Annotated in this window: 48 protein-coding genes and 2 tRNA genes (2 of these 50 cut by a window edge); 28 read left to right on the top strand and 22 right to left on the bottom strand. The window is 67.0% G+C overall.

The annotated features are described in order from the left end of the window. Both ACQHGV_RS14925 and ACQHGV_RS14920 read right to left on the bottom strand, forming a co-directional pair. A protein-coding gene (locus ACQHGV_RS14925; protein ID WP_440978773.1) for a hypothetical protein crosses the window boundary here: on the bottom strand, nucleotides 1-326 show its 5' portion. It extends 232 nt beyond the left edge of the window; 326 of the gene's 558 nt are visible here — the first part of the coding sequence; its start codon is at nucleotides 324-326; the stop codon falls past the left edge of the window. A 12-nt stretch (nucleotides 327-338) separates the two neighbouring features. Beyond that, the gene (locus ACQHGV_RS14920) at nucleotides 339-677 is read right to left on the bottom strand and encodes a hypothetical protein (RefSeq protein WP_440978772.1); all 339 of its coding nucleotides are present in this window, start codon (nucleotides 675-677) and stop codon (nucleotides 339-341) included. Nucleotides 678-884: 207 nt separating this feature from the next. Between ACQHGV_RS14920 and rpmG the strand changes: the two genes are divergently transcribed. Beyond that, on the top strand, nucleotides 885-1052 hold the full coding sequence (gene rpmG, locus ACQHGV_RS14915; protein ID WP_007407030.1) for a 50S ribosomal protein L33: 168 nt from the start codon (nucleotides 885-887) through the stop codon (nucleotides 1050-1052). Nucleotides 1053-1325: 273 nt separating this feature from the next. Here the strand turns inward: rpmG and ACQHGV_RS14910 are convergent, their stop codons facing one another. Next, nucleotides 1326-2216: a LysR substrate-binding domain-containing protein gene (locus tag ACQHGV_RS14910; RefSeq protein WP_409790514.1), complete on the bottom strand. Its 891-nt coding sequence runs from the start codon at nucleotides 2214-2216 to the stop codon at nucleotides 1326-1328. A gap of 263 nt (nucleotides 2217-2479) precedes the next feature. On the opposite strand from ACQHGV_RS14910, the gene ACQHGV_RS14905 reads away from it, so the two are divergent. After that, nucleotides 2480-4771, top strand: coding sequence for a CDC48 family AAA ATPase (locus tag ACQHGV_RS14905; protein ID WP_440978771.1), 2292 nt, complete (start codon nucleotides 2480-2482; stop codon nucleotides 4769-4771). A 151-nt stretch (nucleotides 4772-4922) separates the two neighbouring features. On the opposite strand, the gene ACQHGV_RS14900 is transcribed toward ACQHGV_RS14905, so the two are convergent. Next, entirely contained in the window at nucleotides 4923-5243 is a 321-nt protein-coding gene (locus ACQHGV_RS14900; protein WP_440978770.1) for an antibiotic biosynthesis monooxygenase family protein, read from the bottom strand. Between the two features lie 146 nt (nucleotides 5244-5389). Here ACQHGV_RS14900 and ACQHGV_RS14895 point away from each other — a divergent pair, with 146 nt between their 5' ends. Further along, the gene (locus ACQHGV_RS14895) at nucleotides 5390-6004 is read left to right on the top strand and encodes a class I SAM-dependent methyltransferase (RefSeq protein WP_409790522.1); all 615 of its coding nucleotides are present in this window, start codon (nucleotides 5390-5392) and stop codon (nucleotides 6002-6004) included. 95 nt (nucleotides 6005-6099) lie between these two features. Here ACQHGV_RS14895 and ACQHGV_RS14890 read toward each other — a convergent pair whose 3' ends face one another. Continuing rightward, nucleotides 6100-7296 (bottom strand): phospholipase D-like domain-containing protein, encoded by a 1197-nt coding sequence (locus ACQHGV_RS14890; protein ID WP_440980219.1) that lies wholly within the window; start codon nucleotides 7294-7296, stop codon nucleotides 6100-6102. Between the two features lie 147 nt (nucleotides 7297-7443). On the opposite strand from ACQHGV_RS14890, the gene rpoZ reads away from it, so the two are divergent. After that, on the top strand, nucleotides 7444-7788 hold the full coding sequence (gene rpoZ / locus ACQHGV_RS14885) for a DNA-directed RNA polymerase subunit omega (protein ID WP_007407028.1): 345 nt from the start codon (nucleotides 7444-7446) through the stop codon (nucleotides 7786-7788). 68 nt (nucleotides 7789-7856) lie between these two features. Here the strand turns inward: rpoZ and ACQHGV_RS14880 are convergent, their stop codons facing one another. Continuing rightward, nucleotides 7857-8180 (bottom strand): hypothetical protein, encoded by a 324-nt coding sequence (locus tag ACQHGV_RS14880; protein ID WP_409790525.1) that lies wholly within the window; start codon nucleotides 8178-8180, stop codon nucleotides 7857-7859. A 220-nt stretch (nucleotides 8181-8400) separates the two neighbouring features. Between ACQHGV_RS14880 and ACQHGV_RS14875 the strand changes: the two genes are divergently transcribed. Beyond that, complete coding sequence (locus ACQHGV_RS14875; RefSeq protein ID WP_440978769.1) at nucleotides 8401-9159, top strand: EAL domain-containing protein; 759 nt, start codon at nucleotides 8401-8403, stop codon at nucleotides 9157-9159. 300 nt (nucleotides 9160-9459) lie between these two features. Here the strand turns inward: ACQHGV_RS14875 and ACQHGV_RS14870 are convergent, their stop codons facing one another. Beyond that, a complete protein-coding gene (locus ACQHGV_RS14870; RefSeq protein ID WP_440978768.1) occupies nucleotides 9460-10869 on the bottom strand; it encodes a M20/M25/M40 family metallo-hydrolase in 1410 nt (469 codons plus the stop codon). A 283-nt stretch (nucleotides 10870-11152) separates the two neighbouring features. On the opposite strand from ACQHGV_RS14870, the gene ACQHGV_RS14865 reads away from it, so the two are divergent. Both ACQHGV_RS14865 and argB read left to right on the top strand, forming a co-directional pair. Beyond that, entirely contained in the window at nucleotides 11153-11806 is a 654-nt protein-coding gene (locus ACQHGV_RS14865) for a queuosine precursor transporter (RefSeq protein ID WP_183952967.1), read from the top strand. A 59-nt stretch (nucleotides 11807-11865) separates the two neighbouring features. Continuing rightward, the gene (argB, locus tag ACQHGV_RS14860) at nucleotides 11866-12765 is read left to right on the top strand and encodes an acetylglutamate kinase (protein ID WP_183952968.1); all 900 of its coding nucleotides are present in this window, start codon (nucleotides 11866-11868) and stop codon (nucleotides 12763-12765) included. Nucleotides 12766-12974: 209 nt separating this feature from the next. On the opposite strand, the gene ACQHGV_RS14855 is transcribed toward argB, so the two are convergent. Further along, a complete protein-coding gene (locus tag ACQHGV_RS14855; protein WP_440978767.1) occupies nucleotides 12975-13136 on the bottom strand; it encodes a DUF1674 domain-containing protein in 162 nt (53 codons plus the stop codon). A 68-nt stretch (nucleotides 13137-13204) separates the two neighbouring features. Here ACQHGV_RS14855 and ACQHGV_RS14850 point away from each other — a divergent pair, with 68 nt between their 5' ends. The 4 genes from ACQHGV_RS14850 to purH all read left to right on the top strand — a co-directional run bounded on the left by ACQHGV_RS14850 (nucleotide 13205) and on the right by purH (nucleotide 18965). Beyond that, entirely contained in the window at nucleotides 13205-14548 is a 1344-nt protein-coding gene (locus ACQHGV_RS14850; protein ID WP_440978766.1) for an RsmB/NOP family class I SAM-dependent RNA methyltransferase, read from the top strand. Between the two features lie 33 nt (nucleotides 14549-14581). Beyond that, nucleotides 14582-15238, top strand: coding sequence for a ribulose-phosphate 3-epimerase (gene rpe / locus ACQHGV_RS14845; RefSeq protein ID WP_440978765.1), 657 nt, complete (start codon nucleotides 14582-14584; stop codon nucleotides 15236-15238). A gap of 5 nt (nucleotides 15239-15243) precedes the next feature. After that, nucleotides 15244-16986 (top strand): heparinase II/III family protein, encoded by a 1743-nt coding sequence (locus tag ACQHGV_RS14840; protein WP_440978764.1) that lies wholly within the window; start codon nucleotides 15244-15246, stop codon nucleotides 16984-16986. A gap of 359 nt (nucleotides 16987-17345) precedes the next feature. Further along, nucleotides 17346-18965, top strand: a complete 1620-nt coding sequence (purH, locus tag ACQHGV_RS14835; protein WP_440978763.1) for a bifunctional phosphoribosylaminoimidazolecarboxamide formyltransferase/IMP cyclohydrolase — start codon at nucleotides 17346-17348, stop codon at nucleotides 18963-18965. 128 nt (nucleotides 18966-19093) lie between these two features. Here purH and ACQHGV_RS14830 read toward each other — a convergent pair whose 3' ends face one another. The 5 genes from ACQHGV_RS14830 to nadB all read right to left on the bottom strand — a co-directional run bounded on the left by ACQHGV_RS14830 (nucleotide 19094) and on the right by nadB (nucleotide 27170). After that, nucleotides 19094-20608: a lipopolysaccharide biosynthesis protein gene (locus tag ACQHGV_RS14830; RefSeq protein WP_440978762.1), complete on the bottom strand. Its 1515-nt coding sequence runs from the start codon at nucleotides 20606-20608 to the stop codon at nucleotides 19094-19096. Nucleotides 20609-20798: 190 nt separating this feature from the next. Beyond that, nucleotides 20799-23573 (bottom strand): DNA polymerase I, encoded by a 2775-nt coding sequence (gene polA / locus ACQHGV_RS14825; RefSeq protein WP_440978761.1) that lies wholly within the window; start codon nucleotides 23571-23573, stop codon nucleotides 20799-20801. Nucleotides 23574-23737: 164 nt separating this feature from the next. Further along, nucleotides 23738-24154, bottom strand: coding sequence for a hypothetical protein (locus ACQHGV_RS14820; RefSeq protein WP_294273997.1), 417 nt, complete (start codon nucleotides 24152-24154; stop codon nucleotides 23738-23740). Nucleotides 24155-24216: 62 nt separating this feature from the next. After that, on the bottom strand, nucleotides 24217-25353 hold the full coding sequence (locus tag ACQHGV_RS14815; RefSeq protein ID WP_440978760.1) for a serine hydrolase: 1137 nt from the start codon (nucleotides 25351-25353) through the stop codon (nucleotides 24217-24219). 239 nt (nucleotides 25354-25592) lie between these two features. Beyond that, on the bottom strand, nucleotides 25593-27170 hold the full coding sequence (gene nadB / locus ACQHGV_RS14810) for an L-aspartate oxidase (RefSeq protein WP_183952977.1): 1578 nt from the start codon (nucleotides 27168-27170) through the stop codon (nucleotides 25593-25595). Between the two features lie 120 nt (nucleotides 27171-27290). Here nadB and ACQHGV_RS14805 point away from each other — a divergent pair, with 120 nt between their 5' ends. Next, complete coding sequence (locus ACQHGV_RS14805; protein WP_440978759.1) at nucleotides 27291-28040, top strand: energy transducer TonB; 750 nt, start codon at nucleotides 27291-27293, stop codon at nucleotides 28038-28040. Between the two features lie 314 nt (nucleotides 28041-28354). On the opposite strand, the gene ACQHGV_RS14800 is transcribed toward ACQHGV_RS14805, so the two are convergent. After that, entirely contained in the window at nucleotides 28355-29287 is a 933-nt protein-coding gene (locus tag ACQHGV_RS14800) for an ABC transporter ATP-binding protein (protein ID WP_183952979.1), read from the bottom strand. 89 nt (nucleotides 29288-29376) lie between these two features. Here ACQHGV_RS14800 and ACQHGV_RS14795 point away from each other — a divergent pair, with 89 nt between their 5' ends. Beyond that, nucleotides 29377-29610 carry a zinc-finger domain-containing protein gene (locus tag ACQHGV_RS14795; RefSeq protein WP_183952980.1) on the top strand — a complete coding sequence of 78 codons (234 nt, stop codon included), beginning with the start codon at nucleotides 29377-29379 and terminating at the stop codon, nucleotides 29608-29610. Between the two features lie 447 nt (nucleotides 29611-30057). Beyond that, a complete protein-coding gene (tldD, locus tag ACQHGV_RS14790; RefSeq protein ID WP_440978758.1) occupies nucleotides 30058-31491 on the top strand; it encodes a metalloprotease TldD in 1434 nt (477 codons plus the stop codon). Nucleotides 31492-31634: 143 nt separating this feature from the next. Here tldD and ACQHGV_RS14785 read toward each other — a convergent pair whose 3' ends face one another. Further along, a complete protein-coding gene (locus ACQHGV_RS14785) occupies nucleotides 31635-32450 on the bottom strand; it encodes a formate/nitrite transporter family protein (protein WP_440978757.1) in 816 nt (271 codons plus the stop codon). 225 nt (nucleotides 32451-32675) lie between these two features. On the opposite strand from ACQHGV_RS14785, the gene ACQHGV_RS14780 reads away from it, so the two are divergent. After that, nucleotides 32676-33014, top strand: coding sequence for a P-II family nitrogen regulator (locus ACQHGV_RS14780; RefSeq protein WP_183952983.1), 339 nt, complete (start codon nucleotides 32676-32678; stop codon nucleotides 33012-33014). 14 nt (nucleotides 33015-33028) lie between these two features. Continuing rightward, the gene (locus ACQHGV_RS14775; protein ID WP_440978756.1) at nucleotides 33029-34396 is read left to right on the top strand and encodes an ammonium transporter; all 1368 of its coding nucleotides are present in this window, start codon (nucleotides 33029-33031) and stop codon (nucleotides 34394-34396) included. Nucleotides 34397-34705: 309 nt separating this feature from the next. Here ACQHGV_RS14775 and ACQHGV_RS14770 read toward each other — a convergent pair whose 3' ends face one another. Next, nucleotides 34706-35080: an EF-hand domain-containing protein gene (locus ACQHGV_RS14770; RefSeq protein ID WP_440978755.1), complete on the bottom strand. Its 375-nt coding sequence runs from the start codon at nucleotides 35078-35080 to the stop codon at nucleotides 34706-34708. A gap of 160 nt (nucleotides 35081-35240) precedes the next feature. On the opposite strand from ACQHGV_RS14770, the gene ACQHGV_RS14765 reads away from it, so the two are divergent. Continuing rightward, nucleotides 35241-36461, top strand: a complete 1221-nt coding sequence (locus tag ACQHGV_RS14765; protein ID WP_007406430.1) for an argininosuccinate synthase — start codon at nucleotides 35241-35243, stop codon at nucleotides 36459-36461. Nucleotides 36462-36746: 285 nt separating this feature from the next. Here ACQHGV_RS14765 and ACQHGV_RS14760 read toward each other — a convergent pair whose 3' ends face one another. Continuing rightward, nucleotides 36747-37109, bottom strand: coding sequence for a response regulator (locus ACQHGV_RS14760; protein WP_409791331.1), 363 nt, complete (start codon nucleotides 37107-37109; stop codon nucleotides 36747-36749). 66 nt (nucleotides 37110-37175) lie between these two features. Here ACQHGV_RS14760 and ACQHGV_RS14755 point away from each other — a divergent pair, with 66 nt between their 5' ends. From ACQHGV_RS14755 to ACQHGV_RS14740, 4 genes are all read left to right on the top strand, one after another. Continuing rightward, nucleotides 37176-37418 (top strand): DUF3572 family protein, encoded by a 243-nt coding sequence (locus tag ACQHGV_RS14755; protein ID WP_440978754.1) that lies wholly within the window; start codon nucleotides 37176-37178, stop codon nucleotides 37416-37418. After that, a complete protein-coding gene (locus tag ACQHGV_RS14750; RefSeq protein ID WP_440978753.1) occupies nucleotides 37415-38041 on the top strand; it encodes an HAD family hydrolase in 627 nt (208 codons plus the stop codon). Before ACQHGV_RS14755 ends, ACQHGV_RS14750 begins: the two co-directional genes overlap by 4 nt. Before the next feature lie 33 nt (nucleotides 38042-38074). Then, a complete protein-coding gene (locus tag ACQHGV_RS14745; protein WP_183952989.1) occupies nucleotides 38075-38539 on the top strand; it encodes a RidA family protein in 465 nt (154 codons plus the stop codon). 220 nt (nucleotides 38540-38759) lie between these two features. Further along, complete coding sequence (locus ACQHGV_RS14740; RefSeq protein ID WP_440978752.1) at nucleotides 38760-39890, top strand: GNAT family N-acetyltransferase; 1131 nt, start codon at nucleotides 38760-38762, stop codon at nucleotides 39888-39890. A 6-nt stretch (nucleotides 39891-39896) separates the two neighbouring features. Here the strand turns inward: ACQHGV_RS14740 and ACQHGV_RS14735 are convergent, their stop codons facing one another. From ACQHGV_RS14735 to ACQHGV_RS14725, 3 genes are all read right to left on the bottom strand, one after another. Further along, on the bottom strand, nucleotides 39897-41564 hold the full coding sequence (locus ACQHGV_RS14735; protein WP_440978751.1) for a hypothetical protein: 1668 nt from the start codon (nucleotides 41562-41564) through the stop codon (nucleotides 39897-39899). A 766-nt stretch (nucleotides 41565-42330) separates the two neighbouring features. After that, on the bottom strand, nucleotides 42331-43023 hold the full coding sequence (locus ACQHGV_RS14730) for an RlmE family RNA methyltransferase (protein WP_440978750.1): 693 nt from the start codon (nucleotides 43021-43023) through the stop codon (nucleotides 42331-42333). Beyond that, a complete protein-coding gene (locus ACQHGV_RS14725) occupies nucleotides 43020-44063 on the bottom strand; it encodes a Ppx/GppA phosphatase family protein (RefSeq protein ID WP_440978749.1) in 1044 nt (347 codons plus the stop codon). Before ACQHGV_RS14725 ends, ACQHGV_RS14730 begins: the two co-directional genes overlap by 4 nt. A gap of 171 nt (nucleotides 44064-44234) precedes the next feature. Here ACQHGV_RS14725 and ACQHGV_RS14720 point away from each other — a divergent pair. Further along, nucleotides 44235-44308: transfer RNA gene (locus ACQHGV_RS14720), tRNA-Gln, on the top strand. Nucleotides 44309-44608: 300 nt separating this feature from the next. Continuing rightward, entirely contained in the window at nucleotides 44609-46714 is a 2106-nt protein-coding gene (locus ACQHGV_RS14715) for a TonB-dependent siderophore receptor (RefSeq protein ID WP_440978748.1), read from the top strand. 39 nt (nucleotides 46715-46753) lie between these two features. Here the strand turns inward: ACQHGV_RS14715 and ACQHGV_RS14710 are convergent, their stop codons facing one another. After that, the gene (locus ACQHGV_RS14710; RefSeq protein ID WP_440978747.1) at nucleotides 46754-49030 is read right to left on the bottom strand and encodes a glycosyltransferase; all 2277 of its coding nucleotides are present in this window, start codon (nucleotides 49028-49030) and stop codon (nucleotides 46754-46756) included. A gap of 299 nt (nucleotides 49031-49329) precedes the next feature. Next, a tRNA-Leu gene (locus tag ACQHGV_RS14705) sits at nucleotides 49330-49416 on the bottom strand. A gap of 104 nt (nucleotides 49417-49520) precedes the next feature. Between ACQHGV_RS14705 and ACQHGV_RS14700 the strand changes: the two genes are divergently transcribed. From ACQHGV_RS14700 to gltB, 5 genes are all read left to right on the top strand, one after another. Further along, a complete protein-coding gene (locus ACQHGV_RS14700) occupies nucleotides 49521-50453 on the top strand; it encodes a complex I NDUFA9 subunit family protein (protein WP_440978746.1) in 933 nt (310 codons plus the stop codon). 83 nt (nucleotides 50454-50536) lie between these two features. Further along, nucleotides 50537-51346 carry an undecaprenyl-diphosphate phosphatase gene (locus ACQHGV_RS14695; protein ID WP_440978745.1) on the top strand — a complete coding sequence of 270 codons (810 nt, stop codon included), beginning with the start codon at nucleotides 50537-50539 and terminating at the stop codon, nucleotides 51344-51346. 153 nt (nucleotides 51347-51499) lie between these two features. Continuing rightward, nucleotides 51500-52951: an NAD(P)-dependent oxidoreductase gene (locus tag ACQHGV_RS14690; protein WP_440978744.1), complete on the top strand. Its 1452-nt coding sequence runs from the start codon at nucleotides 51500-51502 to the stop codon at nucleotides 52949-52951. Next, entirely contained in the window at nucleotides 52948-53538 is a 591-nt protein-coding gene (locus tag ACQHGV_RS14685) for a DUF2059 domain-containing protein (RefSeq protein WP_440978743.1), read from the top strand. The genes ACQHGV_RS14690 and ACQHGV_RS14685 overlap by 4 nt, the downstream gene beginning before the upstream one ends. Beyond that, nucleotides 53538-57133, top strand: partial view of a glutamate synthase large subunit gene (gene gltB, locus ACQHGV_RS14680; protein ID WP_440978742.1) — the 5' portion only. It continues 919 nt past the right edge of the window; 3596 of the gene's 4515 nt are visible here — the first part of the coding sequence; it begins with the start codon at nucleotides 53538-53540; its stop codon lies off the right edge, out of view. The genes ACQHGV_RS14685 and gltB overlap by 1 nt, the downstream gene beginning before the upstream one ends.

The raw sequence follows: 57133 nt of genomic DNA, 5'->3' as shown, positions 1-57133 counted from the left end.
ATGATCGCCCCGCCGCCGAGCATCGCGATGCCGAACGCGCCCAGACGCGGAGAGCCAAAGGGCGACACGCGCGGTGGCAGTCGTCCCAGCAGACCCGCGCCTGCCAGACCGATCGCGAGCCCGAGCAACAGGGTCCGCGTCTCCGGCGTCAGGCTGGGGGCGATCGTGACGCCCAGCTGGACCGCGACGCCGACGACGATCAGTTGCGCGGCCAGGACGCCAAGCATCACCGCGCCCGGCCGGCCTGTCCGATCGGTCGTCTGCGCCGCCAGCGCGGCCACCCGTCCGGCGCCCTGCGCGAGCAGTGCGGAGACCAGCGCGATCATCAGCACATCCATTCAGCCCGCCAGCCGCGCCGAACAGGCCAGCGCGAATCGGTCGGCGGCTTCATAATCCTGCCGCTCGCTCGCCACCGCCTCGGTCAGCATCGCCAGCCAGCCATGGACGGGCGGCGGTGTTTCGCTGCGTGCCAGGACGCGTTCGATGAAATGGGTGACGGTGACGGCGGGGGTCAGGCCATGCGCATGGGCGATCCGGCGAATCGCCTCCACCTTGGCCGCCAGATCGGCGGCGGCGGCATAGGGGACGCTGACGTCCAGCGCCGCGATTCGCGCCCAGAGCTGCGCGCGGACATCCGCTGCCGATTCGCCCGTACCGCCCGATTCGCTTTCACCCATTGGCTTTCGTCCCATGGCGTTTCCGTCCGGCCTTGGCGGCCGACACCCCGCCCGCGCGGGGATGTGACGCTATGCCCATCCGCGTAAAGAGCGGCTTAAATGGGGCGAAAAGCTTGACTCATGCGGGTCCATGGGCCATGGGCGGCGCTTATATAGCGGCGGCTCCGGCTGCCGCTTTCGCTTTTTCACGCATACAGGAACCAGGTCATGGCCAAGCCGACCACCGTCAAGATCAAGCTCGTCAGCTCGGCTGATACCGGCTTCTTTTACGTCACGAAGAAGAACCCGCGCACCAAGACCGAGAAGCTGAGCTTCAACAAGTACGACCCGGTCGTGCGCAAGCATGTCGAGTTCAAGGAAGCCAAGATCAAGTAATTCGCGAGGGGGGCGACCGTTCGCGTCGCCCCGTGAATGCTTGAAGGCGTGAAGCCGCCGTCCGTCAGGGCGCGCGGCTTTTTGTCGTTGGTTTTTGTATTGCCGCGAGCCAAGCGCGCACCCCCTCCCGCAGGCGGGAGGGGGCCGGGGGGAGGGCAGAGAGTCTCACCGAGACCGCCGCCTGTGGCTTTCCCTCCCCCATCCCCTCCAGCCTGCGGGAGGGGCGTGCCCTTGGCTGGCGGCGGGTGTGAACAACACGGCTTTGAAAGGGGACTACGCCGCCGCCGGGTACAGCGTGGCGATCAGCCAGTCGTGGAACAGCTTCACCGATTTCTGCTGAAGCGCACGCGGGCGGCAGACGAACCAGTGGCTGTACGGGCTGTCGACCTCGATATCGAACAGGCGGACGAGCCGTGGGTCCTGGGCATGTTCGAAATGGCTGGCGTGCATGAAGGCGACGCCCAGTCCCTGCGCCGCCGCCTCCAGCATCAGCCCGCCCGAGTCGAAAAAGTCGATCGCCTTGGGCTTGATGTTGGTCAGCCCCGCCGCCTGGCACCAGGCGGTGAAGGCGTCGGGCATTTCGCGGTGGAGCAGCGCGGTCATGCCGTTCATCTGTTCGGGGCGGAGCAGGGGATTGGGGCCCTCGATCAGCCGCTTCGAGCCTATGACATAGACTTTGTTGAAATCCAGCCGCTTGGCATAGAGCGACGGGTCGATGTCGCGGCCCAGCGCGATCACTGCGTCCAGCCCGTCGCCCAGCCGGGTGATGCCATGCCCGGCGGTATCGATGTCGAGATGCAGTTCGGGATGCGCGGCGCGCAGCAGCCCCATATGCGGGAACAGCCGCTGCGCCGCATAGAGCGGCAGCACGCCGAGCCGCAGCCGCAGCACCTCCTGTCCGCTGGTCATCGCCTCCACCGCGTCGGACAATTGGTCGAGCAGCGGCGCGATCTGCTCCATCAATAGTTGGCCGTCGTCATTGGGCACCATCGCCTGGTGCCGCCTGGCGAATAGCGGCTTGCCGACGAAGCGCTCCAGCGTCTGCACACGCCGGCTGAGTGCGGGCGCGGACAAAGCCAGTTCCTCGGCGGCCGCCTTGATGGAGCCCAGGCGCACCACCTGGACGAAGGCTTCGATCGCACCCAGCGGGGGGAGCCTGCGCATCTCGCACCTGTTGTTTGATACCCTCTCGACCAGAGAATTGCATAAACTGCAATCATAGCCAAGCTTTTCGCACTTGCAACATAGCGTGCTGCGCCGCAAAAGGAACGGGCCTTTCAGGCATCCTCTCCTAAAAACTTTTACGGGCTGGTCGTTTCGATCGGCCCTTTTTTTTGCCTCCGCTTGGCGGGCCGGCCTTTCGCTGGCCGGAACCCGCCCCCACGTCCCGCGCTTTCGTGTTTCAGACACTTTGCCAAGGGACGATCATGGCCGACAGCGACGCGCCGACCCGCAAGATACAGGTGGCCAATAGCCGCCCCGAGGATTCCGGGCGCGGCCTGGCCCATCTGCCGCGCACGCTGATGGCGGCGCTGGGCATTACCGAGGGCGATGTCGTCGAGATCGTCGGCAAGCAGGCGACACCGGCGCGCGCGGTCGCGCCCTATCCCGAGGACGAGGGCCTCGATCTGCTGCGCATCGATGGGTTGCAGCGGGCGAATGCCGGCGTCGGCTCGGGCGATTTCGTCGAGGTGCGCCGCGTCGAATCGAAGCCCGCGACGCGCGTCGTCTTCGCCCCCGCACAGCAGAATCTGCGGCTTCAGGGCTCGGCGCAGGCATTGAAGCGCACCTTCTTCAACCGCCCGCTCTGCCAGGGCGATGTGGTGGCCACCGCAGGGCAGCAGCGCGTCACCAACATGCCGCCGGGCGTCGCGCAGTTCATGAATGCGCCCGCCTATGCGCTCCAGGAAATCCGCCTCGCGGTCGTCGCGGCCAGCCCCAAGGGCGTGGTCCATATCGACGAGAATACCGAGGTCGAGCTGCGCCCCGAATATGAGGAACCGCGTGAGGCCCGCCGTGCCGACGTCACGTACGATGACATTGGCGGCATGGCCTCGACCATCGACCAGTTGCGCGAGATGGTCGAACTGCCGCTGCGCTATCCCGAATTGTTCGAGCGGCTGGGGGTCGAGCCGCCCAAGGGCGTGCTGCTGCATGGCCCGCCCGGCACCGGCAAGACGCGCCTCGCGCGTGCGGTGGCCAATGAATCGGATGCGCAGTTCTTTCTGATCAACGGCCCCGAAATCATGGGCTCGGCGTACGGCGAATCCGAGCAGCGGCTGCGCGAGATTTTCGAGGAGGCGACTAAGTCCGCGCCCTCGATCGTGTTCATCGACGAGATCGATTCGATCGCACCCAAGCGCGACCGGGTGCAGGGCGAGGCGGAGAAGCGGCTCGTCGCGCAGCTCCTGACCCTGATGGACGGACTGGAGGCGCGCGCGAATCTCGTCATCATCGCCGCGACCAACCGGCCCGAGGCGATCGACGAGGCGCTCAGGCGGCCGGGCCGGTTCGACCGCGAGATCGTGGTCGGCGTTCCCGACGAGCGCGGGCGGCGCGAGATTCTCGGCATCCATACGCGCGGCATGCCGCTGGGCGACAAGGTCGATCTGGCCGAGCTGGCGCGCACCACCTTCGGCTTCGTCGGTGCCGATCTGGCCGCACTGACCCGCGAGGCGGCGATCGAGGCGGTACGGCGGATCATGCCGCGCCTGAACCTGGAGGAGCGGACGATCCCCGCCGAGGTGCTCGACACGCTGTCGGTGACGCGCGAGGACTTCATGGAGGCGCTGAAGCGCGTCCAGCCCTCGGCGATGCGCGAGGTGATGGTGCAGGCGCCGACCGTGCGCTGGGAGGATGTCGGCGGGCTCGACACCGCGCAGATGAAGCTGAAGGAAGGCGTCGAGCTGCCGCTGAAGGACCCGGATGCGTTCCGGCGGCTGGGCATCCGGCCGGCCAAGGGGTTCCTGCTCTATGGCCCGCCCGGCACCGGTAAGACTTTGCTCGCCAAGGCGGTGGCGCGCGAGGCGCAGGCCAATTTCATCGCCACCAAGTCGAGCGACCTGCTGTCCAAATGGTATGGTGAGAGCGAGCAGCAGATCACCCGCCTGTTCCAGCGCGCGCGGCAGGTGGCGCCGACAGTGATCTTCATCGACGAACTCGATTCGCTGGTGCCCGCGCGCGGCGGTGGCCTGGGCGAGCCGCAGGTGACCGAGCGGGTGGTCAACACCATCCTGGCCGAGATGGACGGGCTGGAGGAGCTCCAGTCGGTCGTCGTGATCGGTGCGACCAACCGGCCCAATCTGGTCGACCCCGCGCTGCTCCGGCCGGGGCGGTTCGACGAGCTGATCTATGTCGGTGTGCCAGACGAGGCGGGGCGGCGGCGGATTCTGGGTATCCAGACCGCCAAGATGCCGCTGGCGGCGGACGTGGACCTGAATGATGTGGCGGCGCGGACCGACCGCTTCACCGGCGCGGACTTGGGCGATGTCGTGCGCCGGGCGGGCCTGATCGCGTTGCGCAAGTCGCTGGGCGCGACCCAGGTCGACATGGCCGCGTTCGACGAGGCGCTGACCGAGGCGCGCGCGAGCGTCACCCCGGAGATGGAGCGCGATTACGAACAGATCGCCGCCAAGCTGAAACAGGACGCGGCGGCGATCCAGCCGATCGGCTTCATCGCGCCGGGGATGCTGACGCCGAGGGGCGACAAGCAGCCCTAGCTTGCTAAGCCCTCATCTTAATTAAGCCCCTCCTCCCGGCAGGGGGGAGGGGTTTGGGGTGGGGGCTTCGCCACAAGCGATGGTCTCGGTGAGACTCCTTGCCCTCCCCCATCCCCTCCCGCCTGCGGGAGGGGAGCGGCAAGATCGAAGGTCAGGATTTATCGCCCCACATATAACTCCGCCCGACCTCGGCCACCGCAATCTCATAAGCCGAATACCATTCCGCCCGCCCACGCTCGCGGATCGCCGCATGCTCGGGATGCTCACGCCACGCCAAGGCGCTGGCCTCATCCGCCCACCAGTTGACGGTAATGCCCAGCCCATCCGCCCCGCGCGCGCTGTCGACGCCGCGATAGCCCGGTTGTTGCGCGGCGAGCGTTTCCATCGCATCGGCGGCCGCCGCATAGCCTTGGGCGTCGCTATCCCTCCGTTGCGACACGAAAATCACCGCGATCTGCCCCGTCCGATCCATTCTCCGCCCCCTTTTGCCAGTCCGCTTTGCGACGGAATGCACCCCCCGACCGCAACCCAATAGCTTGAAAGTCGTTCGGCACCTGTGCGACGAGGGGGTTTCCCTCGCGCGTCCTCCTCGCGGGGATCACGAACGACAGGAACTCGATGCCCAGCTCGACCACCGCCGCGCGCAAGTCCCGCACCGACGCCACGGGTTATCCGTCGCCCGGCCAGATGTTCTTTCAGCAGTTCCTGAAGCATCCGGTGATGGTGGGCTCGATCATCCCGTCCTCGGGCAAGCTGATCCGCAAGATGCTGGGTCCGGTCGACTGGGCCAATACCAAGCTGTTCGTCGAATATGGCCCCGGCGTCGGCACCTTCTGCCGCCCGATCCTGGAGCGGATGGCACCCGACGCCAAGCTGATCGCGATCGATACCAATGCCGATTTCTGCGATTATCTCAGCCACACCATCGTCGATTCCCGCTTCGCGGCGGTGAACGGATCGGCGGCTGACGTGCAGAAGATCGTGCGCGACCATGGGTTCGATCATGCCGACTATGTCCTGTCGGGCCTGCCCTTCTCGACCCTGCCGCCCGGCGTCGGCCCCGCGATCGCGCAGGCGACGCATGACGTGCTGCGCCCCGGCGGTGCCTTCCTGGTCTATCAGTTCAGCCCCAAGGTGAAGGACTTCCTGGTTCCGCACTGGTCGAACATCGACCATGACATGGAATGGTGGAACGTACCCCCCGCCCAGCTCTACTGGGCTTGGAAGGACTGACCTTTTTCGTCATTGCGAGGGTAGCGAAGCAATCCAGGGCCGGATCAGGACGCCCTGGATTGCTTCGCTACCCTCGCAATGACGTTGGCTTCGGATCAATCGCCATCGGGCGATTCGATCCCGAAATTCAGCCCGCGCGACACTGACGGGTCGATCACCGCGATCAGCAGATAGGCCGCGAACTGGCGCAACCGCTGGAACCAGTTGGTGTGGCGCTTGTACCAGTCGGGCGTGATCGCCTCCGACCGCGCGACCTCCCCGTCGATATAGGCGCGGACATGGCGGGCGAAGGCGGCGTCCTCGATCCGCAGCATCAGCTCCAGATTCACGAACAGGCTGCGCATGTCGAAATTGGCCGAGCCGACATGCACCGCGTCGTCGATGACGTATAATTTCGTATGCAGCTTGGTGAGCTGATATTCGAAGATCCGCACGCCCTTGCGCAACAGGCCCGCATAGGTGAAGCGCGCCGCCGCGATCGTCGCCTGATTGTCCGACTTGCCTGCCGTGACGATGCGCACCTGCGCGTCGCGGCGCCCGGCGCGGTCGAGCCGGCGGAGCATGGTGGGGCTGGGGGTGAAATAGGCCGCGATCACGTCGATCCGCCGCCCGCGCCGCATGTCGTCGCGCACCGTCCGCGCCCAGGGCGACAGCCGCCGGGTGGGGCCGCCGATCAGCCAGCGTAGGGGCCCCGCCGGCTCGCTCCAATGCGCCAGTGCCTTGTTCAGGTTGCGCAACCGTCCCTTGGGGTTCTGCGTCCAGGCGAACAGCGCATCGAAATAGCCCGCCATCCGCGCCGCCGCCGGCCCCTCGACCAACAGGCCCAGGTCGCGCCAGCTCTGGTCGGCGGGGGTGCCGAAATAATCATCCTCGATATTGAAGCCGCCGATGATGATCCGGGAATCGTGCCCGGCATCGGCCAGCGCCAGCTTCTGGTGATTGCGCAGCAGATAGCGGCGGCCGAAGCGCGGCTCGAACCGCGACAGCCGCGCGCCCGCCTCCAGCAGGGGGCGGAAGAAATCCTCGTCCGCGCCGGCGCCGAATCCGTCGACGATCACGCTGACCGCCACCCCGCGCCGGGCGGCGTCGATCATCGCATCGCGCACCCGCCGCCCGGTCGCATCGTCGGCATAGATATAATAGAGGATACGCAGACAGTGCCGCGCCCCCGCGATCAGCGCCAGCAACGCCTCCAGCCGCCGGGGTCCCGTATCCAGCAGGGTCAGGCGGTGGCCATCGACCCGGAAGACCGGTTGCTCGGGGGGCTGGTCGGGCGGCGGGGCGACGGAAATGGGGCGGGTCCTCCGGCAGATGATCCTGTCGAAAGCGTAACGGTCGAGGTGACGCGCATGTTGCACCGGCCATGGCTTTTGACTTGGGCGCCCGTTGCTGCTAGGTGGCCCGCTTTCATCCCAGCATTATTTGCGAAGGACACACGCATGGCGCGCGTCACCGTCGAGGATTGCGTCGACAAGGTTCCCAACCGTTTCGATCTGGTGCTGTTCGCGGCGCAGCGGGCCCGTCAGATTTCGGGTGGTGCGGATCTGACCGTCGATCGCGATCGCGACAAAAACCCGGTCGTCGCGCTGCGCGAGATCGCCGAGGAAACCGTTCGTCCGACTCATTTGGAAGAAGCAGTCGTCAACAGCCTGCAGCGCGTCCAGATCGACGACGAGGACGAGGCGGATGACGTCGGCAGCCTGCAGGCCTCGGCCGAGGCGCTGCGCCTGACCGCCGCCGCCCCGCCGCGCAACCAAAATCTGGGTGCCGATTACGACGGCTGATCCGCCGTCCGGACTCCCGATATGAAAAGGGCCGGTGCGAACCCTCGCGCCGGCCCTTTTGCATGGGCTCAGTAACCCCAGCCGCCGCCATGCCAGTAATCCCAGCGCGCGGCGTGGCGCTCATGCCGGGCGAAACGCACGTCGCGCCGAGCCTCGGCTCGCCGGACGGCGGCGGCATGGGCATAGGCATCGGCCGCACGATAATCGCCATAATAGGCGGCGGTATCGGCGGCGCGCTGGTCCCGTCCGGCCTGATAGGCGTGGATCGCGGCCCCGCGACCGGCCCGGTGCGCCATGTAATCGTCGTAACGCCAGTCCTGCGCCCCGGCGGCCGTCGCCACCAGCGTACCGCCGGCCAGGGCCAGCAACAGGCCCGTCTTGAGCATCTTCATGACCTTCATCCCAATGCAAAGCAGCTCCCGGTGACGGGCAGACTGCGCCGGCCAAGCTGAACCGCCGGTGGCGGGAGCGTTCAGCGTCGTGGCAGGATGACGACGGGAATCGGTTCGGTTTTCGGATGGGGCCAAGATACTGGCACATGGGCGAAATGCCGGCCTATGGTCCGATCTTGACGGGCGCTTAACCAATCCCGGTCAGACCGGGGGCATGGAAATGCGCAAGATCTGCAGCGGGTGCCGGGACGGTATCGATTTCGACATACCGTTCGCGATGGCGTTCCAGCCGATCGTCGACACGCATACCGGCCAACCCTTCGCCTATGAAGCGCTGGTGCGCGGACTGGACGGATCGGGCGCTTACGGCGTGCTGTCGCGCGTGACCGAGGAGAATCGCTACTCGTTCGACCAGGCGTGCCGGGTGAAGGCGATCGAAAGCGCGATGGTGGCGGGCCTGATGGATACCGACGCGCGACTGTCGATCAACTTCCTGCCTAACGCGGTCTATTCGCCGCTGGCCTGTATCCAGCTGACCATGCGCACCGCGCAGTCGGTCAACATGCCGATCGACCGGCTGATCTTCGAATTCACCGAGAACGAGGAAATGGGCTCGCCCGAACATGTCGCGAGCATCATCGACACCTATAAGCAGATCGGCTTTTCGGTCGCGATCGACGATTTCGGCGCGGGCCATTCGGGCCTCGACATGTTCGCGCGCTTCGTGCCCGACGAGATCAAGCTCGACATGGAGCTGATCCGCGACATCGACACCAATCCCCGTCGCCGCGCGATCGTGCGATCGATGGTGTCGCTGTGCGCCGAACTCGACACGCTGCTGATCGCCGAGGGGATCGAGACGGCGGCGGAAGCGGCGACGCTCAACGACCTCGGCGTCCGCTATCACCAGGGTTACTGGTATGCCCGCCCCGAACTCGAACGCCTGCCGCGGATACACGCGGACGCGCTGGTCGGCTGAAAATGCGCGGCACGACTATGTCGCGACTTGGCGGTGATGCCCTCACCGGATGACGTGCGGACTGCGGCATCCAGGAGGGCCCTGAGAGGCGGGCGCGATAACCTTCATTCCTTCCCCGCAAGGGGAGGGGGACCATGCGCAGCATGGTGGAGGGGTGTAACCGGTTGCGGTTCCGTCCCATTCTCAGATGGTGACACCCCTCCGTCAGGCCTGCGGCCTGCCACCTCCCCTTGCAGGGGAGGAATGCCGTGCATGTCGATCGGCATGCTCCCCCACTGAACGGCGCCGTCCTTCGATCCCTCAATAGGCGTAGGCGCGGACCAAGTCGTAGAGATAGTCGCGCCCGTCATAGAGCGACTTGATCGGAATCCGCTCGTTCAGGCCGTGGATGCCCGACATGTCCTTCTCGATGAAGATGCCCGGCGCGCCGTAGACGGGGATGCCGATCGCCTGGAAGAAGATGCCGTCGGTCGCGCCGGTCGACATCATCGGCACCATCGCGACGCCGGGGAAGTGCTTGGCCGCGACCGTCTTCATCGGGCCGATGATCTTCGGGTCCAGCTTGGGCGGGATCGCGGTCGGGCGCACCGGCTGGTTGGCGGTGACGGTGATCTTGGGCCCCGCCAGTTCCTTCAGCTTCGCCAGCGTCCCCTCGACCGTTTCGCCGGGAAAGATGCGGCAGTTGATATTGGCGGTCGCGCGCTGGGGCAGGGCGTTTTCGGCATGGCCGGCCTGCAGCAGCGTCGCGACGCAGGTGGTGCGCAGCGTCGAATGCAGCGCCTTGTCCCGGCTGACGATCGCATCGGCCGCCTTGTCGGTCGGATCGGCGAGCAACCGGGTGATCGCATCGCCCAGCTGGCCGCCGACGCGCTGCGCGGTCGCGGTCAGGAAGGCGCGGGTCGTATCGGTCAGGATGACGGGGAATTCATAACCCTGCACCGCCTTCACCGCATCGGCGAGTTCGTAGATCGCGTTTTCCGGTGTCGGCTGCGAGCTGTGGCCGCCGGGGTTGGTGGCCAGGAAGGTGTAGTTCTGCGCCGCCTTCTCGCCGACCTGCACCGCCAGCAACTGCCGCTGGCCCTGGTCGTCCAGCCGGCCACCGCCGCCCTCGTTCAGGACGAACTCGGCGGCGATCAGGTCGGGCTTGTTCTTGGCCAGCCATTCCGCACCGTTGAAGGCGAAGGTCGTCTCCTCGCCACAGGTCAGCGCCATCTTGATGGTGCGCTTGGGCGGGGTCTTTTTCAGGCGGATCAGCGTGTCGGCCCAGACCGCGCTCATCGCCTTGTCGTCGACGGTGCCGCGCCCGTAATAATAGCCGCCCTCCGCGATCAGTTTGAACGGATCGCGGGTCCAGTCCTCGCGCTTGGCCTCGACCACGTCGAGATGGCCGAGCAGCAGCATCGGCTTCAGCCTCTTGTCGGTGCCGGGCAGGACTGCGACGATGCCGCCGTCCTTGGGATGGTCGGGCACCGAGAACAGGGTGATGTCGGCATCGCTATAGCCCGCCGCCTTCAGCCGGTCGGCGATCTGCGACGCGGCCTGGGTGCAGCTGCCCACCGACAGCGCGGTGTTGGTCTCGACCAGCTGTTTGTAGAGGTCGAAGAACGCCTTCTGGTCGGGCCGATCCTGTGCCGCCGCGATACCCGGCAGCATCGCCCCGGGAATCGCCAGTGCCGCGGCCACCCCGCCGAGCCATTTTGCCAACCGCATATGATCCCCCTGCTTTTTCCGTGTCGGCGGGGAATAGAGCGTGTCGGGGCGGTGCGCGCAAGTCGTTGGCGGTGATGCCCCTCCACCACGCCCTTGCGGGCGCGGTCCCCCTCCCCAAGCACAGCTTGGGGAGGATTTGGAGCGTCATTCCTCCCCAAGCTGTGCTTGGGGAGGGGGACCATCCGAAGGATGGTGGAGGGGCATGGCCGCAGGCCATACCCGCGAGCGGCAGGAAACGCGCCTAATCCTTTGCCCCGGACCGTTTTCGCGCTAGCAGTCGCCGATGGACCAGCCCGACATTGCCGCTCGCCCCCGCCTGATCTCGCCCTCGCTGTTCGCGCTGTCGATCTTTTACGGCGGCATGGTGTGTATCGCGGGCGTGCTGGGCAACAAGCAGGTGGCGCTGGGGCCGCTGGCGGTGGAGGCGGGGATCTTCGCCTTCCTGCTGCTGGTCGTGACGTCGAGCGCGGTCGCCGAACTGCATGGGCCGCAGGTCGCCGGGCGGCTGGTGCGGGTGGGCTTCGTGCCGTTGCTGGTGTCGCTGGCGCTGTCCTTCATCGTCTATTCGCTGCCCGCCTCGCCCGAGATGATCCCGGCCAATCGCGACGCGATCCAGCTGGTGCTGGGGTCCACCTGGCGGATCTGGCTGGGCGGCATCGTCGCCTACGGCGTGTCGCAGACGCTGAACGTCACCATCTTCGCCGCGCTGAAGGGCAGGGAGGGCGGCAAGCTCCTCTGGCTGCGTGCGGCGATCGCCAGCATGCTCAGCCAGATCGTCGACACGCTGCTGTTCGTGACCATCGCCTTTTACGGCGAGTTTCCGATCGGCCCGCTGATCGTGGGCCAGATGATCGCCAAAGTCGCGCTGTCCGCCATACTGATCCCGCCGCTAATCTATGTGTTCGTGGGGTTGGGACGCAAGCTGGACCGGGCCTGACCTCGAGACCGGGCATATTGCCGGTTTTCCCCGCCGCCGCCCCGCGATAAAGGGCGGGGATGACCAACCACGATCCCGACGCCGCCCTGCTCGCCAAGGCCGAGACGCTGACCGAGGCGTTGCCCTATCTCCAGCGTTACGCGGGCAAGACCTTCGTGGTGAAATATGGCGGCCACGCCATGGGCGATCCCGAGCGGCAGCGCGACTTCGCCGAGGACATGGTGCTGCTCAAGGCGGTCGGCATCAACCCGGTGGTCGTGCATGGCGGCGGGCCGCAGATCGGCGCGATGCTCAAGCGGCTGGGCGTCGAGTCGCAGTTCGTCAACGGCCTGCGCGTCACCGACAAGGAAACCGCGCAGATCGCCGAGATGGTCCTGGCGGGATCGATCAACAAGGAAATCGTCAGCTGGATTTCCGCCGCCGGGGGCCGCGCGGTCGGCATCTCGGGCAAGGACGCCGGCCTCGTCATCGCCGAGAAGGTACAGGGGCGCGAGGCCGATCCGCTGAAAGGAATCGAGCGCCATGTCGATCTGGGCTTCGTCGGCGAGCCGGTGTCGGTCGATCCGCGCCTGATCGAAAGCCTGTGCGCGGACGGCATCATCCCCGTGATCGCGCCGGTCGCGATCGGGATGGACGGGCATACCTATAATATCAACGCCGACACCATGGCGGGCGCGATCGCCGCGCGGTTGGGCGCATCGCGCTTCTTCCTGCTGACCGATGTCGCGGGGGTTCTCGACAAGCAGGGGGAGTTGATGACCGACCTGAACCCGGCGCGGATCGCGGAGCTGCGGACGGACGGCACGATTTCGGGGGGGATGATCCCGAAACTGGAAACCTGCGTCTCGGCGGTCGAGGCCGGGGTGGACGCGGCGGTGATTTTGGACGGGCGTGTTCCGCATGGGATGCTGCTGGAGATTTTCACCAAACAGGGGGCGGGGACTCTGGTCCGGCGGTGATGTGCGTGGTGGGGTCGGGGCGTGGCCTTCGACTTCGCTCAGGCTGAACGGGGGGTGGGGGTAGCCTACCCTGGCCCCTAGCTGCTCCCCTCCCGCAAGCGGGAGGGGATGGGGGAGGGCAAGCCACAAGCGATCAACTCTGCGAGGCTCCTTGCCCTCCCCAAACCCCTCCCGCCTGCGGGAGGGGCTTAAGAAGGAAGCGGAGTCGGTCAAAAATCGACCGCGATCCCCTTCAATTCCCAATCCCCGTACCGCACCGGGTTCTTCCCCAACGGGTCCTCCTGCGGCTCCGGCTTGGCCTCGGGTTCCGGCACCGGCGGGTTCTGCGACAGATAGGCGGGCGGCTTCACATGGTCGGGGCGCTGGCCCATGGGCGGTCCTTTCGACTAAGGGGCGGATATATCGCAGCCCATGTCGGGGCTGACAGGAGTTTTGCCAAGTGACACGTCCTCCCCAATCGCCGACCCGTGGCCGCCCCGATCGCCGTGGTGGACCCAAGGGCGGTGACCGGCGCGGGGGACCGCAGCGCCCCAGCGAGCCGCTGGGCACCGCCACCCGCCGCGCGGCCATCCGCCTGCTCGACGCGGTGCTGCGTCGGGGTGAGCCGCTGGAGGCCGCGCTCGCCTCGGCGACGCGCGCGCTGGCGGGAGGACCGGACCGGGGCCTGGCGCACGCCATCGCCGCCGAGACGCTGCGCCGCCTGCCCGATCTCGACGCGCTGATCGATTCGGCGACCAAGCAGCGGCTGCCCGACGATGCCAAGGCGCGTTTCGCGCTGCGCATCGCGCTGGTGCAGGTGCTGGCGCTGGGCACGCCGCCGCACGCCGCGATCGCGACCGTGCTGCCGCTGGTCGATGGCGGCCCGCGCAAGCTGGTCCACGGCGTGTTCAGCACCATCACCAAGAGCGGCGTCCTGCTCCCCGAAATCCCCGCGCTGCCCGACGCCACCGAAGCGCGTTGGGAGGAGAATTGGGGCGAGGAGATGGTCGAGGCCGCCGCCCATGCCATCGCCGCCCCGCCGCCGCTCGACCTGACGCTGGCCGATCCCGCCGCGACCGCCGAATGGGCGGAGAAGCTGGGCGGGGTCAGCCTGCTGCCCGGTCATGTCCGCCTGCCCTCGGGCCATTCGGTGATGGAGTTGCAGGGCTTCGACGAGGGCGCCTGGTGGGTGCAGGATCTCGCCGCCTCGATCCCCGCGCGCCTGTTGGGCGAGGGGAAGGGGCATGTGCTCGACCTGTGCGCCGCGCCGGGGGGCAAGACGCTGCAGCTCGCCGCCGCCGGCTGGACCGTCACCGCGATCGACCAGTCCGAAGCCCGCCTCGCGCGGCTGAACGAGAATCTGGAGCGCACCGGCCAATCTGCCGAGGTCGTCACCGCCGACCTGCGCGAATGGGCGCCCAAGGAGCAGGCCGACGCGATCCTGGTCGACGCGCCGTGCAGCGCCAGCGGTATCTTCCGCCGCCATCCGGATGTCCTCTACCGCGTCCGCCCCGCGATCATCGCCGAGATGGCCGAATTGCAGCGCGTGATCCTGGCCCGCGCCGCCGACTGGCTGAAGCCCGGCGGCCATATGGTCTATGCCACCTGCTCGCTGGAGCCCGAGGAAGGCGAGGCGCAGATCGCGGCCTTTTTGGAGGCACGCCCCGATTATGCGCTGGTCCCTATCACCGGCGAGTGGCCGGGGGTGACCGACAAGGGCACGATCCGTACCCTGCCCACGCTCCTCGCAAAGGAGGGGCGGCTCGACGGCTTCTTCATCGCGATGCTGCAACGCAAAGGCTGACTTGGGCGCGATATGACGTTAAGGACGAATGCCATGCTCCCGGTCCGTATCGCTCCCTCCATCCTGTCCGCCGATTTCGCCAAGCTGGGCGAGGAAGTCCGCGCCATCGACGCCGCCGGCGCCGACTGGATTCACATCGATGTGATGGACGGGCATTTCGTGCCCAATATCACCATCGGCCCGGCGGTGGTGAAGGCGTTGCGCCCGCACACGACCAAGCCGTTCGACGTGCATCTGATGATTGCGCCGATCGACGCCTATCTGGATGCCTTTGCCGAGGCGGGGGCGGACACGATCACGGTGCACCCGGAGGCGGGGCCGCACATCCACCGCACGGTCCAGCATATCAAGGGGCTGGGCAAGCGCGCCGGCGTCGTGCTGAACCCCGGTACGCCGGCCAAGATGCTCGACTATCTGATCGACATGGTCGACCTGGTCCTTGTCATGAGCGTGAACCCCGGCTTTGGCGGGCAGAGCTTCATCAAGAGCCAGCTCAAGAAGATCGCGGCAATCCGCAAGATGATCGATCATTCCGGCCGTGCCATCGATCTGGAGGTCGATGGCGGGGTCGATCCGCACTGGGCCAAGCGCTGTATCGAGGCGGGCGCCGATGCGCTGGTCGCGGGGACGGCGGCCTTCCGGGGCGGGCCATCGCAATACGCCGCCAACATCGCCGCCCTGCGCGGCTGATCGGAATGCGCGAAGCGACGGACGGCGGCGCGACCGCGCAGGGCGCCGACAGCATCGAGGAAGGCAAGAGGCTGGTCCGTGTCGGCGGCGGCGGGCTGTCGCTCGCCGACCGGTTGAGCGAGCATCTCCACCGGCTGACCTGGCGCACGCCGCTCCATTCGCTGCGGCTGAAGGGCCGGCATCCGCTGAAGCTGATGGCGGTGCCCGAGGACCCGGTGCTGGGCGATATGGAGCGCGGTCATGCGCTGCTCGGCGGTGTCCTCGACTGGCGCGGTGAGGAGCGCGGGGTCGAATCGATCGATTTCGCCCATCCCGACTGGTCGAGCGGTTTCGCCGATCATCTGCACAGCTTCGCCTGGCTGCGCGACCTGTCGACCGTCGCGACGCGCGCGCAGGGTGCGCCGATCGCCGAGTACCTCATGGGACGCTGGCTCGACGCCTTTGCCGAGACGGTCGATGCCACGGCTTGGCGGCCCGATCTGTGGGGTCGGCGCATCCTGTTCTGGACCGCGCATGCGCCTTTGATCCTGTCGTCGACCGATCTTGTCTATCGCTCGCGCGTGCTCAACACGATGGCGCGTGGGGCCCGGCATCTCGATCGCGGCGCGGACAAGGCCCCGCCGGGCGTCGCGCGGATCGCGGCATGGTGCGGCGTCATCGCGGCCGGCCTGTTGCTGGCGGGCGGCGATCCGCGCCAAGCCTTTGGCGAGGCGGGACTGAACCGCGCGCTCGACAGCGGGCTGTTCGCGGACGGCGGCGTCATCGCGCGCAGCCCGGCGGTGCAGCTCGACGCGGTCATGCTGCTGACCATGATGCGCGAAGTCTATGACGCGCGTGGGCTGGCGTTTCCGGAGCATTTCCAGGCACGGCTCCAGAAGATGATCTCGGCGCTGCTCGGCGTCATGCATGGTGACCGGTCGCTGTCGAGCTGGCAGGGTTCCGGCCCCGAAACGCCCGAGCGGATCGCGGCGGTCATCGAGGCGTCGGGCGTGCGTACCCGGCCGCTGCGCCAGGCGGGCGACTGGGGTTATCAGCGGCTGGCGGCGGCGCAGACCGTGCTGGTCATGGACGCCGCGCCTCCGCCGATCGCGCGTGCGATCGAGGGCGGCTGCGCCTCGACGCTGGCGTTCGAGTTTTCGGATGGCGCGCAGCGGATCGTCGTCAATTGCGGCGGCGCGCGCGCGACCGTGGCGCAGGTGCCCGCCAGCCTGGCGCACGGGCTGCGCACCACGGCGGCGCATTCGACGCTGACCTTGGGTGACAGCAACTCCACCGCGATCCATGCCGACGGCACGCTGGGGCGCGGCGTCGCCCAGGTGGAACTCAGCCGCCAGGAATCGGACGCGGCCAGCCGGATCGAGGCGAGCCATGACGGCTATGTCCGCCGCTATGGCTTCACCCATCGTCGCCAACTGCTGCTGACCGGCGACGGGCGCGAATTGCGGGGCGAGGATGCGCTCTTGCCGGAAGGCCGCAAGCGGCAGGCGGGCAGCACCAATTTCGCGCTCCGCTTCCACCTCGGCGACGGGGTCGAGGCGATGGTGACGGCCGAGAGTGGGCAGGCGATCCTGCGGCTCGACGACGGCGCGCTGTGGCAATTCCGCTGTCGCGGGGGCACGCTGGCGATCGAGGAGTCGCTGTGGATCGACGGCACCGGGCGGCCGGTGGCGACGCAGCAGCTGGTGGTCACGGGCGAAACGCCAGCGGGCGGCGCGCATGTCAGCTGGGCATTTAAAAGGGCTCTTTAAAAGGATTATTTGCGCGGAGGCGCGGAGAACGCAGAGATGGCGGACTCGCCGCGCGGACAAGGCTTCCGCTCTGGCCGGTTGTTGGTCCGAGGGGTTTGCCACCGGGCGAAACCCCTCCGCGTTCTCCGCGCCTCCGTGCGAACAATTCTAATTCCTCCCCTGTAAGGGGAGGTGGCAGGGCGCAGCCCTGACGGAGGGGTGTCGCCCTCTCGATAGCGCAACACCCCTCCACCAGCTTCGCTGGTCCCCCTCCCCTTACAGGGGAGGATAGGCGCGCACCCCGAATCACATTTTGCGCTTCGGCGAATCGGAGTCTATCGGGTCGGCAAACTCCTCCCAGTATCAGGACCCGCTGCCCGATGGCCGTTTCGCTCCCCACCGCTCCCTCCGTCGATCTGGTGCCGGTTCGCCGCGCGCTGTTGTCGGTGTCCGACAAGACCGGCGTCATCGACCTGGCCCGCGCGCTGGCCGAGCGCGGGGTCGATCTCGTCTCGACCGGCGGTACCGCCAAGGCGATCCGTGACGCCGGCCTGCCGGTGCGCGACATCTCCGAGGTCACCAACTTCCCCGAGATGATGGACGGCCGGGTCAAGACGCTGCACCCGATGGTCCATGGCGGCCTGCTCGCGGTGCGCGACGACCCCGCCCATGCCGCCGCGATGACCGAGCATGGCATCGGCGCGATCGACCTCGTCGTCGTCAACCTCTACCCCTTCCAGCAGACCGTCGCGAAGGGCGCCGAGCGCCCCGAGATCATCGAGAATATCGACATCGGCGGCCCGTCGATGGTGCGGTCGGCGGCCAAGAATCATGGCTATGTCTCGATCCTGACCGACCCGGCCGACTATGCCGACTTCCTTGCCGATCTGGCCGCCCATGACGGCGCCTCGACGCTGAAGACCCGCCAGCGCCTCGCCGCCAAGGCGTTCGCCGCCACGGCCGCGTACGACTCGGCGATCGCACAGTGGTTCGCCTTTGCCGACCAGGGCGAGGCCTTCCCGACGACCCTGCCGCTCGCTTTCACCAGGCATCCCGAAACGCTACGTTACGGCGAGAACCCGCATCAGGTCGCCGCGCTCTATCTGCCGCAAAAGGGTGGTCAGGGCATCGCCCAGGCCGAGCAGCTGCAGGGCAAGGCGCTGAGCTACAACAATCTCAACGACGCCGATGCCGCGCTGGAGCTGGTTAGCGAGTTCATCGACGGACCGCCCACGGTCGTCATCGTCAAGCACGCCAACCCCTGCGGCGTAGCGAGCGGCGCAACGCTGCTCGAGGCCTATCAGGCGGCGTTCGCCTGCGACACGGTGTCGGCGTTCGGCGGCATCATCGCCTGCAATCGTCCGCTCGACGCCGAGACGGCGGAAGCAATTTCGGGCATCTTCACCGAGGTCGTGGTGGCCCCGGACGCGTCACCAGAAGCGCGCGCGATCTTCGCCAAGAAGAAGAACCTGCGCCTGCTGCTCTCGGGCGAACTGCCCAACCCGGCGCGCCCCGGCCTGATGATGAAGTCGATCGCGGGTGGCCTGCTCGTCCAGAGCCGCGACAATGGCCGCCTGACCGACGACATGCTGAAGGTCGTGACCAAGCGTGCGCCGACGGAGCAGGAACTGGCCGATTGCCGCTTCGCCTGGACGGTGGCCAAGCATGTGAAGTCGAACGCGATCGTCTATGCCAAGGGCGGATCGACCGCAGGCGTCGGCGCGGGCCAGATGAACCGTCTGGAATCGGCGCGCATCGCCGCGTGGAAGGCCAAGGACGCCGCCGACAAGGCCGGCTGGGCCGAGCCGCGCACCATCGGGTCGGCGGTCGCGTCGGATGCCTTCTTCCCCTTCGCCGACGGCCTGCTCGCGGCGGTCGAGGCGGGCGCGACGGCGGTGATCCAGCCGGGCGGCTCGATCCGCGACGACGAGGTCATCGCGGCGGCGGACGAAGCCGGGCTGGCGATGGTGTTCACCGGCATGCGCCACTTCCGGCATTGAGTGTCATTCCTCCCCTGTAAGGGGAGGGGGACCGCCGCGAAGCGGTGGTGGAGGGGTGTCGCCGCTGATGGTGACACCCCTCCGTCAATCCTTCGGACTGCCACCTCCCCTTGCAGGGGAGGACAAAGTTACCGCGTGATTCCGCCCGCATGCGGCAGCGTCGCCTCTTCGGCGCGCGGAGCCTTGCCGAACAGCGCGCGGTCTGCCGGGCCGAAGGCCCAGCGCCACAGGATCAGCAGATAGGTCGCCGCGATCGCCGGCTCGCCGAACAGCAGCTCGGCCCATTCCAGCCGCTTGGGCAGCAGCGTGAACGCGCCCCCGACCAGCGTTGCGGCCAGCGCCGCCCAGATCAGCGGCCAGCGGAAGGGCGAAACCGGCGCCTTCAGGATACTCGCCAGCGTTCGCGCCTTCAGGATCGAGGTCAGCGTGACGCTGACCGCCAGTGCCACCGCCGGTCCCGCCGCCGCCCAGGTCTCGGGCCAGCCGAGCGACCGCATCCCCAGGATCAGCGCGAAACTCAGGCCGATCTGCACCCCCAGCATCGCGATCGAGATCATCAGGTTGCGATGCCGCGCGGTATAGACCAGTGCCGATTCACATACCGCGCCGGTGGAGGACAGCACCTCGGCGAACAACAGGAAGGCGAGCGCGGCGGTGCCCGAGACGAATTGCGGTCCGACCACGCCCATCACCGCCTCGCCCGGGATCGATCCCATCAGCGCCAGGCACCCCTGCGCCGCGATGATCCAGAAGGCGACCTGGCGCACCTGCCGCGCGATCGCGGCCATGTCGCCATTGGCCAGGCTCTGGGTGATGACGGGGCCGAGGATCGGGTCGAAACTGGTCTTCAGCTTCTGCGGCAGCGAGGAGACCTGCTGCGCCATATAATAGATGCCGACGATGCGCGGCTCGAACATCACGCCCAGGATGAAGCGGTCGACGTTGCGCGTGCCCCATTCCAGCGCGTCGGCCCCGGCCAGTGGCGCATTGGCGCGGGCGAGCGCGAAGACGCGCGACAGCTGCGGCGTCCAGCCGCGCGGCAGGCCATAGCTGCGCAGGAACGGCACCAGGCTGGCGATCATCGCCGCGATCATCGAGGCGACATAGGACAGGACCAGCCCGTCGCGGATCGTGAAGAAGGAGAACAGCCAGGCGGCGATCGACACCGTCCAGGGTTCGACCACCGCGCGCGCGGTCACCGCCGCCTTGACGTTCAGGCGATAGGCGAGCGCGGCCAGGCTGACATCGGACCAGGCGATGGCGACGATGATCGCGGGCAGCCAGCGGTCGAGCCCGCTGATCGCGCTGTTGGGATAGACCAGCTCGGGGAACAGGAACAGGAAGCAGCTCGCCGCGATCGAGGCGAGGAAGGCCAGCGCCATCGCATCCCACACGACATGCGCATGCGGCCGCTCGGTCGAGGCCAGCGCCTGCGCCAGCCCGCGCTTCATCCCCAGCGTCGCGAGCAGCGCCGCCAGTTCGACCACCACCACCGCGATCGCGAACCGCCCGACCAGATCGGGGCCATAGATGCGCCCCGCGATGAACAGGAAGGGGATGCGCGCCGCCAGCCGCAGGACGAAGCCCGCGATATTGGTGCGCCCCCCCTTGGCGAGCGTATCGATGTCCTGGCTTTGCGCCATTAGCGGGTGCGGGGTCCTGAGGTCATTTGCCCTCCCCTGTAAGCGGAGGTGGCAGGCCAAAGGCCTGACGGAGGGGTGTCACCGGTCGCGAGGGGTGCCATCATCTCGGAACGGAGTGCCGCTCCACCATGGCTATCGCCATGGTCCCCCTCCCCAAGCAGAATTTGGGGAGGATTGGCATATCCACGGATCAATGCGCCGCCCCCCAATTCTTGCCGACCCCGATTTCGACGCCCAGCGGCACCGACAGCGACACCGCCGGTTCGGCCGCGCCCGCCATCACTTCGCGGATGACCTTGCCCGCCGCTTCGGCATCGGCTTCGGGCGCTTCGAAGACGAGTTCGTCATGCACCTGGAGCAGCATCCGCACATGGCCGAGCCCTGCGGCGGCGAGCGCGGGTTCCATGCGGACCATGGCGCGCTTGATGATGTCGGCGCTGGTCCCCTGGATCGGTGCGTTGATCGCGGCGCGTTCGGCCCCCTGCCGCTCGCCCTGATTGCGCGAGGCGATGCGCGGGAAATGCGTCTTGCGGCCGAACAGCGTTTCGGTGAACCCCTTCTCGCGCACCGAAGACAGCGTCTCGGCGATATAGCGGTTGATGCCGGGGAAGCGTTCGAAATAGCGGTCGATCATGGCTTGCGCCTCGTCCGCCGACACGTCGAGGCGACCGGCCAGCCCCCAGCGCGAAATGCCGTAGAGGATGGCGAAGTTGATCGTCTTGGCCCGTCCGCGCGTATCGCGATTGACCTCGCCGAACAGTTCTTTGGCGGTCAGGCTGTGGATGTCGTCGCCATTGGCGAACGCATCGCGCAGCGCGGGCACATCGGCCATATGCGCGGCCAGCCGCAGCTCGATCTGCGAATAGTCGGCGGCGATCAGGACATGGCCGTCCTCGGCGATGAACGCCTCGCGCAGCTGTCGCCCGACCTCGGTGCGGATCGGAATGTTCTGGAGGTTCGGCTCGGTCGAGGACAGCCGGCCGGTCTGCGCGCCGGTCAGGCTGTAGCTGGTGTGGACGCGGCCGGTCTTGGGGTTGATCTGCGCCTGGAGCGCGTCGGTATAGGTGCTCTTGAGCTTGGACAGCTGGCGCCATTCCAGGATCTTGCGGACGATCTCCGCCGCCTCGCCGCCATCGCGGGCGAGGCGTTCGAGTTCGGTCACGTCGGTCGAATAGACGCCCGACTTGCCCTTGCGCCCGCCCTTCAGGCCCAGCCGGTCGAACAGGATTTCGCCCAGCTGCTTGGGGCTGCCGATGGTGAAGGGGGTGCCCGCCATCGCATGGATTTCGCCCTCGAGGGCCGCAATCTGTCCGGCGAACTCGGTCGACAGTTGCGAGAGGCGGTCGCGATCGACCTTGATCCCGCGCCGCTCCATGCCCGCGATCACCGGCACCAGCGGCCGGTCGACCATCTCGTACACGCGGGTCGCCTGCTCCATGGGAAGCCGCGCCTTGAACCGCTTCCACAGCCGCAGCGTGACGTCGGCATCCTCGGCGGCGTAGCGGGTGGCGGTCTTCAGATCGACTTCGTGAAAGCCGAGCTGCTTCTTGCCGGTGCCGACCACCTCCTTGAAGGCAAGGCAGGTGTGCGACAGATGCGTCGCGGCCAGCTCATCCATGCCATGGCCGTGCAGCCCCGCATCAAGGTCGAAGCTCATCACGATCGTGTCGTCATGCGGCGCGATGGCGATGCCGCGCTCGCCCAGCACGATCATGTCGAACTTCAGATTCTGGCCGATCTTTAGGACCGACGGGTCCTCGCACAGCGCCTTGATCCGCTCGAGCGCTGCCGCGACCGGAATCTGCACCGGCACTTCGGCCAACAGGTCGGTGCCGCCATGCCCGAGCGGGATATAGCACGCCTTGTTGGGTGCCAGGCACAGGCTGACCCCGACCAGTTCAGCCTGGGTGGCGTCGGTCGAGCTGGTTTCGGTATCGATCGCGACGAAGCCCTGAGCCTGTGCCTCCGCGACCCACTGGTCGAGCGTCTCCAGATCCTGCACCGTGACATAGCCGTCGAGATTGCACGGCTCGTCATCGTCCATCGGGCCGGACGGCGCGGCTTCCCCGGTGGCGGGGGCGGGCGCGGCGTCGTCGGTGATCTGGCCCATCTTGGCGATCAGCGAGCGGAAACCGTGATGCTCCAGGAACGCGCGCAACGGCGCATCCGGGATGGTCGGGTGCAGCGCCAGTTCCTCCAGCGGCTGCGGCAGCGGCGCGTTGCATTCCAGCGTGACCAGCCGCTTCGACAGCCGCGCATTGTCGGCATGTTCGATCAGGTTGTCCCGCAGCTTGCCCTTCTTCATCTCGGGCGCAGCGGCCAGGACGGACTCCAGGTCGCCATGCTCGACGATCAGCTTGGAAGCGGTCTTCGGGCCGACGCCCGGCACACCCGGTACATTGTCGACGCTGTCGCCCATCAGCGCGAGCACATCGCCCAGCTGTTTCGGCCCCACGCCGAACTTCTCGACGACATAAGCCTCGCCCAGACGCCGGTTGTTCATCGTGTCGAGCATGTCGAGGCTGCCATCCTCGACCAGCTGCATCAGGTCCTTGTCGCCCGAGACGATCGTGACCTGCCACCCTTGCGCCATCGCGGCGCGGGCGTAGCAGGCGATCAGGTCGTCGGCCTCCAGCCCCATCTCCTCGATGCAGGGCAGCGAGAAGGCGCGGGTGGCGTCGCGGATCATCGGAAACTGGGGGACCAGATCGGGCGGGGGCGGGGGCCGGTGCGCCTTATACTGGTCGTACATCTCGTTGCGGAAGGTCTTGGACGACTTGTCGAGGACCACCGCCATATGCGTCGGCCCGTCGGCGGCGTTGATCTCGTCCACCAGCTTCCACAGCATGGTGGTATAGCCATAGACCGCCCCCACCGGCTCGCCATGCTTGTTCGTCAGCGGCGGCAGGCGGTGATAGGCGCGGAAGATATAGCCGGAGCCGTCGACGAGATAGAGATGGGGCATGATCCGCGCGGTTTAGCGGAACAGAGAGAGGGTAAACAGCCCCTGATGTTAGCGGTTTTTTGGGGCTGTGGCCGATGGGTCACGCTTGAGCGATGTATGTCGTTGACGCGCCAGGGAGGGCTGTCCCAGGACGTTAAAAAGCAGCGAATGTCTGAAATGGATGGTTAGCTGCCATTCATCGCAAGAGGCGCAAAAGCTATGTCTCGGCAGATCGCAATGAGGTCGGCTCCGTAGGATGGCACGATTACAACCATGGAAACGTCACCAGCGGCAATGCGGGCGGACTGCCGCTCAACAATTGCCGCATGCGCCTTGTGGTATTCCTCGGCGGCTGACGGATGCGGTGGGCTGAAGAGACGCTCAAGGCTGGAATGCTCGTAAGGATATTGGCCGCTGACCACCTCCACCATGGAGATGATGTTGCCTTGTCTGAAATCCTCCATGTGGAGAACCTCAAGTCCCGCAAGTGTAAGCGTGTACTCTTCGCCAGTGGTTTGCTGAAGGAGGATCGTCGCCGTGTCGCTGCCCAGAACGATGCCAGTGATCAGGCCGTCGTGGAAGTCGGAGAATGCGTGAGCCATGGTCTGCCGTAAGGTAGGCAAGGCTATGTCCGCAAGTGGGTGAAACCAGCTATCCGTAACCCTCAGTTCGCCACCGCCACCGGCCCTCTTGGCGGCCCCGCCGCCTCCGCCACCGCCGCCGCGACATTCTGGATCAGCTGTTGCCGCTTGCGGATGTCCTCGGTCGTGTCGCCGATCATCACCGCGATGGCGAAGCGGCGGCCGTCAGGCGCGGTCAGCAGGCCGACATCGTTGAAGCCCGCATTGCGGCGGCCCAGGTCCTGGCCGGTGCCGGTCTTGTGCGCGATGGTCCACCCCGAAGGGACGGCGGCGCGCAGGCGGGCATGGCCGGTGCGCGAGGCCTCCATCGTGTCGATCAGGATGCGGGTCGAGGTTTCGGACAACAACTCGCCGCGTGCCAGCCGCGCCAGCGCATCGGCGATGGCGATCGGTGCGGCGCCATCGGGCGGATCGCTGACATAGGCGTTGAGCGCCGCCGTCCGCGCCGCCGGGTCGAGCCGGTTGCGTGCCGCCTGGAACGCGCCAGCCGCCGCGAAGGCGGGCTGCCAGGTGAGCCCTGCGGTCTTGGCCTGGAGCAGCCGCTCGCCCGGACCGAAGCGGATGTCGCCCAGCCGCTTGTTGGCGATCATCGTGCGCACCGCCTGCGGCCCGCCGACATAGGTCAGCAACCGGTCATTGGCGGTATTGTCGCTCTGGGTCAGCGCACGGGTCAGGAGTTCGCCGACCGTCGTGTGGTATCCGTCGCCCTTGACCAGCATCGCGATCGGCTGGTGAAACAGGGTCAGGTCCTCGCGCCGCACGACGATCGGCTCGTCCAGCCTCGCGCGGCCTTGGTCGCGTAAGGAGAGCAGGGTGATCGCGACCCACAGCTTGGAGACGGATTGCTGCGGCAGGCGCTGGCGTCCGCCGACCTCGACCGTCCAGCCGTCATCGACCGCGCGGACGGCAATGCCCTTCTTGCCCGAAAAGCCGGCGGACAGGCTGTTGATCGTGCTGACCAGTCCGGCGGGGGCGGTGGGCGCGCGGCTGGGGCGGGGCGGGGGCAGCGGCATCGAGACCGCCACCTGCGGCTCGGGCGCGCTGGGGATGTAGGTGGTGGCGCCAGGGCGCGTATCGGTGCCGCACGCCGCCAGAGCCAGAAGAAACCCGACAGGCCAGATACGCAGCCCGCCGCCCAATACTCGCTTCGTCACCGCCATACCCCGCTGAATATCGCTATCTTTACGTGTTGACCGATCGGGGGAAATCCCCCCGCATGGGCCTTGCGACGAAAAGCCGCGTGAGCGCGACAAGATGCGAAACCTTCCAATTCCTCCCTTGCAAGGGGAGGTGGCGCACGGATCGCGTCGGAGGGGGCACCCCTCTCGATAGTGGGACACCCCTCCGTCAGGGCTTCGCCCTGCCACCTCCCCTTGCAGGGGAGGAATCAGGTTTTGCCTTACGGGATCAGGATCGTGTCGACGGCCTCCGGCAGCGTCTCCGGATAATCGAGCGTATAGTGGAGTCCGCGACTTTCCTTGCGGTGGAGCGCGCAGCGGACGATCAGTTCGGCGGTCTGGAGCAGGTTGCGCAGCTCGATCAGGTCGGGCGTGACGCGGAAATGGCCGTAATAGTCGTTGATCTCGTCGGTCAGCATGCGGATGCGATGCTGCGCGCGTTCCAGCCGCTTGGTGGTGCGCACGATGCCGACATAATTCCACATGAAGCGGCGGATTTCGGTCCAGTTCTGCTTGATGACCACCTCTTCGTCCGAATCGGTGACGCGGCTTTCGTCCCAGGCGCGGATGGCCGGGGGCGGGGGCAGGTCGTCCCAATGCTGCGCGATATGGTTCGCGCACGCCTCGCCATAGACGAAGCATTCGAGCAGCGAGTTGGAGGCCAAGCGGTTCGCGCCGTGCAGCCCCGACTGGGTGACCTCGCCCGCCGCATAAAGGCCGGGCAGGTCGGTCCGCCCGTCGCGGTCCACGATCACGCCGCCGCAGGTATAATGCTGGGCGGGCACGACCGGGATCGGCTGCACCGTCATGTCGATGCCCAGGCTCAGCAGCTTTTCATGAATGTTGGGGAAATGCTCGCGGACGAAGGCAGGGGACTGGTGGCTGATGTCGAGATGGACGTAATCGAGGCCCAGCCGCTTGATCTCATGGTCGATCGCGCGCGCCACGATGTCGCGCGGCGCGAGTTCGGCGCGCGGGTCGAGATCGGGCATGAAGCGGTGGCCGGTCTCGGGAATCTTCAAATGCCCGCCTTCCCCGCGAACCGCCTCGGTGATCAGGAAATTCTTGACCTGGGTGTTGTAGAGGCAGGTCGGGTGGAATTGCATGAATTCCATGTTCGACACGCGCGCGCCGGCGCGCCACGCCATGGCGATGCCGTCGCCGGTCGCCCCCTTGGGCGCGGTGGAGAATTGATAGGTGCGCCCCGCGCCCCCGGTCGCCAGGATCGTCGCGCGCGCCTTGTGCACCACGACGCGTCCCGTCCGCCGGTCGACGGCATAGATGCCCCAGACATGGCCCGCCCCCGAATAGCGCATCTCGTGACGGCTGGTCGCCAGGTCGATCGCGACCTGATCGGGGACCATGGTGATGTTGGGATGCGCGTCCGCCGCCTTCAGCAGCGCGTCGAGCACCGCCCAGCCGGTCGCGTCGGCGACATGCACGATGCGACGGTGCGAATGCCCGCCCTCGCGCGTCAGGTGGAGCATGTTGCCCTCGGTCGCGAAGGGCACGCCCAGCTTTTGCAACCGCTCGATCGCGGCCGGCGCGTTCTCGACCACGAATTCGACGGTGGCGCGGTCGTTCAGCCCGGCGCCCGCGACCATCGTATCTTCGATATGGCTGTCGAACGTATCGCCGGGTTCCAGTACGGCTGCGATCCCGCCTTGCGCCCAGGCGGTGGAGCCTTCGTTCAGCTTGCCCTTGGCCAGCACCGTCACCTTGAACCGGTCGGCCAGGTTCAGCGCTGCGGTCAGCCCCGCCGCGCCCGATCCGACGATCAGGATATCGGATTCGGTCATGCGCGGGCTCCTTGGGGCGCGGAACGGGGATACATGACCGCCCTGTGACATGGATGGCGTGGGGAGGACAGGGGGTTCCGCGCCTTGCGATGACGCACGGGTCTTCCCACCTCACCACGCATGCCGCTGGCCCGACCCGATTGGCGCGATCGTCTGCGCGCAGGCATCCCCACGGGGGTGATCGTGGCGGGGCTCGGCTATGCGCTGGTGATCGGGCTGGGCTATGCGCCGCGCCCCGCCTTGCCCACCGCCGCGCTCGACAGTTTTGACGTGACTCCGCCCGCGCCCCCGCCGCCGCCACGTATCCAGCCCAAGAAGGTGCAGACGAACCGCCCGCGCGGGGCCGCGGCGCCACCCAATATCCGCTCGCAGGCGACCGAAGTCGTCGCGCCGCCGCCGATCGTCGTGCTCCCGCCGCCGGTGACGCCGGTCGTCGTCGCGCCGGTGGCGGGGGTCGGGAATGACGCCAGCCAGGGCGCGTCCGATCGGCCCGGGCCGGGCACGGGGGCGGGCGGGATCGGCAACGGCACGGGCAGCGGCGGCTCAGGGGACGGCGATGGTTATGGCGAGGAAACCCCGCCGCGCCGGATCAAGGGGCGGATCAAGGATTCGGACTATCCCGAAGCCGCCGCCCATGCGGGCGCGAGTGGGACGGTGCAGGTCCGCTATTTCGTCAATGTCGATGGCCGGGTCAGCGGCTGCGTGGTGACTCAGAGCAGCGGCAATGCCGCGCTGGATGAGACGACGTGCCGGCTGATCGAGCAGCGATACCGCTACGACCCCTCGCGCGATGCCGGTGGACGGCCGGTGCGGTCGATCATCGTCGTGAATCAGGACTGGGTGTTGGAGCGGGTGCGGGACGAGCGGTGAGGGCGGGGCATGGGCTTCGACTTCGTCGCTATGCGCTGAAGTTTATCCTGAGCGGCTGGCTTGCCAGCTAGCCGAAGGGCTCAGCCTGAAACGGGGTTTGGGAAGAAGAGGTTCGCGCGGAGGCGCGGAGGACGCAGAGATGTTGGGCTTCTGCTCTTCTGAACGCCCCTTGTCGGGAACGTGTTGGGTTAGGGGATGTCCTCTCCCGGCACCAGACATCTCTGCGTCCTCCGCGCCTCCGCGCGAACAAAATCCCTCTGTCCCGCCCCCCGTTCAGCCTGAGCGAAGTCGAAGGCTAAGGGATTCGGCTGATCTTAGGCCCCCACGCTCCGCGTCAGCGACAGGAACACGTCCTCCAGATCGGCTTCCTTGGTCGAGACGTCGACGATCCCATACCCGTCCGCCTGCACCGCCGCGAGCACCTGGCCGGCATTCACCTTGTCCTTGGCATAGGTGATCTCCAGCGTGCGGGCGCCCTTCAGCACGATCTTGCCGAAGCTGGCATGGTCGGGCACCGCCGCGACGTCGCGGTCGACGGTCACCGCGACGATCTTCTCCTGCGCCTTGCCGACCAGTTCGCGGGTCGGCTCGTTGGCGACCAGGCGGCCATGGTTGATGATCGCGATCCGGTCGCACAGCTCCTCGGCCTCTTCCAGATAGTGCGTCGTCAGCACCACCGTCACGCCCTGTTCGTTGAGCGAGCGCACATAGGCCCAGAGTTGCTGGCGAAGCTCGATGTCCACACCCGCCGTCGGTTCGTCGAGCACCAGCACGGGCGGCGAATGGACCATCGCCTTGGCGACCATCAACCGGCGCTTCATGCCGCCCGACAGGGTGCGCGAATAGGCGTTGGCCTTGTCCTCCAGATGCACCGCGCGCAGCAGCTCCATCGAGCGCCGCTGCGCCTTGGGTACGCCGTAGAGCCCGCCCTGGATCTCCAGCGTCTCCAGTGGCGTGAAGAAGGGGTCGAACAGGATTTCCTGGTTGACGATGCCGATCGACGCCTTGGCGTTGCGCGGATGCTGGTCGATGTCGAAGCCCCAGATCGACGCCGAGCCCTCGGTCTTCATCACCAGCCCCGCCAGGATGTTGATGAGCGTCGATTTCCCTGCGCCGTTGGGGCCTAGCAGCCCGAAAATCTGCCCCCTCGGCACGTCAAAGCTGACCCCGTCGAGCGCGCGCTTGCCGCCCTGATAGGTCTTGGCGATGCCCTGGATCGAGATGGCGGCGTCTGTGGAGGCGGTCATGGCGCCGGAGATAGGCCCGTGGGCGCGCGAGGCCAAGCCGAGTTTTCGGGAATTGCACGGTGCTCCACGCCTTGCTATCGCGCGAGCCTATGTTGCCGCCGCCCGAAACCACCCGCGTCACCCAGACCCGCGTCGCTTGCGACGGTGCCACCGATATTCCGGGCGGCGCCGCGCTCGGCCATCCGCGCGTGTGGTTGCAGATCGACGAGACCGGCTATGTCGATTGCGGATACTGCGATCGCCGTTTCGTGCTGATCGGCGGACCGGCGGACGGTGCGGACCAGGCGAGCCTGCCGGATCACGGCGACGGCGCCGGGCGTTAAGCACTAGGTCCGATCGACATTCAGCCTAGAGGGCGCAACTTCCTCCCCTGTAAGGGGAGAGGGACCATGCGTAGCATGGTGGAGGGGTGTCCCCGGTGGCGAGGCGAGGTCCAGACTTGCAACCGGGACACCCCTCCGTCAGGCCTTCGGCCTGCCACCTCCCCTTACAGGGGAGGAATAGGCTGAATGTCGATCCGTCCTAAGCACCCACGCGCATGAGACTCATGCCCCTCCCGCAGACGAGTTTCAGGTCGGTCATGCCCCCGGCATGACCTAAACGATGCTGGGCATCGTTTACCTGAAACTGGGATGGGGGAGGGAACGCCCCAAGCCACAATCTTGGTGAGACTTCATGCCCTCCCCCGGCCCCTCCCGCCTGCGGGAGGGGAGAAGAAGAGGGGGCGGCTTGGAGTTTCAAACCCTGGCCGGGCATCCTATATCCTGGCGATGACCTCGCCTCTCGATCCCCGCTCGTTCCTCTACCGCGACACGCTCGACCCCGACGCCGCGTTGCGCCTCACCGCCAACGCCCTGTCGCGCGCGGACGATGGCGAGCTTTACCTGCAATATAAGCGCTCGGAAGCGTTCGGCTTCGACGACGGCCGGCTGAAGACCGCCAGCTACGACACGCATTCCGGCTTCGGCCTGCGCGCGGTGTCGGGCGAGATGACCGCCTTCGCCCATGCCAATGAACTGTCGGAAGCCGCGATCCAGCGCGCCGCGCAGACCATGGCGCTGATCGATCCGGCCAAGGGTGCCGCCGCACCCCCGCCGCAAGGGACCAACCGGCATCTCTACACCGCGACCGATCCGCTCGACCTGATCCCCTTTGCCGAGAAGGTGTCGCTCTGCCAGACCATCGACGCTGCCGCCCGTGCGCGCGACCCGCGCGTGGTGCAGGTGTCGGTCGGCCTGTCGGGCAGTTGGAGCGTGGTCGAGATCGTCCGCGCCGATGGCTTCGTCGCCACCGATGTCCGGCCGCTGGTGCGGCTGAACATCTCGGTCGTGGTCGAGCAGAATGGTCGGCGCGAGACGGGCAGCTTCGGCATCGGCGGGCGCTACCTGTACGACCGGCTGGTCGCACGTGAGACATGGGAGCGCGGTATCGACGTCGCGCTCAACCAGGCGCTGGTCAATCTCGACTCGGTCGCCGCGCCGGCTGGCGAGATGACCGTGCTGCTCGGGCCCGGCTGGCCGGGCGTGCTGCTGCACGAGGCGATCGGGCACGGACTGGAGGGTGACTTCAACCGCAAGGGCACTTCGGCCTTTTCGGGCCGCATCGGCGAGCGGGTCGCGGCACCCGGCGTCACCGTGGTCGATGACGGCAGCCTCGCCGACCGGCGCGGTTCGCTGTCGATCGATGACGAAGGCACGCCGACGCGCGAGGTCGTGCTGATCGAGGACGGTATCCTGAAGGGTTACATGCAGGACCGGCTCAACGCCCGGCTGATGGGCGTCGCGCCGACCGGCAATGGCCGGCGTGAGAGCTTCGCCCATGCGCCGATGCCGCGCATGACCAACACCTTCATGAAGGGTGGGCAGGACGATCCCGCCGAGCTGCTGTCGCGCGTCAAGAACGGCATCTTCGCCAAGTCCTTCGGCGGCGGGCAGGTCGACATCGTGTCGGGCAAGTTCGTCTTCTCCTGCACCGAGGCCTACCGGATCGAGAACGGCCGCTTAGGCGCGCCGATCAAGGGCGCGACGCTGATCGGCGACGGGCCGAGCGTGCTGACCAAGGTGAAGGGCATCGGCAACGACTTCGCGCTGGACGAGGGTGTCGGGGTCTGCGGCAAGGGCGGCCAGAGCGTGCCCGCCGGTGTGGGCCAGCCGACGCTGCTGGTCGAGGGGCTGACGGTCGGCGGGACCGCGCTGGCGGCGTGAGTCTATTCCTCCCCTGTAAGGAGTGGCAGGTGGATTGCCCCCCAGGCAATCCAGATCATGCCGGGGGCATGATCGACCGGCCACTGGGGACCAGCGAAGCTGGTGGAGGGGTGTCACCCTCTCGCTAGCGGGACACCCCTCCGTCAGGCCTGCGGCCTGCCACCTCCCCTTACAGGGGAGGAATTGGGGTTGGCTAACGTCCCGTGGCCCGCACCTAGCAACAGCGCGATCGCGCCGCCGCCGATCAGGTTGCCCAGCGTCGACAGCGCCAGATTATGCGCAATCCCGCTGATCGGCACCGCCGCCGGATCAAGCGCCCAGCCGAGCGGCAGCAGCGTCATGTTGGCGATCGAATGTTCGAGCCCGGCGGCAACGAACAGCGTGATCGGCGCAATCACCGCGACGATCTTGCCCGCGACCGTCGTCGCCCCGCTCGCCATCCAGACCGCGAGGCAGACCAGCATATTGGCGAGGATGCCCGAGGCGATCAGCGTGCCGTCCGACTTGGCGACCTTCGACATGGCGGTCTCACGCGCGACGGCGGCGACCGCGCCGTCAACCGCTTCCGCCCCGCCCGCCGCGACGAACAGCGCGACGACGATCAGGCTGCCGACCAGATTGGCGAGCCACACCAGCCCCAGCGCCCTGGCCAGGCCGGCCCCCGTCACGCGGCCCTGGGCGAGCGGTAGCGACAGCATGGCATGGCCGGTGAACAGATGCGCACCGGTCACCATCACCAGCATCAGTCCGGCGGAAAAGGCCAGCCCGGCGAGCAGATGCGTCGCGCCTGCGCCCGATGGCATGCCGGCGCTCGCGACCAGATAGGCGATGCCGCCAAAGCCGATCTGCAATCCTGCCGCGATGCCCAGCCACAGCGCCGGCAGGGTCCCCGCCGATCCGCGCTCGGCCAGCGCATCGGCTACCGTGTCGGCCAGTGGTTCGCCGGTCGTGTCGGCCATGATCCTCTCCCTGCCTGTCGCTTGTCGACAGGCCAACCGGCGGCGCGCAGCTTTGCTCCCTGTGCGTGCCCGAAAATTGGGCAGCGGTCGCGTCGTGCTGATTTTTTGACGCCCGAAATCCGGCCATTGCCGGCCGTCGCATGGTGCCGATGCGGAAAAGTCACCAATTTATGAACTGGCACACCCTTTGCAGATGATGCCGGCAGGTAACGCAAAGGGGGCGCAATGAAGCTGATCATTGCCATCATCAAGCCGTTCAAGCTGGACGAAGTGCGCGAGGCACTGACCACCTTGGGTGTGGCGGGCATGACGGTCACCGAGGTCAAGGGGTTCGGACGCCAGAAGGGGCAGACCGAAATCTATCGCGGGGCCGAGTACAGCACCAACATGGTGCCCAAGATCAAGATCGAGGTGGTCTGTGCCACCGAGATCGCCGACCGCGTCGTCGAAGCCATCCAGTCCGCCGCCAACACGGGCGCGATCGGCGACGGCAAGATCTTCATGCTCGATGTCGGCCAGGCCGTGCGCATCCGCACCGGCGAAACCGACGACTCCGCGCTTTGAGAAGGGGGGATTTGATGAAGCACCTCACGCGACTGGCGAGCGGGGCGACCGGCCTCGGCATCGCCCTCTTCGCCGCCTTGCCCGCCTGGGCGCAGGACGCCGCCGCGCTCCAGTCGCCCGCCACCGCCGCGCCCGCCGCGACGGTGAACAAGGGCGACACCGCCTGGATGATGACCTCGACCGTCCTGGTCATGATGATGATCCTGCCGGGCCTGGCGTTGTTCTATGGCGGCCTGACCCGCGCGAAGAACATGCTGTCCACCATGACCCAGATCGGCGCGGCCGCCTGCCTCGCGATGCTGATCTGGGTGATGTACGGCTATAGCCTGGCCTTCGGGCCGGACGTGTCGGGGGGCGCGTCCAACTTCATCGCCGGTCTGGGCAAGGCGTTCCTGAAGGGCGTCACGCCCGCCAGCCAGGCGGCGACCTTCACCGCCGGCGTCGAAATCCCCGAATATGTCTTCATCTGTTTCCAGATGACCTTCGCCGCGATCACCGCCGCGCTGGTCTTGGGCTCGGTGGTCGAGCGGATGAAGTTCTCGGCGGTGATGGCGTTCGTCGCGGTGTGGCTGACCATCACCTATTTCCCCATCGCGCACATGGTGTGGGCGGCGTCGGGCCTGTTCTTCAAGGCGGGGGCGCTCGATTTCGCGGGCGGCACGGTGGTGCACATCAATGCCGGCGTCTCGGCGCTAGTCGCCTCGCTGATCCTGGGCAAGCGTCTCGGCTATCCGACCACGCCGATGCCGCCGCACTCGCTGACGCTGACCGGTGTCGGCACCGGCCTGCTCTGGGTCGGCTGGTTCGGCTTCAATGCCGGCTCGGCGCTGGAGGCCAATGGCTCGGCGGGTCTGGCGATGATCAACACCTTCGTCGCGACCGCCAGCGGTGGCCTGTTCTGGATGCTCGCCGAGCGTGTGGCGGGGCATAAGGGTTCGGCGCTGGGCTTCTGCTCGGGCATCGTTGCCGGCCTGGTCGCGGTCACCCCGGCGGCGGGCAATTCGGGCCCCTTCGGCGCGATCGTGCTGGGCGCCATCGCCAGCGTGATCTGCTTCTACGCGGTGTCGGTGCTCAAGCCCAAACTCGGCTATGACGATGCGCTCGACGCCTTTGGTGTGCACGGCATCGGCGGCATGGTCGGTGCGATCGGCACCGCCGTGGTCTATTCGCCCGCGCTGGGCGGCCCGGGTGCCGCGGATTACGACATGGGCGCCAAGCTGCTGGTCCAGCTGGGCGCGGTCGCCACCACCATCGTCTGGGCGACGATCGGCACCGTGATCGCCATGTATGTCGCCAAGGCGCTGACCGGCCTGCGTGTCTCGAAGGATGTCGAGCAGGAAGGCCTCGACCTCGGCGAGCATGGCGAGCGTGCCTACAACTGATTTCTGATCGGGCGCGGGGGCACGAGAACCCCCGCTCCCCACGATGTTCCTCCTGCGGACGACCTAAGCCCGGTGCGGCAACGCACCGGGCATTTTTTGTGGGTGGGGGCAGTGTCCACCTCCGTTCAGCCTGAGCGAAGTCGAAGGCCACGCCATGCCCTATCGACAACCGCAATCCCGTGCACTTCGACTTCGGCGTGAGGCGCCGAAGTTTACCCTGAGCGGCTGGCTTGCCAGCCAGCCGAAGGGCTCAGTGCGAACGGAGGTTGGGGATGGGTGGAACGGAAGTTGAAGGAAGGTTGGGAGTCTTTACCGCCCCTTCGGCCCCGCCGGCTGCGCCTTGGCCTGTGCCGCCTTGGCCGCTTCATACTCGTCGAAGGTGCGCGACAGCAGCGCCTGGGCCTCCGCCTCGGTCACCTTGCCGTCCTTGTTCGCATCGGCCTTTTCGAACCACAGGTCGGCGAGGCGCTGGGCGTGGACCGCGTCGATCTTCTGCTTGCCCGCGCCCATGCGCAGGATCGCGGCCTTCACCTCGGCCTTGGACAGCGCGCCGTCCTTGTTGGTGTCGCGCGCCTTGAACTCGCGCGAGAATTTGGCGGCGGCGGAGGCACGGGTGTCCTGCTGCGCCAGAGCGGGGACGGCCAGCGTGGCGGCGATCAGGCCGGTGACGAGGAAACGGGTCATGGAAAAGGCTCCTGAACGGATCATCACCGCCGCTCCTGACGGCCTTTGGCTGTCGGCGCAATGAACGAGCGGGGGAACGAGTCCAACCGAAGGTTGCGTGGACGCGCCGCAGCGCATAGGGGCCGGGTCAAATCCATCCCTCTTCATCAAGGACTTTGCCGTGAGCGAAGATATCAAGCGCGTCGTCCTCGCCTATTCGGGCGGCCTCGACACCAGCGTCATCCTCAAGTGGCTGCAGCAGCATTATGGCTGCGAGGTCGTGACCTTCACCGCCGATCTGGGCCAGGGCGAAGAGCTGGAGCCCGCACGCAAGAAGGCGGAGATGGCGGGCGTGAAGCCCGAGCATATCTTCATCGACGATCTGCGCGAGGAGTTCGTCAAGGATTACGTCTTCCCGATGATGCGCGCCAACGCGCTCTATGAGGGGCTGTACCTGCTCGGCACCTCGATCGCGCGGCCGCTGATCGCCAAGCGCCAGATCGAGATCGCCAAGATGGTCAATGCCGACGCGGTCAGCCACGGCGCGACCGGCAAGGGCAACGACCAGGTCCGCTTCGAGCTGGGCTATTATGCGCTGAACCCGGACATCAAGGTCATCGCACCGTGGCGCGAATGGGACCTGACCAGCCGCACCAAGCTGATCGAGTTCGCCGAGGCGCACCAGATCCCGGTGTCGAAGGACAAGCGCGGCGAGGCGCCCTTCTCGACCGACGCGAACCTGCTGCACACCTCGTCCGAGGGCAAGGTGCTGGAGGACCCGTGGGATGAGGTCCCCGATTATGTCTATTCGCGCACGGTCAATCCGGAAGACGCGCCCGACCAGCCCGAAACAATCACCATCGATTTTGAGCGGGGCGACGGCGTCGCGCTGAACGGCGAGGCCTGCTCGCCCGCGACCCTGCTGACCAAGCTGAACGAGCTGGGCCGCAAGCACGGCATCGGCCGCCTCGACCTGGTCGAGAACCGCTTTGTCGGCATGAAGAGCCGCGGCATGTACGAGACGCCGGGCGGCACCATCTATGCGCTGGCGCACCGGGGCATCGAGCAGATCACGCTCGACCGGGGTGCGGCGCATCTGAAGGACGAACTGGCGCCGCGCTATGCCGAGCTGGTCTATAACGGCTTCTGGTTCTCGCCGGAGCGCGAGATGCTGCAGGCCGCCGTCAACTACAGCCAGGAAAAGGTGACCGGCACCGTCCGCCTGAAGCTGTACAAGGGACAGGCGATCGTCACGGGCCGCAAGTCGCCCTATTCGCTCTATTCGGAAAAGGTCGTCACCTTCGAGGACGATCAGGGCGCGTACGACCAGCGCGACGCGGCGGGCTTCATCAAGCTCAACGCGCTGCGCCTGCGCCTGCTGGGCCGTCGCGACCGGATCTGATTTCGGTCGGACCGCGATAGGGAAGGGGCGGACGGGGCGACCTGTCCGCCCCTTTTTCGTTCGGGGTATGAAGTGCGTGCGGGATCACGGCGACTCAAGCCCCTCCCCTTCAGGAGTGGCAGGTCGTTCATGCCCCTGGCATGACCTGAACGATGCGGGGCATCGTTTACCTGCCACTGGGTTGGGGTGGGGCCTCTCCACAGGCGCACGGTTTGCGGAAGCGCCCCACCCCCGTCCCCTCCCCTGAAGGGGAGGGGTGATTTGGCCTCAGGGTCATCTAGCTCCTTAGAGCAGCGCGTTCACCGCTTCCATGAAGCGCATCAGGCTGATCGGCTTGGAGACATAGGCGTCCGCGCCCGCCGCGCGGATGCGGTCCTCGTCCTCGCGGCCGGCATAGGCGGTGACCGCCATCACGGGGATGCGGCGCAGCTCCTCGTCCGCCTTTAGCTCCAGGATCAGTTCATAGCCGGTGACGTGCGGCATCTGGATGTCCATGATGATCAGGTCGGGCTGGAATTCGCGCGCGCAGGCGACCGCCTCGCGCCCGTCGCGCACCGGCTCGGCGGTGAAGCCGTGCGCGCGCAAAAGGTCGCAGAAGAGTTTCAGATTGAGTTCGTTGTCCTCGACAACGAGCACCTTTCTTGCCACGCCCGCTCCACCAGTCACCAGGGACGACGATAGGCAATGCCCGCACCGGATACAATCGAGCGCGCCATGAACCTGGCGCTTCAGGCGCTGGCCTGGACGCTGGAAAGCCCCGCACGGGCCGAACGCCTGCTGGCGCTGACCGGCCTGTCGCCCGTCGAGCTGCGCGCAGGGGCGGGCGAGCCGGGGGTGCTGGCCGCGATCCTGACCTTTTTGGAGGCGCACGAGGCCGATCTGGTCGCCTGTGCCGACGCGCTGGACGAACGACCCGAGGCGCTGGTCGCCGCCCGCCGGGTGTTGGAGGACGCATGAAGCCGCTGCTGATCTGTGATTGTGACGAAGTGCTGGTCCATATGGTGCGGCATTTCCGCAGCTGGCTGGACGAGGCGCATGACATGGACTTCGCGCTCGACACCCATGACTTCTTCGGATCGATGACCCGGCGCGATGGCGGCCCCGCGCCGAGCCAGGCCGAGGCCTGGGATCTGCTGCACGGCTTCTTCCCCGGCCAGATGGAGCGCCAGACGCTGGTACCCCACGCCGCCGAGGCGCTGGCCGCGTTGGCTGCGCAGGCCGATATCGTCATCCTGACCAATCTGATCGAGGAGTGCCGGACCCCGCGCATCGAACAGCTCGCGCGCTTCGGCATCCATCATCATGTCCAGTGCAATACGGGCGGCAAGGGCGCGCCGGTGGCCAGGCTGGTCGCCGAGCATGGCGATCCCGTCACCGTCTTCGTCGACGATCTGGCGCAGCATCACGCCTCGGTCGCCGAACACGCCCCGCAGGTCCACCGGCTGCACATGGTGTCCGAGCCCGAAATGGCGCCGCATGTCGCCCCCGCGCCGCACGCCCATGCGCGTATCGACGACTGGCGCGAGGCGGAACGCTGGATCGCCGCGCGTTTCGCCGAGGGGCGTCCCGCCACGGCTTGACCGGCGGGGTGGCCTCGCGCCATGTCTGCGCGCATGACCACGCATATCGATCGCGCGCTCGAGCAGCTCGGCCTCACCCTGCCGGAGGCTGCCGCCCCCGTCGCCGCCTATGTCCCCGTCGTCGAGGCGGGCGGGCTTCTCCACATTTCGGGCCAGCTGCCCTTTATCGATGGCCAGCTGGTCACCGGTCGGCTGGGCGAGGGCGTCTCGCTGGACGACGGGCAGAAGGCGGCGCAGGCGTGCGGCCTGATGCTGGTCGCGCAGATCAAGAAGCATCTCGGCGGCGACCTGTCGCGCGTGAAGCGGATCGTGAAGCTGGGCGTGTTCGTCAATTCGGCGGGCGACTTCACCGACCAGCCCAAGGTGGCGAACGGCGCGTCCGAGCTGATGGTGTCGCTGTTCGGCGATGCCGGGCGTCATGCGCGCTCGGCGGTCGGCGTGCCGGTGTTGCCGCTGGGGGCGGCGGTGGAAGTCGACGCGATCGTCGAGCTGGGGTGATTTTGGGGGATGGGTCGTTGAGCGTGTAGCTCGCGGCCCTTCCCTCCCCCATCCCCTCCCGCCTGCGGGAGGGGCGTGTTGTTTGGCTGGAGGTGGGATTCCTCGTTAGCTTCTAGCCGCACCCCTCCCGCAGGCGGGAGGGGATGGGGGAGGGCCCTCGCCCCAAGCGACATCGCCACCCCCTTGTCCCACCCCACCCAACACCGCATATCCAGACGCGATGACCACCGCCATCGCGCGTATCCTGTCCGGCGCCGCCGCCCTGTCCCCCGATGCGTGGGACGCCTGCGCGGGCACCGCCAACCCCTTCGTCTCCCACGCCTTCCTCACCGCGCTGGAGGAATCGCACAGCGTCGGCGGCCATTCGGGCTGGACCCCCGCCCCGATCGTCATCGACGGCCCGGACGGCCAGCCCGCCGCCATCGCCCCGGCCTATCTGAAGGCGCATAGCCAGGGCGAATATGTCTTCGACCATGGCTGGGCCGATGCCTGGGAGCGGGCGGGAGGACGCTATTACCCCAAGCTCCAGATCGCCGCGCCCTTCTCACCGGTTCCCGGACCGCGCCTGCTGCTGCGCGACCCCGCGCTGGCGCCCGCGCTGATCGCCGCGATCGAGGCGGTGACCGACCAGAACGAGCTGTCCTCCGCGCACGTCACCTTCGTTACCCCCGAACAGCTGCCGCATTTTGAGGCGGCGGGCTGGCTGATTCGCGAGGGCGTGCAGTTCCACTGGCATAATGACGGATATGCCGGTTTCGACGATTTCTTGGCGGCGCTCGCCAGCCGCAAGCGCAAGGCGATCCGCAAGGAACGCGCCGCCGCCGTCGAGGGGCTGACCATCCGCCATCTGTCGGGCGGCGAGATTCGCCCCGAGCATTGGGACGCCTTCTGGACCTTCTACCAGGATACGGGCAGCCGCAAATGGGGCCGGCCGTACCTGACCCGCGCCGCGTTCGACCGGATCGGTGAGCGGCTGGGCGACAAGGTGCTGCTGATCCTGGCCGAGCGGGACGGCGTGCCGATCGCGGGCGCACTGAACTTGATCGGCGCGGATACGCTCTATGGCCGCTATTGGGGCGCGACCGAGGAGGTACCCTTCCTCCATTTCGAGCTCTGCTATTATCAGGCGATCGACGCCGCCATCGCGCGCGGGTTGAAGACGGTCGAGGCCGGCGCGCAGGGTGAACACAAGCTGGCGCGCGGTTATGTCCCCGTGCCGACCTACTCGGCGCATTACATCCCGCACCCGGCCTTTCGTCGCGCAGTCGCCGAATTCGTCGTACGCGAACGCGAGGCCATCGCCGCCGAAAGCGAGTTTCTGGGCGAACTCACGCCCTTCCGGCGGGGCTGACGCCGCTTAATCGTCGTCCTTGTCGGGCGGGGTGCTGCGCCGCGCGGGGGGCGGGCGGCGATCGTCCTCGGGGTTGGGCTTGCTCAGAATCTCATACGCTGTGGGGTCGATGATCGGCCGGCGATCGTCGATCCGGTAGAGCACGTCGCGGCCCGAGCGCCAGATCGGCGTCATGCCCCGCGTCAGCGCCTCGTCATAGCGCGGCGGATGGACCAGCCAGACATAGTCGAACGCATCGCGCGGCAACAGCTTGAGCGCGGTATCGATCGGCCGCCACCATTGGCCGCGACAGCGCCGCTGGGTCACGATTTCCGACGGGTCGTGCGCGAACCGCTTGGCGGGGGCATAGCGCACGGTCAGCAACTGCCCGCCCGCCATCGACCATTGGTCGTTGGCATAGGCGAGCTTCCTCTCCAGCGCGAGGCCGGCGACATGCTCCAGCCGGCTCGACGGCCAGACATCGGCGCAATATTGGCGGCCCACGAAGGTCAGCAGGCGCGCGCGCGGCGGCACATGATCGAGCGCGGTCAGCACCCGGTCATAGTCGTTGCTGTACATCACATAGCTGACCGTGGTCGCCCCGATCCGCACCACGAAAAACAGCAGCCCGACGATCGCCAGCGTCGACGCGCCTCGGAAGGACAGCCCGCGCCGGGGCCGCAGCGCGATCAGTGCGATGGCCAGCACGAAGGGGGCGAGGCGCATATCGGCATAGGCCGAACCGAAGACGATGCGCGGCAGCAAGATATAGACGACCGCCAGGAACGCCGCCGACAGCACCAGATTGCGCGAATATTCGACCCGCTCGTCGCGCACACCCTTGAGCAGCACGAGGAACAGCACGGTCACCGACGCCAGGTCGAACGCCATCCAACGATCGCGCAGCGCCATCGTCACCCAGTTGATCTTCCAGCGCCAGTTGAACCAGTCGCCGGTCTGCCCCGTGACATGCTCGCCCGAGCGCCACAGCACCATCAGCACCATCGGCAGCGCCAGCGGGATACAGCCGATGCCGGCGTGGAAGGCGGATTCGATCCACCCCTTCACACCGTGCGCGCCGCGCGCCCGGCGGATGTCGTGCTGGCGGATCAGCTCGGCCGAAAAGGCGAGCACACCCAGCACACCCCAGCCAAAGGTGTGCGCCAGCCACAACAGGCAGGATAGCGGCACGAACAGCACCATGCGCAACCGCACCGCGCCCAGCCGCCCCATGCGCAGCCACAGCGCGAACAGGTTGAGCGCCAGCGCCATCGACAGCGCGAAGTTCACGAATCCGAACTGGAAGGGATAGCTATAGGCCAGCGGCAGCGCGAACAGCGCGGTGGCGGGAATGCGCCCCTGCACCTCGCGCGCGATCCACAGCAGGCCGGTGACGGTCAGCACCGGGATCGCCATGACGATCAGCTTGACCGCCAGCTCCAGCCCGAAGATCGGCGCCAGCGGCTCGATCAGCAGGTCGATGCCCAGATTGCCGATCATCTGCCATTCGAAATGATACCACCCCGACAGCCAGGGCTGGTTCGCATAGTCCAGCTGGACCCGGTAGCGGCCCATATGGCCGGGCAGATCGACCAGCGGCGGCACGGTCGGCCAGATGAGCGGCACGGCGGCGAGCAGCGCCATCGCCGCCACGAACCACCGCGTCTGCCACCAGTTGAGCTTTCCCCCATTCATGCCGCCGGGCCTAGCGGATCGAAGGGGGCTTGGACAAGACGAACGCTGGTGCCGGTGCGATGAGTTGTTGGGGCGGCGACATATTGGCGCGCGGATTCGGGCGCGCGCGTGGGTAGGGTGTCGGTCGGGTCGAGGGAGTGAGAGGGTCAGGATCGAGTCGCTCGCCCGCTCCACGCCATCCCGAGAACCCCCACCTCCGTTCACGCTGAGCGAAGTCGAAGCGCACGCCCCGCCGCTGCCGCATGGCGTGGCCTTCGACTTCGCTCAGGCTGAACGGGGGGTGTGCATGCGGGGCGGTAGGGAGCCCGTAGCTGAATGGGGCGCGCTTCCCGGAATGGTGCGATGAACCCTTCCCCTGCCCGAACAGAGGCATACCGTCCCACCTCCGTTCACGCTGAGCGAAGTCGAAGCGCATGTCCCGCCGCCGCCGCACGGCGTGGCCTTCGACCTCGCTCAGGCTGAACGGAGGGTAGGTATGTGGGGCGGTAGGGAGCCCGTAGCTGAATGGGGCGCACTTCCCGAAATGGTGCGATGAACCCTTCCCCTGCCCGAACAGAGGCATACCGCCCCACCTCCGTTCACGCTGAGCGAAGTCGAAGCGCACGCCCTACCGCCGCCGCACGGCGTGGCCTTCGACTGCGCTCAGGCTGAACGGAGATTGGAGCCTATCGAAAAAGCGCAGAACGAACCGCCTCTGCGTCCTCCGCGCCTCCGCGCGCCATCAAACTTCGTGATGATCACGCCCCCGGACGAACGCGAAACCCGATCACGCGTCCTCGTCCGCCTCGACCGTGGCCTTGCGTCCCTTGAACCCCTGCGCGACGACGAACCATTCGACCGAGCCCTTGCGGCTGGAGGGCGGCTTGGCGTGCTTCACGGTGGCGAAGTGGCGCTTCATCTCGGCGACCAGTTGCGAGTCCGCGCCGCCCGCGAACACCTTGGACACGAACACCCCGCCAGGCGACAGCACGTCGCAAGCAAAGGCGAAGGCTGTCTCGACCAGGCCCATGGTGCGCAGTGCGTCAGTCTGCGGGTGGCCGACGGTGTTGGCGGCCATGTCCGACATCACGAGGTCGGGCGCACCGCCCAATGCCTCCATCAGCCGGTCCGGCGCGGCATCGTCCATGAAGTCCATCTCGAAGATGGTCACGCCGTCGATCGGGTCGACCGGCAACAGGTCGATGCCGACCACGCTGGCATGGGGGACCTTGCGCCGGACCACCTGGCTCCAGCCGCCCGGCGCGATGCCGAGATCGATGATCCGCTTCTTGCCGCGCAGAAATCCGAACCGTTCGTCCAGCTCGATCAGCTTATAGGCCGCGCGGCTGCGATACCCCTCCGCCTTGGCGCGGCGGACATAGGGATCGTTCAACTGGCGCTCCAGCCAGCGGGTCGATTGCGCGGTGCGGTTCCGGGCGGTGCGCACCCGCTGGTGCAGCCCCGAATTTCCTCTGCTCACGGTCTGGCGATTCCCATCAAACGGCGCAGGATTCCCTCGCGAATCCCACGGTCGGCGATCCCTAGCCGCTCGGCGGGCCAGAGGTCCAATATCGTCTCCAGGATGGCGCAGCCCGCCACCACCAGATCGGCGCGTTCGGGGCCGATGCACGCCACCTTGCCGCGCGCGGCCAGGCTTTTCCTCGACAGGTCGGCGCTGATCGCGCGCATCGCGGCGGTCGGCACGATCAGCCCGTCGACGGCGGCGCGATCATATTGGCTGAGGCCCAGATGGACGCTGCCCAGCGTCGTGACCGTCCCGCTGGTGCCCAGCAGGCGCGGACGCCGCAAATCGATCGGCAACCGCGCGGCGAAAGGCGCGACGCTGTCGGCGACGATACCGCGCATCCGGGCATAGGCCTCCAGCCGCCCCGCCTCACCCTCACCGCCGCCGGCGCTTTCGGTGAGCGAGACGACGCCCCAGGGCGCGGAATGCCAGTCGAGGATGCGCGGGTTGGGCCCGCGCGTGTCGACCAGCACCAGTTCGGTCGATCCGCCGCCGATGTCGAAGATCAGCGCGGGGTCCTCGCCCGGTTCGATCAGCGCATGGCAGCCGAGCACAGCGAGCCGCGCCTCCTCCTCGGCCGAGATGATGTCGAGATGGATGCCGGTCTCCGCCAGCGCGCGCGCGATGAAGGCGGGGCCGTTGGCGGCGCGGCGGCACGCCTCGGTCGCGACCGCGCGCGACAGGGTGACGTTGCGACGCTTCAGCTTGTCGGCGCAGACCCGTAGGGCGGCGATGGTGCGATCGATGGCGGCATCGGACAGCCGGCCGGTCGTCGCCAGCCCTTCACCCAGCCGGACGATCCGCGAAAAAGCGTCGACCACCGCAAAGCCGCCACCCTGCGGCCGCGCGATCAGCAGGCGGCAATTGTTGGTGCCCAGGTCGAGCGCGGCATAGGCCTGCGCATCCGACCAGCGGCCACGCTGGGGCCGGGACGGTGCCGAACGGGCAGGGGGCTTGGCCTGCCGGTACGGCCTTCGGGTGGGAACATCCCCCATCGCCGTATCTCGCTTTATTCTGTTCTATCCGTCACGGACATGAGCGTCCGCCGGTGCTTGAACACCAAGGTAGCGAGTCGTTACCCATGCGACAAGACGCGAGGGGGCACGAAGCGCGCAAAGTCTGTTGACAAGCCCCGCCGGCCCGCCTAGACGCACGCCCCTGTCCGGTGCCCCGTCGTCTAAAGGTAAGACCACGGACTCTGACTCCGTTAATTGAGGTTCGAATCCTCACGGGGCATCCAGACATCTCTCCTCACATCGCCGGATCGAACGCCGCCCAGCGACGGTGCCATCGTCGCGTCCGGTCGACATCGGTGATGATCCCGGCAAAAAATCTCGCGCCGCTTTGCATCCGGAACCGGACTGCAAAAGTCGCCGCGTTGCAAACAGATAGATGATTTGCGGTTGCCGATGGCGGCGGCGCGCGTGGGTCTGATCCGGCGCGAACGGGGGTGAGATCGGCCGCCGCCCGGTTGCATCCTCGAAACAAGACTTTTAGTGCGAATAAATCGCATTAGCGAGTCGCTGTCTTGGGGGTCGTTTTGCTCATTCTTCGTGCCATGCTGCTGGCGTCCGTCGCCTTCTGCTCCTGTCCGGCGGTGGCGCATGACGCGTCCGTCGCGGAGCCGGACGCCACCGAAGGCAGTGAGATCGTGGTTACCGGCCGCGCGCAGCGGCTGTATCGCAATCCCGTCACCACGGTCGGCAAGAGCGCGGAAAGCCCGCTCGACATTCCCCAGGCGGTACAGGTCATCAACAAGGACCTGATTGCCGATCAGGGCGCGCGCGACGCGACCGACATCTATCGCAATATCTCGGGCGTCAGCTTCTTCAGCTATGCCGGCGTCACCTTCCGGGGCTTTCGCCAGGATCAGTCCTTTTACGACGGCATGCGCGGCAATCCCTTTATCGGCTTTTCGGTGCCGCAGCTGTTCAATGTCGAGCGGTTCGAGGTGTTGAAGGGGCCGGTGGGGCTGTTCTTCGGACCCGGCTCGCCGGGCGGCATCATCAACTATGTGTCCAAAGTGCCCGATGCGAAGCCGGCGATGCGGCTGGTCGCGACCGCCGGCAATTATGCCCGGCGGGGCATCTCCGCCGAGGCGACCGGGGCGGTGGATAAGGACGGCATCGTCAGCTACCGGCTGGGCGGCTTTCACGAGGCGATGACGCCCTATCGCCGCAACACCGGGAACAATACGCTGATCGGCGACGGCGGGCTGGCCATCCGCACCAACAGGGGCGGTACGCTGACGGTGCAGGCGACCGTCTATGACAACGACCTGCGCGGCAACCGGCTGCGCGGCATCCTGACCGACGATGCCGGTAATTTCCTGACCGACATCCGCTGGAATGCCAACGAGCCGACCGACTTCCTGCATCTGTCCTCGCAAGCCTATCAGGCCCGCTATGCCACGGCGGTCGGCGATGCGGTCACCTTCGATGCGGGCGTGCGCTATTTCGATGCGGTCGAGACCCAGCATTATCACGAGCCGCGCGGGCTGGTGCGGGGCAGCGGCGATCTGGTCGCGCGCGAGTTTCGCGACCAGATCCGCGATGTCGACGGACTGTCCTTCATGGCCAACATGACCGCGCGCGTCGCGCTGCTGGGCGTGGCGCATCATCTTCAGGCCGGCGTCGACTGGTATGACGAAACCAACATCTTCCAGTCGCGAATCCTGCGCGCCGGCGTGACGCCGCTCAGCCTGCGCAATCCCGTCTACAGCCATGCCGGGCGCGATGCGGCACGCGCGGCGCAGATGCCCTATACGGTGCGCGATACCCGCACGAAGCGGCAGGGCGGTTATCTTCAGGATCGGATCAACCTGTCCGACGCGGTGATGCTGGTCGGCGGCGTGCGCTATGACCGGTTCGAGGACGGCATCGTCGGCGACCGCTTCTTCACCGACGATGCCGTGACCTTCCGCACCGGCGCCATCGTCAAGCCGCATCCGGGCGTGTCGCTCTATGCCAGCTGGTCGCAGAGCTTCGAGCCGCAGGCCGCGGCGAGCCAGACGGTCGACACCGGCGGCCCCTTCGCGCCGGTGACCGGCGATCAATATGAGGGCGGGGTCAAGACCGACCTGTTCGGCGGGCGGCTCCAGGCCAATCTGGCGGCCTATCGGATCACGCGGCGCAACATCCTTCAGGTCGATCCCGGCCTGCCTCCGGTCAACGGCCAGGACCAGCTGCGTCCGATCGGCGAGGTCACCAGCAAGGGGTTCGAGATCGACCTGTCGACCGACATCACCCCGCAATGGGTCGCGCTGGTCAATTACGGCTATAACGACGCGCGGATCACCGGATCGATCGCCGGGCAGGCGGTGACCAATGCGGTCGGCGACCGTTTCGCCAACGCGCCCCGGCACAAGCTGGGCTTTTGGACCCGTTATCAGCTGGCGGCGACCGGCACCGCCTTTGCGCTCGGCGGCGAGCATGTGTCGCGCCGCATCAGCCTGTCGGGGCAGACCGTGAAGCCCTATACGATCCTCGACGCCTCGATCACGCAGCGGCTGGGCGTCGCCGAGCTGATGCTGCGTGTCGATAACCTCTTCGACCGGGTCTATGCCGCCTCGGGCTTCTCGGCGCAGAGCGGGCATTTTCCGGGTACGCCGCGCACCGTGCTGGCGGAGCTGCGCTTCGGTTTCTGATTTGGGTGCGGCGGATCGGCGCTGTCCCCGATCCGCCGGTTACAGCCCGTTCAGCATCGCCAGACCCTTGCTGTAGATCGTCGGCATGCCATGCTCGATATACAGCGTCCGCGCATAATCGGCGATCACGTCCGCGCGATAGGCGGTCATGTCGTTGCCGAAGCGGAGCACCACATAATCCTTCTCCAGCGCGGCCAGCAGCGCGTGCTGCTCCTCGGGCTCCAGGCACTGGATCTCGAAATGGATGACCATCGGCTGCGCGCCATGGGCGAGGATGTCGAGGATGATCGCCATGTCCATGCCCTCGGCATCGACGACCAATATGTCGGCCGCACGACCGCCGGTCTTGGCCAGCACGTCCCCGTAGGTGACGACCGGCACCGCGATCCTCTCGATACAGGACTGGATTTGCAGCTTCGTCGCCTCGTCGACCGTCTTGCCGCCGATCGCGTTCTTGTCGTCATAGATCGACGACAGCCCGATCACCCAGCGCGGCAGGCCCAGTTCGGCGACCTTGGCCGGGTTGATCGCGTTGAGCGTGAGCTCGCCCGCCTCGGAGCCATAGGCGACGGGCAGCAGCATCGCGTTGCGGTTCTTGCGATAACCACGCTCGAGCGCGGCGAACATATAGGGGTTCGGCTCCAGCAGGACGGCGGGCGGATCATAGTTGATCATGACAGGCCGTAGCGGATCGACCAGCATGCCGTCGGCCGCGCCGATCTGCCACACCATCCGGTCGCCGTCATGGTCGAGCAGCCAGGCGACGACCTTGGCGAATTCGAACGCGATCTGATCGTCGGCATCGATCGACAGATCCTGATTCAGCACCGAGGCGATGGCGACGCTGCTGGTACGGGTTTCGCGCATCGCCGTGATCAGCACGCCGATGTCCTGCGACCATTCGTCATTATAGCCGGTGAGGATCGCGGCGGGTTCCTGCAGATCGCCCTTGCGGAGCAGGTCCATCGCCTTGTCCTTGCGCACCGCCTCGGGCAGCCAGGAGCCGCCCCAGATGTGGATGCCCAGGCTGTTGTCCAGCGTCTTCTGGCGGACCGCCGACAGCGACTGGTCGTAGAGATAGGGGTAGAAGGCCTCGGTGCCGAGCCGGCGATGCGTGTGGCGTTTCAGAAACGCACCGAACAGCCATGGCCCGGTCGAGACGTTGGTGCGTGTCTCATCGAGGTCGCTGGCGATGATATGGTCGAGCAGTTCGCGGAAAATCGGATGGCCCTTCGGCGCGCCGATAAAGCCAATCGAACAATAGTCGGTCGAGGCATCCTCGTTGCAGACGGTCAGCAGCCGCGTCATCTCGGCGGGGTCGAAATGCTGATAGGGCATCACGTCGCAATCGAGGCAGATGCCGCCGAAGCGATAGAGAATCTCGTAGCGCGCGATGTCGGCGCGCATCGGCAGGACCGAAACCGTCTCGATCTTCTCGCGCGACAGGGTCAGCGTCGGCAGGTCAGCATCGGTCCAGGTGATGAAGCGCGCGTCCGGAAACTGCCTTTGCCATGCCGCCCAATAGGCTTCGTAATGCGGCGGGATGGGCTTGTCGCCGAACCAGACGCGGTGGAACAGGCCCTGCGCCAGCTCTGGGTCCTGTTCCGCCGCCGGGGGGACCGGCTGCGCCGCGGGGGGCGTTGCGGGCGCGGACGTGACGGCAGGCGCGCCAGCGGGCACGAGCGAATGCTGGTGGATCACGTCATAGGCGCTACGCGTCGATCCCCAGAGCTGGTGCGCGTAGACCGGGTCGCCGCCGTCATAGGTGATGCCGGTGAAATGCTCCGGGATGAAATAATGGCTGGGATAGATGCGCAGCCGGTTATAGCCGTAGGCGCGATAGGCATCGGTCACGCGCTGCGGCCCGACGCTCTGCCACGCCATGCGATCGACGACGCTGGTCTCGGCGGCGATGTCCTTGATGATCTGGCCGACGAACGGATTTTCCGCCTCGCACCCGAAATAGCCCGCCGCGATCAGGCCGGGCCGCGCCACCTCGCTCTCCCAGCAGGCGAACGCCTCGCATTCCAGCAGATGGTCGTCGAGCGGGCGGACGCAGATACTGTCGGCATCGACCAGCACGCCGCCGTGACGATAGAGGATCTCCCAGCGCATCATGTCGGCGACGCCGTTGAGTTCGCGCCCCCACATCGCATCCATATGCGCGCGGTTGGCCCATGCCGTCGTGGACAGGTCCTGATTGCCCCACAACCGGAACTCCCAGTCGGGATGCATCGCGCGCCAGGTCTCGATGCAATTGTCCGGCCGCTTCGACTCGTCGCCGACCCAGATGATGTGGAGGCGCTTGGGAATCATGGCGGCGTTACCTTCTGGCTGAGTCCGTGTGTCGCCAGATTGGTAAACGGCCGTATTTAATATTGCGTTATCCGCGATCGACGGGGCTCGGCGCGGAGTGGCGGTCTTTTCGGAGATGCGGCGCCAAGCCCCGACGGGGCGGCGCTTCGGTCTTCGAGTCGCGTGAGCGCAGGATAATGAATGGGCGGATGGGCTGGGGGATACCGGCGACATGCGCCGGACGCGCAGAGCCTCGTGACGGACCGCCTTGGCGGCCAGGATTATCACGATTTTCTGCGATCCTCTCCACGAGAGGAAAATGGTGCCCAGAAGAGGACTCGAACCTCCACGACCTTGCGATCGCCAGCACCTGAAGCTGGTGCGTCTACCAATTCCGCCATCTGGGCACGGGGTAGGCCCGCGCCTTTAGGGGAGGGTTCGAATCCTTGTCAACGGCTTTTTTGCGAGGCAAAGGGGCGCAGCACGATTTTTTCGGGAAATAGGGACGGTCATGACGAACAAGCTGGTGACGCTGATCGGCGGCGGGGGCTTTCTGGGCCGCTATGTCGCACGCGAGTTGATGCGCGACGGAACGCGGGTGCGGGTGGCGCAGCGCGATCCGCGCCAGGCCTATTTCCTGCGCACGCAGGGCGGGCTGGGCCAGACGCAGTTCGTCGCCGCCGACATCACCCGCCCCGACACGGTCGCCCGCGCGGTCGAGGGCGCGGATGCGGTCGTCAATCTGGTCGGGGTGATGGGCGGCAAGATGCAGGCCGTGCATGTCGAGGGCGCGCGTACCGTCGCCGAGGCCGCCCGCGCGGCGGGCGCGGCGGCGCTGGCGCATGTCTCGGCGATCGGCGCCGATGCCAACGGCCAAGCGGCCTATGCGCGTTCCAAGGGCGAGGGCGAGGCGGCGGTGCGCCAGGCCTTCCCGAACGCCACCATCCTGCGCCCCTCGATCGTATTCGGGCGCGAGGATCAGTTCGTGAACCGCTTCGCCGGCATGGTGTCGGCGCCGGTCGTGCCGATCCTGCGCGCGGGCGTGAAGTTCCAGCCGGTGTTCGCCGGCGATGTCGGCGAGGCGATCGCCGCGGCGCTGCGCGATCCCGAGGCGCATGGCGGCCGCACCTATGAGCTGGGCGGCCCCGATGTCATTTCCATGGGCGAGCTGGTCCGCTGGATCGCCAAGACGCTGGGCCGCACGCCCCATTTCCTCGAGCTGCCCGACGCCGCCGGCGCGCTGCTGGCGCGGGTGCCCGGCTCGCCGATCACCCGGGACCAGTGGCTGATGCTGCAACAGGACAATGTCGTTGCCGCCAGTGCGCCGGGTCTGGCCGAGCTGGGCGTGACGGCCGAGCCGCTCGCCGCGATCGCGCCCGATTATCTGGTGCGGTTCCGCAAGGCGGGCCGTTTCGGACGACGGACCGAGACGCTGACGGCCTGAGCCGTCCCGGGCAAGCACGTCTTTGTCGTTTCGCTCGACGCCCCGTCGCCTTATGGCGGCGGGGCTTTTTCTTGGGGACGCATGTGAACGATCTGCTGGCCGCCATCATCCTGGGCATTGTCGAGGGTGTCACCGAATTCCTGCCGGTGTCCTCCACCGGGCACCTGATCCTGGCGGGTGCGCTGCTCGGCTATGACGATGCGCGGTGGCAGATGTTCAACATCGTCATCCAGCTGGGCGCGATCCTGGCGGTCGTCGTCCTCTATTGGCGGACCTTCTGGACCGTCATGGTCGGCCTCGCCAAGCGCGATCCCGGTTCGGTCCGCTTCGTGCGCAACCTGCTGATCGCCTTCATTCCCGCCGCCGTCATCGGCGTGCTGGCCAAGAAGCATATCGAGGCGCTGCTGCTCCAGCCCAAGGTCGTCGCCGTCGCGCTGATCGTCGGCGGTATCGCGATCCTGGTCATCGAGCGGCTGGTGAAGCCCGGCACCACGCGCGGCATCGCCGCCGTGCCGGCCAGGACCGCGCTGGGCGTCGGCTTCCTCCAGTGTCTGGCGATGATCCCCGGAGTCAGCCGCTCGGGCGCGACGATCCTGGGCGCGCTGACCCTGGGCGTCGAGCGGCGCACGGCCGCCGAATTCAGCTTCTTCCTCGCCATCCCCACCATGCTGGGCGCCAGCGTGGTCGAGACGGCGGGGCATCTGGACGCAATGCGCGCCGGCAACAGCGTCGGTCCGCTGGAGATCGGGATCGGCTTCGTCGTGTCGTTCATCGTCGCGCTGCTGGTCGTGCGCTGGTTCGTCGGCATCGTCGGCAAGCACGGCTTTGGCCCCTTTGCCTGGTATCGAATCGTCGCCGGTTCGATCGCACTCGCCCTGCTGACGATGCATTGATACCATATCGGCCCTATTTTATTGCGGGTCTTTCGCAATAGATAGGGCTGGTCGACGAAATGGCGAATAAATAGGACAGCTTGGCTTTCCTATATGTCGCTTTTGGCGTGACATAGGATCGTTCGCGCAATATCCGGCTCTTCGGAGGCGCATATGGCGAACGATTCTATGCTGAAGTTTGTAGGCCGCGATCAGGCCTATCCGGCCAAGCGGGCCGCGGAGACCCGCGCGGAGGATTTCCGCGAGATCGCCGAGCGCTATGCGCCCCCGGCGGCAGAGGATCAGGCCGGGCGCTGCTCGCAATGCGGCGTGCCCTATTGCTCGGTCCATTGCCCGCTGCACAATCATATCCCCGACTGGCTGCGCCTGACCGCCGAGGGGCGCCTGCGCGAAGCCTATGAGCTGTCCAACGCCACCTCGACCATGCCCGAGATTTGCGGCCGTATCTGCCCGCAGGACCGGCTGTGCGAGGGCAATTGCGTCATCGAATTTTCGGGCCACGGCGCGGTCACGATCGGATCGGTCGAGAAGTTCATCACCGACACCGCCTGGGAAGAAGGCTGGGTCGAGCCGCTGGTCCCCGGACCGGCGCGCGGTCAGTCGGTCGCGGTGATCGGCGCGGGGCCTGCGGGCCTGACGGCGGCGGAATATCTGCGCGTCTCGGGTTACGAGGTGCATGTCTATGACCGGCACGACCGGGCGGGCGGGCTGCTGACCTATGGTATCCCCGGCTTCAAGCTGGAAAAGCCCGTCGTCATGCGCCGGGTCGAGCGGCTGAAGGCGGGCGGCATCGTCTTCCACGAAGGTTTCGCGGTCGGCCAAGACGCGACGCTGGAGGACCTGCGCCGCCGTCATGACGCGGTGCTGATCGCGACCGGCGTGTATAAGGCGCGCAATGTGGATGTGGACGGATCGGGTGCGAACGGCGTGATCGCCGCGCTCGACTATCTGACGGCCTCCAACCGCAAGAGCTTCGGCGATACCGTCGAGGCGTTCGAGAACGGCTCGCTGAACGCCGAGGGCAAGAATGTCGTCGTGATCGGCGGCGGCGACACCGCGATGGACTGTGTCCGCACCGCGATCCGCCAGGGCGCCAAGTCGGTGAAGTGCCTCTATCGCCGCGACCGCGCCAACATGCCCGGCTCGCAGCGCGAAGTCGCCAATGCGGAAGAAGAGGGCGCCGAGTTCGTCTGGCTCTCCGCGCCTTTGGGCTTCGAGGGTGGCGAGACGGTGACGGGCGTGCGCGCCGCCAAGATGCGGCTGGGCGCGCCGGACGCTTCGGGCCGCCGCGCGCCGGAGGCCGAGCCGGGTGCCGACCATCTGCTGGACGCGGACATGATCATCAAGGCGCTGGGCTTCGACGCGGAAGACCTGCCCAGCCTGTTCGGCACCGCCGAACTGGGCGTCAGCCGCTGGGGCACGGTGCTGGTCGATGGCCGCACGCTGATGACCAGCCTCGACGGTGTGTTCGCGGCGGGTGACATCGTGCGCGGTGCCTCGCTGGTCGTGTGGGCGATCCGTGACGGTCGCGACGTCGCCAAGGCGATGCACCAGTGGCTCAAGGCGCGGGCGAAGACCGGTGTGCGTGAAAGGCAAGCGGCGTGAGACGGAACGCTTCCCTGATCGCGTTGGTCGCGATGCTCACTCCGGGCGTGGCCTTTGCACAGGCCGCCCCGGTGGCCGCGCCCGCAGCTGCCGTCGCCGAACCTGATGCGGCGCGCCTCGCCTCGGCCCGGCAATTGCTCGACCAGATCATGCCGCCCGCGACGCGCGAAGCCATGATCCAGTCGATGCTGACCCCGATGCAGGCCAATATGCGGCAAGGCATCATGCAGTCCGAGGGCATGCAAAAGATGCTGGGCGATCCGAAGGCCAAGGCCGCATTCGATCAGTTCCTGGCCAAACAGGACGCACGGACCGGAACCATGTTGCGTGAATCGCTTCCCGGCATGGTCGATGCGATGTCGCGCGCCTATGCCCGCCGCTTCGATGTCGCCCAGCTGGACGATCTGAAGCGGTTTTTCGCGACCCCGACCGGCCAGGCCTATGTGGCCAACTCGTTCTCGATCATGGCCGACCCCGACATCGCCGCTTGGCAGCGCAAATTGATGAGCCAGGCGATGACCCACATGCAGGACGACATCGCCGCGATGGTCAAGGACATCGAAGCGACCCAGCAGGATAAGAAGTGATGACCGATCAGCGCCAATATCTCGCCGAGCATGGCATGTACCGCCCAGAGTTCGAGGGCGATGCATGCGGCGTCGGCATGGTCGCGGCCACCGATGGCCAGCCCTCGCGCCGGGTCGTCCAGTCGGCGATCGATGCGCTGAAGGCGGTGTGGCATCGCGGCGCGGTGGATGCGGACGGCAAGACCGGCGACGGGGCGGGTCTGCACGTCGACCTGCCGCATCGCTTCTTCGACGACGCGATCGCGGCGTCGGGGCACAAGGTGCTGCCGAACCGGCTGGCGGTCGGCATGATCTTCATGCCGCGCACCGATCTGGGCGCGCAGGAGACCTGCCGCACCATCGTCGAGAGCGTCATCATCGAGGCGGGCTATACCATCTATGGCTGGCGCCAGGTGCCGGTCGACGTGTCGGTCATCGGGTTGAAGGCGCAGGCGACGCGTCCCGAGATCGAGCAGATCATGATCGCCGGGCCGATGCCCGACGAGGTCGACGCCGCCGAGTTCGAGAAGAACCTGTATCTGATCCGCCGCCGCATCGAAAAGCGGGTGATCGCGGCGCAGATCAGCGGCTTCTATATCTGTTCGCTGTCCTGCCGCTCGATCATCTACAAGGGGCTGTTCCTGGCCGAGAGCCTGTCGGTCTTTTATCCCGACCTGCAGGATCACCGGTTCGAGAGCCGCGTGGCGATCTTCCACCAGCGTTATTCGACCAACACCTTCCCGCAATGGTGGCTGGCGCAGCCGTTCCGCTGCCTCGCGCATAACGGGGAGATCAACACGATCCGCGGCAACAAGAACTGGATGCTCAGCCACGAGATCCGGATGGCCTCGATCGCGTTCGGCGACAATTCGGAGGATATCAAGCCGGTGATCCCGGCGGGCGCATCCGATACCGCCGCGCTCGACGCGGTGTTCGAGGCGATTTGTCGGTCGGGCCGCGACGCGCCGACCGCCAAGCTGATGCTGGTGCCCGAGGCGTGGCAGAAGGATCTCGACGCGCCCAAGGCGCATGCCGACATGTACCAGTATCTCGCCTCCGTCATGGAGCCATGGGACGGTCCCGCCGCACTCGCCATGACCGATGGCCGCTGGGCGGTGGCGGGCATGGACCGCAACGCGCTGCGCCCGCTGCGCTACACGCTGACCGCCGACGGCCTGCTGATCGTGGGGTCGGAAAGCGGCATGGTCGTGGTGCCGGAAGCCACCATCACCGCCAAGGGGCGCCTGGGGCCGGGGCAGATGATCGCCGTCGATCTGGCCGAGGGCAAGCTCTACGACGACCGCGCGATCAAGGACCAGATCTCGGGTGAGCAGGACTATGCCGCGATGATCGGCGAGTTCCTGACCATGGACCAGCTGCCCGCGCCCACCGAAGAGGAAGCACTGGTGCGGATGCCGCGCGCCGAAATGCTGCGCCGTCAGGTCGCGGCCGGCCAGACCATGGAGGATATGGAGCTGATCCTGTCGCCCATGGCCGAGGGGGGCAAGGAAGCCATCGGATCGATGGGTGACGACACGCCGCTGGCGGTCATCTCCGACAAGCCGCGCCTGATCAGCCAGTTCTTCCGCCAGAACTTCAGCCAGGTCACGAACCCGCCGATCGACAGCTTGCGCGAACGCTATGTGATGTCGCTCAAGACCCGGTTCGGCAATCTCGCCAACATCCTCGACACCGAGGATCGGCGCGAGCGCGTGCTGGTGCTGCCGTCCCCGGTCCTGACCGGCGCCGATTGGCACCGTCTGAAGACGCATTTCGGCCGTTCGGCGGCCGAGATCGACTGCACCTTCGAGGCCGATGGCGGTCCCGACCGTCTGCGCGCCGCGATCCAGCGCATCCGCAACCAGGCCGAACAGGCGGTGCGCGAAGGGCGCTCCGAGCTGTTCCTGACCGACGAGCATGTCTCCGAGGGCCGGGTCGCCATCGCGGGCGTGCTGGCGGCGGCGGCGGTGCACACGCATCTCGTCCGTCGGGGCCTGCGCAGCTATGCGTCGATCAATGTCCGCTCGGCCGAATGTCTCGACACCCATTATTATGCGGTGCTGATCGGCGTCGGCGCGACCACGGTGAACGCCTATCTGGCCGAAGCCGCGATCATCGACCGTCATGGCCGTGGCCTGTTCGGCGATCTGACCATCGAACAATGCCTGACCAACCATCGCACCGCGATCGAGGACGGCCTGCTCAAGATCATGGCCAAGATGGGGATTGCGGTGATCTCCAGCTATCGTGGCGGCTATAATTTCGAGGCGGTCGGTCTGTCCCGCGCGCTGGTCAACGACCTGTTCCCGGGCATGCCCGCCAAGATCTCGGGCGAGGGTTACAACTCGCTCCATTACTCGGCGATGGTCCGCCACGAAGCGGCCTGGGACCAGCATGTCGCGACGCTGCCGATCGGCGGCTTCTATCGCCAACGCGACGGCGGCGAGACGCATGCCTATTCGGCGCAGCTGATGCACCTGTTGCAGACGGCGGTCGCGACCGACAGCTACTCGACGTACCTGCAATTCGCGCGCGGCGTCGGCGATCTGCCGCCGGTCTATTTGCGCGACCTGCTCCAGTTCAACTTCCCGAACGAGGGTGTGCCGGTCGATCAGGTCGAGGCGATCACCGAAATTCGCAAGCGCTTCGTGACGCCGGGCATGTCGCTGGGCGCACTGTCGCCCGAGGCGCATGAGACGCTGGCGATCGCGATGAACCGGATCGGCGCGAAGGCCGTGTCGGGCGAGGGCGGCGAGGACAAGCTGCGTTACCAGCCCTATGACAATGGCGACAACGCCAACTCGACGATCAAGCAGATCGCGTCCGGCCGCTTCGGCGTGACGGCGGAATATCTGAACGCCTGCGATGAGATCGAGATCAAGGTCGCGCAAGGAGCGAAGCCCGGCGAGGGCGGGCAGCTGCCCGGCTTCAAGGTGACCGAGTTCATCGCCAAGCTGCGCCATGCGACGCCGGGCGTGACGCTGATCTCGCCGCCGCCGCACCACGACATCTACTCGATCGAGGATCTCGCGCAGCTCATCTATGATTGCAAGCAGATCAACCCACGGGCACGCGTCTGCGTGAAGCTGGTCAGCTCGGCGGGCATCGGCACGGTCGCGGCGGGCGTGGCCAAGGCGCATGCTGACGTCATCCTGGTGTCGGGCCATGTCGGCGGCACGGGCGCCTCGCCCCAGACCTCGATCAAGTACGCCGGGACCCCGTGGGAAATGGGTCTGTCGGAGGTCAACCAGACGCTGACCCTCAACGGCCTGCGCGGTCGCATCCGCCTGCGCGCCGATGGTGGCCTGAAGACCGGCCGCGACATCGTGATCGCGGCGATCCTGGGCGCGGAGGAGTTCGGCATCGGCACGCTGTCGCTAGTGGCGATGGGCTGCATCATGGTGCGCCAGTGCCATTCGAACACCTGCCCGGTCGGCGTCTGCGTGCAGGACGAGCGGCTTCGCGCCAAATTCACCGGCACGCCGGAAAAGGTCATCAACCTGATGACCTTCATCGCCGAGGAAGTCCGCGACATCCTGGCGCGCCTCGGCGTGCGTTCGCTGGACGAGGTGATCGGGCGGACCGAGCTGCTGCGGCAGGTCAGCCGTGGCGCCGA

The sequence above is a fragment of the Sphingomonas pseudosanguinis genome (genome assembly GCF_052056765.1).
Lineage (GTDB): Bacteria > Pseudomonadota > Alphaproteobacteria > Sphingomonadales > Sphingomonadaceae > Sphingomonas > Sphingomonas pseudosanguinis.
This window is presented reverse-complemented; position numbering and strand designations above follow the sequence as displayed.

Bases quoted from the DNA above. Each gene is read 5' to 3' on its own strand.
- ACQHGV_RS14820 (WP_294273997.1), bottom strand. From the start codon at position 24,154: ATGGCTCACGCATTCTCCGACTTCCACGACGGCCTGATCACTGGCATC.
- ACQHGV_RS14770 (WP_440978755.1), bottom strand. From the start codon at position 35,080: ATGACCCGTTTCCTCGTCACCGGCCTGATCGCCGCCACGCTGGCCGTC.
- ACQHGV_RS14870 (WP_440978768.1), bottom strand. From the start codon at position 10,869: ATGCGGTTGGCAAAATGGCTCGGCGGGGTGGCCGCGGCACTGGCGATT.
- ACQHGV_RS14875 (WP_440978769.1), top strand. From the start codon at position 8,401: ATGCGCAAGATCTGCAGCGGGTGCCGGGACGGTATCGATTTCGACATA.
- polA (WP_440978761.1), bottom strand. From the start codon at position 23,573: ATGCCCCATCTCTATCTCGTCGACGGCTCCGGCTATATCTTCCGCGCC.
- ACQHGV_RS14710 (WP_440978747.1), bottom strand. From the start codon at position 49,030: ATGATTCCCAAGCGCCTCCACATCATCTGGGTCGGCGACGAGTCGAAG.
- purH (WP_440978763.1), top strand. From the start codon at position 17,346: ATGGCCGTTTCGCTCCCCACCGCTCCCTCCGTCGATCTGGTGCCGGTT.
- ACQHGV_RS14800 (WP_183952979.1), bottom strand. From the start codon at position 29,287: ATGACCGCCTCCACAGACGCCGCCATCTCGATCCAGGGCATCGCCAAG.
- ACQHGV_RS14735 (WP_440978751.1), bottom strand. From the start codon at position 41,564: ATGAATGGGGGAAAGCTCAACTGGTGGCAGACGCGGTGGTTCGTGGCG.
- ACQHGV_RS14840 (WP_440978764.1), top strand. From the start codon at position 15,244: ATGCGCGAAGCGACGGACGGCGGCGCGACCGCGCAGGGCGCCGACAGC.
- ACQHGV_RS14795 (WP_183952980.1), top strand. From the start codon at position 29,377: ATGTTGCCGCCGCCCGAAACCACCCGCGTCACCCAGACCCGCGTCGCT.
- argB (WP_183952968.1), top strand. From the start codon at position 11,866: ATGACCAACCACGATCCCGACGCCGCCCTGCTCGCCAAGGCCGAGACG.
- rpe (WP_440978765.1), top strand. From the start codon at position 14,582: ATGCTCCCGGTCCGTATCGCTCCCTCCATCCTGTCCGCCGATTTCGCC.
- ACQHGV_RS14900 (WP_440978770.1), bottom strand. From the start codon at position 5,243: ATGGATCGGACGGGGCAGATCGCGGTGATTTTCGTGTCGCAACGGAGG.
- ACQHGV_RS14700 (WP_440978746.1), top strand. From the start codon at position 49,521: ATGACGAACAAGCTGGTGACGCTGATCGGCGGCGGGGGCTTTCTGGGC.
- ACQHGV_RS14775 (WP_440978756.1), top strand. From the start codon at position 33,029: ATGAAGCACCTCACGCGACTGGCGAGCGGGGCGACCGGCCTCGGCATC.
- nadB (WP_183952977.1), bottom strand. From the start codon at position 27,170: ATGACCGAATCCGATATCCTGATCGTCGGATCGGGCGCGGCGGGGCTG.
- ACQHGV_RS14815 (WP_440978760.1), bottom strand. From the start codon at position 25,353: ATGGCGGTGACGAAGCGAGTATTGGGCGGCGGGCTGCGTATCTGGCCT.
- ACQHGV_RS14865 (WP_183952967.1), top strand. From the start codon at position 11,153: ATGGACCAGCCCGACATTGCCGCTCGCCCCCGCCTGATCTCGCCCTCG.
- ACQHGV_RS14905 (WP_440978771.1), top strand. From the start codon at position 2,480: ATGGCCGACAGCGACGCGCCGACCCGCAAGATACAGGTGGCCAATAGC.
- ACQHGV_RS14920 (WP_440978772.1), bottom strand. From the start codon at position 677: ATGGGTGAAAGCGAATCGGGCGGTACGGGCGAATCGGCAGCGGATGTC.
- ACQHGV_RS14805 (WP_440978759.1), top strand. From the start codon at position 27,291: ATGCCGCTGGCCCGACCCGATTGGCGCGATCGTCTGCGCGCAGGCATC.
- ACQHGV_RS14910 (WP_409790514.1), bottom strand. From the start codon at position 2,216: ATGCGCAGGCTCCCCCCGCTGGGTGCGATCGAAGCCTTCGTCCAGGTG.
- ACQHGV_RS14830 (WP_440978762.1), bottom strand. From the start codon at position 20,608: ATGGCGCAAAGCCAGGACATCGATACGCTCGCCAAGGGGGGGCGCACC.
- ACQHGV_RS14740 (WP_440978752.1), top strand. From the start codon at position 38,760: ATGACCACCGCCATCGCGCGTATCCTGTCCGGCGCCGCCGCCCTGTCC.
- ACQHGV_RS14880 (WP_409790525.1), bottom strand. From the start codon at position 8,180: ATGAAGATGCTCAAGACGGGCCTGTTGCTGGCCCTGGCCGGCGGTACG.
- ACQHGV_RS14895 (WP_409790522.1), top strand. From the start codon at position 5,390: ATGCCCAGCTCGACCACCGCCGCGCGCAAGTCCCGCACCGACGCCACG.
- ACQHGV_RS14855 (WP_440978767.1), bottom strand. From the start codon at position 13,136: ATGGGCCAGCGCCCCGACCATGTGAAGCCGCCCGCCTATCTGTCGCAG.
- ACQHGV_RS14780 (WP_183952983.1), top strand. From the start codon at position 32,676: ATGAAGCTGATCATTGCCATCATCAAGCCGTTCAAGCTGGACGAAGTG.
- ACQHGV_RS14750 (WP_440978753.1), top strand. From the start codon at position 37,415: ATGAAGCCGCTGCTGATCTGTGATTGTGACGAAGTGCTGGTCCATATG.
- ACQHGV_RS14785 (WP_440978757.1), bottom strand. From the start codon at position 32,450: ATGGCCGACACGACCGGCGAACCACTGGCCGACACGGTAGCCGATGCG.
- ACQHGV_RS14755 (WP_440978754.1), top strand. From the start codon at position 37,176: ATGAACCTGGCGCTTCAGGCGCTGGCCTGGACGCTGGAAAGCCCCGCA.
- rpmG (WP_007407030.1), top strand. From the start codon at position 885: ATGGCCAAGCCGACCACCGTCAAGATCAAGCTCGTCAGCTCGGCTGAT.
- rpoZ (WP_007407028.1), top strand. From the start codon at position 7,444: ATGGCGCGCGTCACCGTCGAGGATTGCGTCGACAAGGTTCCCAACCGT.
- ACQHGV_RS14690 (WP_440978744.1), top strand. From the start codon at position 51,500: ATGGCGAACGATTCTATGCTGAAGTTTGTAGGCCGCGATCAGGCCTAT.
- tldD (WP_440978758.1), top strand. From the start codon at position 30,058: ATGACCTCGCCTCTCGATCCCCGCTCGTTCCTCTACCGCGACACGCTC.
- ACQHGV_RS14745 (WP_183952989.1), top strand. From the start codon at position 38,075: ATGACCACGCATATCGATCGCGCGCTCGAGCAGCTCGGCCTCACCCTG.
- ACQHGV_RS14725 (WP_440978749.1), bottom strand. From the start codon at position 44,063: ATGGGGGATGTTCCCACCCGAAGGCCGTACCGGCAGGCCAAGCCCCCT.